The sequence below is a fragment of the Bradyrhizobium sp. USDA3516 genome (assembly GCF_057651995.1).
The window spans coordinates 1-45904 of sequence record NZ_JBYGYN010000019.1; the positions used below are offsets into that span (position 1 = coordinate 1).

Annotated in this window: 31 protein-coding genes and 13 pseudogenes; 36 read left to right on the forward strand and 8 right to left on the reverse strand. The window is 61.3% G+C overall.

Annotated features, from left to right (window positions below):
- From AC24YW_RS36225 to AC24YW_RS36240, 4 genes and pseudogenes are all read left to right on the forward strand, one after another.
- A pseudogene (locus tag AC24YW_RS36225) lies at positions 1–273 on the forward strand (ABC transporter ATP-binding protein); the annotation flags it as partial.
- A 16-nt stretch (positions 274–289) separates the two neighbouring features.
- Positions 290–1141 (forward strand): ABC transporter permease, encoded by an 852-nt coding sequence (locus AC24YW_RS36230; RefSeq protein ID WP_487487162.1) that lies wholly within the window; start codon positions 290–292, stop codon positions 1139–1141.
- Positions 1142–1184: 43 nt separating this feature from the next.
- On the forward strand, positions 1185–2810 hold the full coding sequence (locus AC24YW_RS36235) for an FAD-dependent oxidoreductase (protein WP_487487163.1): 1626 nt from the start codon (positions 1185–1187) through the stop codon (positions 2808–2810).
- The gene (locus tag AC24YW_RS36240) at positions 2807–3127 is read left to right on the forward strand and encodes a 4Fe-4S dicluster domain-containing protein (protein ID WP_271595738.1); all 321 of its coding nucleotides are present in this window, start codon (positions 2807–2809) and stop codon (positions 3125–3127) included. The genes AC24YW_RS36235 and AC24YW_RS36240 overlap by 4 nt, the downstream gene beginning before the upstream one ends.
- A gap of 300 nt (positions 3128–3427) precedes the next feature.
- On the opposite strand, the gene AC24YW_RS36245 is transcribed toward AC24YW_RS36240, so the two are convergent.
- A complete protein-coding gene (locus tag AC24YW_RS36245) occupies positions 3428–4240 on the reverse strand; it encodes a FadR/GntR family transcriptional regulator (RefSeq protein WP_487487164.1) in 813 nt (270 codons plus the stop codon).
- A gap of 48 nt (positions 4241–4288) precedes the next feature.
- Here AC24YW_RS36245 and AC24YW_RS36250 point away from each other — a divergent pair, with 48 nt between their 5' ends.
- The 6 genes from AC24YW_RS36250 to AC24YW_RS36275 are packed head-to-tail and all read left to right on the forward strand — an operon-like array spanning position 4289 to position 11642.
- Complete coding sequence (locus AC24YW_RS36250; protein WP_487487165.1) at positions 4289–5371, forward strand: dihydrodipicolinate synthase family protein; 1083 nt, start codon at positions 4289–4291, stop codon at positions 5369–5371.
- A gap of 44 nt (positions 5372–5415) precedes the next feature.
- Positions 5416–6528: a BMP family ABC transporter substrate-binding protein gene (locus AC24YW_RS36255; protein ID WP_487487166.1), complete on the forward strand. Its 1113-nt coding sequence runs from the start codon at positions 5416–5418 to the stop codon at positions 6526–6528.
- Between the two features lie 9 nt (positions 6529–6537).
- A complete protein-coding gene (locus AC24YW_RS36260) occupies positions 6538–7614 on the forward strand; it encodes an ABC transporter permease (protein ID WP_487487167.1) in 1077 nt (358 codons plus the stop codon).
- A 4-nt stretch (positions 7615–7618) separates the two neighbouring features.
- Positions 7619–8545, forward strand: coding sequence for an ABC transporter permease (locus AC24YW_RS36265; RefSeq protein WP_487487168.1), 927 nt, complete (start codon positions 7619–7621; stop codon positions 8543–8545).
- Positions 8546–8585: 40 nt separating this feature from the next.
- A complete protein-coding gene (locus AC24YW_RS36270) occupies positions 8586–10100 on the forward strand; it encodes an ABC transporter ATP-binding protein (protein ID WP_487487169.1) in 1515 nt (504 codons plus the stop codon).
- 42 nt (positions 10101–10142) lie between these two features.
- Positions 10143–11642, forward strand: coding sequence for a CoA-acylating methylmalonate-semialdehyde dehydrogenase (locus AC24YW_RS36275; RefSeq protein ID WP_487487170.1), 1500 nt, complete (start codon positions 10143–10145; stop codon positions 11640–11642).
- 365 nt (positions 11643–12007) lie between these two features.
- Here the strand turns inward: AC24YW_RS36275 and AC24YW_RS36280 are convergent.
- Positions 12008–12192: pseudogene (locus AC24YW_RS36280) on the reverse strand (transposase); the annotation flags it as partial.
- 81 nt (positions 12193–12273) lie between these two features.
- Positions 12274–13482 (reverse strand): type III PLP-dependent enzyme domain-containing protein, encoded by a 1209-nt coding sequence (locus tag AC24YW_RS36285; RefSeq protein ID WP_487487171.1) that lies wholly within the window; start codon positions 13480–13482, stop codon positions 12274–12276.
- A gap of 1298 nt (positions 13483–14780) precedes the next feature.
- On the opposite strand from AC24YW_RS36285, the gene AC24YW_RS36290 reads away from it, so the two are divergent.
- From AC24YW_RS36290 to AC24YW_RS36340, 11 genes and pseudogenes are all read left to right on the forward strand, one after another.
- A complete protein-coding gene (locus AC24YW_RS36290; RefSeq protein WP_487487172.1) occupies positions 14781–15182 on the forward strand; it encodes a cytochrome P450 in 402 nt (133 codons plus the stop codon).
- Positions 15097–16299, forward strand: coding sequence for a cytochrome P450 (locus AC24YW_RS36295; protein WP_487487173.1), 1203 nt, complete (start codon positions 15097–15099; stop codon positions 16297–16299). Before AC24YW_RS36290 ends, AC24YW_RS36295 begins: the two co-directional genes overlap by 86 nt.
- Positions 16300–16390: 91 nt before the next feature.
- Positions 16391–17680, forward strand: a complete 1290-nt coding sequence (locus tag AC24YW_RS36300) for a cytochrome P450 (protein WP_487487189.1) — start codon at positions 16391–16393, stop codon at positions 17678–17680.
- A gap of 1 nt (position 17681) precedes the next feature.
- Positions 17682–17969 (forward strand): annotated as a pseudogene (locus AC24YW_RS36305) (ferredoxin); the annotation flags it as partial.
- A gap of 6 nt (positions 17970–17975) precedes the next feature.
- Positions 17976–18821 carry an SDR family oxidoreductase gene (locus AC24YW_RS36310; RefSeq protein ID WP_487487190.1) on the forward strand — a complete coding sequence of 282 codons (846 nt, stop codon included), beginning with the start codon at positions 17976–17978 and terminating at the stop codon, positions 18819–18821.
- On the forward strand, positions 18821–20164 hold the full coding sequence (locus AC24YW_RS36315) for a cytochrome P450 (RefSeq protein WP_487487174.1): 1344 nt from the start codon (positions 18821–18823) through the stop codon (positions 20162–20164). Before AC24YW_RS36310 ends, AC24YW_RS36315 begins: the two co-directional genes overlap by 1 nt.
- Positions 20165–20319: 155 nt before the next feature.
- Positions 20320–21318: a polyprenyl synthetase family protein gene (locus tag AC24YW_RS36320; RefSeq protein ID WP_487487191.1), complete on the forward strand. Its 999-nt coding sequence runs from the start codon at positions 20320–20322 to the stop codon at positions 21316–21318.
- A 189-nt stretch (positions 21319–21507) separates the two neighbouring features.
- Positions 21508–23055, forward strand: coding sequence for a hypothetical protein (locus AC24YW_RS36325; protein WP_487487175.1), 1548 nt, complete (start codon positions 21508–21510; stop codon positions 23053–23055).
- The gene (locus tag AC24YW_RS36330; RefSeq protein ID WP_487487176.1) at positions 23052–23939 is read left to right on the forward strand and encodes a terpene synthase family protein; all 888 of its coding nucleotides are present in this window, start codon (positions 23052–23054) and stop codon (positions 23937–23939) included. The genes AC24YW_RS36325 and AC24YW_RS36330 overlap by 4 nt, the downstream gene beginning before the upstream one ends.
- Positions 23940–24350: 411 nt before the next feature.
- Entirely contained in the window at positions 24351–24485 is a 135-nt protein-coding gene (locus AC24YW_RS36335) for a hypothetical protein (RefSeq protein WP_487487177.1), read from the forward strand.
- A 205-nt stretch (positions 24486–24690) separates the two neighbouring features.
- A pseudogene (locus tag AC24YW_RS36340) lies at positions 24691–25076 on the forward strand (hypothetical protein).
- A gap of 46 nt (positions 25077–25122) precedes the next feature.
- On the opposite strand, the gene AC24YW_RS36345 reads toward AC24YW_RS36340, so the two are convergent.
- Both AC24YW_RS36345 and AC24YW_RS36350 read right to left on the reverse strand, forming a co-directional pair.
- On the reverse strand, positions 25123–25773 hold the full coding sequence (locus AC24YW_RS36345) for a class I SAM-dependent methyltransferase (protein ID WP_487487178.1): 651 nt from the start codon (positions 25771–25773) through the stop codon (positions 25123–25125).
- Positions 25774–25980: 207 nt separating this feature from the next.
- The gene (locus AC24YW_RS36350) at positions 25981–26172 is read right to left on the reverse strand and encodes a hypothetical protein (protein WP_487487179.1); all 192 of its coding nucleotides are present in this window, start codon (positions 26170–26172) and stop codon (positions 25981–25983) included.
- A gap of 163 nt (positions 26173–26335) precedes the next feature.
- On the opposite strand from AC24YW_RS36350, the gene AC24YW_RS36355 reads away from it, so the two are divergent.
- Positions 26336–26542, forward strand: coding sequence for a cold-shock protein (locus AC24YW_RS36355; protein ID WP_487487180.1), 207 nt, complete (start codon positions 26336–26338; stop codon positions 26540–26542).
- Between the two features lie 189 nt (positions 26543–26731).
- Here AC24YW_RS36355 and AC24YW_RS36360 read toward each other — a convergent pair.
- Positions 26732–27950: pseudogene (locus AC24YW_RS36360) on the reverse strand (IS701 family transposase).
- Between the two features lie 152 nt (positions 27951–28102).
- On the opposite strand from AC24YW_RS36360, the pseudogene AC24YW_RS36365 reads away from it, so the two are divergent.
- Together AC24YW_RS36365 and AC24YW_RS36370 are read left to right on the forward strand one after the other, a co-directional pair.
- A pseudogene (locus tag AC24YW_RS36365) lies at positions 28103–28815 on the forward strand (IS5 family transposase).
- Between the two features lie 889 nt (positions 28816–29704).
- Positions 29705–31156 carry a Ulp1 family isopeptidase gene (locus AC24YW_RS36370; RefSeq protein WP_487487181.1) on the forward strand — a complete coding sequence of 484 codons (1452 nt, stop codon included), beginning with the start codon at positions 29705–29707 and terminating at the stop codon, positions 31154–31156.
- A gap of 250 nt (positions 31157–31406) precedes the next feature.
- Here AC24YW_RS36370 and AC24YW_RS36375 read toward each other — a convergent pair.
- Positions 31407–31779 (reverse strand): annotated as a pseudogene (locus AC24YW_RS36375) (FCD domain-containing protein); the annotation flags it as partial.
- A gap of 91 nt (positions 31780–31870) precedes the next feature.
- Between AC24YW_RS36375 and AC24YW_RS36380 the strand changes: the two are divergent.
- From AC24YW_RS36380 to AC24YW_RS36425, 10 genes and pseudogenes are all read left to right on the forward strand, one after another.
- Positions 31871–32107, forward strand: coding sequence for a hypothetical protein (locus AC24YW_RS36380; RefSeq protein WP_487487182.1), 237 nt, complete (start codon positions 31871–31873; stop codon positions 32105–32107).
- Between the two features lie 297 nt (positions 32108–32404).
- Positions 32405–33172, forward strand: a complete 768-nt coding sequence (locus AC24YW_RS36385) for a methyl-accepting chemotaxis protein (protein ID WP_487487183.1) — start codon at positions 32405–32407, stop codon at positions 33170–33172.
- A gap of 1461 nt (positions 33173–34633) precedes the next feature.
- A pseudogene (locus AC24YW_RS36390) lies at positions 34634–35006 on the forward strand (nodulation factor ABC transporter ATP-binding protein NodI); the annotation flags it as partial.
- Positions 34999–35806, forward strand: a pseudogene (locus tag AC24YW_RS36395) (ABC transporter permease). The pseudogenes AC24YW_RS36390 and AC24YW_RS36395, both read left to right, overlap by 8 nt.
- Positions 35807–35844: 38 nt before the next feature.
- Positions 35845–37857 carry a carbamoyltransferase family protein gene (locus tag AC24YW_RS36400; RefSeq protein WP_487487184.1) on the forward strand — a complete coding sequence of 671 codons (2013 nt, stop codon included), beginning with the start codon at positions 35845–35847 and terminating at the stop codon, positions 37855–37857.
- Between the two features lie 678 nt (positions 37858–38535).
- Positions 38536–38883 (forward strand): annotated as a pseudogene (locus tag AC24YW_RS36405) (acyl-CoA dehydrogenase family protein); the annotation flags it as partial.
- 131 nt (positions 38884–39014) lie between these two features.
- Positions 39015–39221: pseudogene (locus tag AC24YW_RS36410) on the forward strand (acyl-CoA dehydrogenase family protein); the annotation flags it as partial.
- A 35-nt stretch (positions 39222–39256) separates the two neighbouring features.
- Positions 39257–39958 (forward strand): acyl-CoA dehydrogenase family protein, encoded by a 702-nt coding sequence (locus tag AC24YW_RS36415; protein WP_487487185.1) that lies wholly within the window; start codon positions 39257–39259, stop codon positions 39956–39958.
- 186 nt (positions 39959–40144) lie between these two features.
- Positions 40145–40296 (forward strand): annotated as a pseudogene (locus tag AC24YW_RS36420) (transposase); the annotation flags it as partial.
- 658 nt (positions 40297–40954) lie between these two features.
- Complete coding sequence (locus AC24YW_RS36425) at positions 40955–42919, forward strand: hypothetical protein (protein WP_487487186.1); 1965 nt, start codon at positions 40955–40957, stop codon at positions 42917–42919.
- A 778-nt stretch (positions 42920–43697) separates the two neighbouring features.
- Here the strand turns inward: AC24YW_RS36425 and AC24YW_RS36430 are convergent.
- Entirely contained in the window at positions 43698–45038 is a 1341-nt protein-coding gene (locus tag AC24YW_RS36430; protein ID WP_487487187.1) for an LLM class flavin-dependent oxidoreductase, read from the reverse strand.
- 156 nt (positions 45039–45194) lie between these two features.
- On the opposite strand from AC24YW_RS36430, the gene AC24YW_RS36435 reads away from it, so the two are divergent.
- Together AC24YW_RS36435 and AC24YW_RS36440 are read left to right on the forward strand one after the other, a co-directional pair.
- Positions 45195–45569, forward strand: coding sequence for a hypothetical protein (locus AC24YW_RS36435; protein ID WP_487487188.1), 375 nt, complete (start codon positions 45195–45197; stop codon positions 45567–45569).
- A gap of 118 nt (positions 45570–45687) precedes the next feature.
- A pseudogene (locus AC24YW_RS36440) lies at positions 45688–45904 on the forward strand (TauD/TfdA family dioxygenase); the annotation flags it as partial.

Sequence of the window (45904 nt, forward strand, 5' to 3'; positions counted from 1 at the left end):
ATCACCCATGGCATCGACGAGGCGGTCGTGCTCGGCCAACGCGTGGCGGTGATGACGTCGCGCCCGGGCCGCATCAAGCAGCTCATCGAGATTCCCGCCTCGCTGCGCAACGAGGCAGACGACGTGCGCTCGCTGCCGGAGTTCGGCCAGGTGCGGCATGAAATCTGGAATCAACTCCGCGACGAGGTGCAGAAAGCACAGCAGGGGCAATTGAGCGGCGGAGCTGGTGCGCTTCGTGTCAATTCCGAGGTAAAGGAGGTTGCCCATGTCTAGCCTGGAAACGCTGACATTGCTGGAGCTCGCGCATGGGCGTTCGACGTCGGTAGCGGGCGTACAACATGGACCGTCCCGGATCCGCAACGGGCTTCATAACGCTATTCGCGGGCTTGCCGCATTAGGACACCGGTCCCTGCTACTCATTCTGTTGCTGTCGGTGTGGGAGGCGGCCCCAAGGCTCGAGCTGATCGATCCCGTATTCCTGCCGCCGTTTTCGGAGGTGATCGCCGCCGGCTGGCAGCTGGCGCAAACCGGCGAGCTTTATGACGATGTCTCGGCGAGCTTGCTGCGCGCCCTGAGCGGTTTCCTGATCTCGGTCGCCTTGATTGTCCCGCTTGGGCTCGCCGTCGGCTGGTATGCTCGGCTCGGCAATCTTCTGAACCAATTCATCGAGATTTGCCGCAACACCGCGCCGCTGGCGCTGTTGCCGGTATTCATCTTGCTGCTCGGCATCGGCGAGATGTCGAAGATTACCATGGTGATCTATAGCTGCGCCTGGCCGCTGCTGCTCAATACCATCGCCGCGGTGAAGCAGGTCGATCCGCTGCTGATCAAGTCGGCGCGGACGATGGGTGCGACGCCGCAACAGTTGTTTCGGAAGGTGATCCTTCCCGCGGCGCTTCCAACCATTTTCGTCGGCATTCGTCTTGCCAGCGCCTCCGCAATGCTCGTGCTGGTCGCCTCTGAAATGGTCGGCGCCAAAGCCGGTCTCGGCTATCTCATCATCAACAGCCAGTACAGCTTCCTGATTCCCCAGATGTATTTCGGGATTCTCGGCATCACGGTGATCGGGCTGGCGTTCAATGCCATGCTCGAGGCGTTGGAGCGCCGCTTCATGCGCTGGAAGGCTCCGGTCGCGGCGTGAAGCCCGCGACCGACTGCAATCGTTCGAACAAGGGGAACCAATCATGACCAGCCCATTCCGGCGCGCCGAACGCAGGTCTGCGCCACCCGGATCCGTTGAATATGACGCCGACGTGCTGGTGCTCGGAGGCGGCCCCGCGGGCACCTGGGCGGCGGTGAGCGCGGCTGGGCGCGGTGCGCGCGTCGTACTCGCCGACAAGGGATTTTGTGGCACATCCGGTTCGACGGCGGCGGCCGGGACCGGCGTCTGGTATGTCGATCCGGACCGGGCGCAGCGCGAGGCGGCGATGGCCGGCCGCGAAAAGCTCGGCGGTTATCTGCAGGACCGCCGCTGGATGGCCCGCACACTCGATCTCACCTATCAGCAGAGCAATCGCCTGGCGGACTGGGGCTATCCCTATCCGATCGATGACCACGGCAGGTCGCAGCGCAACTCGCTGCAGGGCCCGGAATATATGCGCCTGATGCGCAAGCGGACTAAGCAGGCCGGCGTCACCATTCTCGATCACAGTCCGGCGCTCGAATTGTTGCTGGACGGCCGCGCGGTTGCCGGCGCGAGCGGCTTGCGGCGCCAGAAAGGCGACGGCTGGACGGTGCGCGCCAAGGCAGTCGTGATCGCAACGGGGGGCTGCGCATTCCTGAGCAAGACGCTGGGCTCGAACGTATTGACCGGCGATGGCTACCTGATGGCTGCGGAAGCAGGCGCCGAGTTCAGCAGCATGGAATTTTCTAACCCCTATGCGATCTCGCCGGCGTTCGGCTCGGTAACCAAGACGCTGTTCTATGGCTGGGCGACGTTCACCTATGATGACGGCAGCGTGGTGCCGGGTGCGGCATCCAAGGGCGGCCGATCGGCGATCGCGCGCGCGCTTCTCGAGGGCCCGGTATATGCCAGACTCGACAAGGCCGACGCAGACGTGCAGCGGCACATGCGCGTCTCGCAGCCGAACTTTTTCCTGCCCTTCGATCGCACCGGCATCGACCCGTTCACCGATCGCTTTCCGGTGACCCTGCGGTTGGAAGGCACCCTCCGCGGCACCGGCGGTCTTCGCATCGTTGACGACACCTGCGCCACCAGTGTGGCGGGTCTCTATGCGGCGGGCGATGCCGCCACTCGTGAACTGATCTGCGGCGGCTTCACTGGCGGCGGTAGCCACAACGCAGCCTGGGCGATGTCGTCGGGGACGCTGGCGGGGAGGGGCGCCGCTGATTACGCAAGACAAGCCGGTACGACCGGCCGGCAAAAGCTGTCGTCGGCGGGAACGGTCGGCTTTCGCCGCCGCGGGCAGCACGCGTTCGAACCTGCTGCGCTGAAGAAGATTGTCCAGGACGAGGTGTTTCCGTATGAGCTGAACTATTTCCGCGAGGCGTCCCGGCTGGATGGCGCGCTGGCGCGCCTTGACGCCGGATGGCGTAACGCCTCCGAAGCAGATGCGGCCGACACGTCCGAGCTATTGCGCGCACGGGAAAGCGCGGCGATGCTGGCGACCGCAAGGTGGATGTATCGCAGCGCGCTGGCGCGTCAGGAAAGCCGCGGCATGCATCGCCGCGACGATTTCCCCGATCAGGATCACCGGCAGCGCCACTACGTGACGACGGGCGGCCTTGACGAGGTCTGGACCTCGACCAGGCCACACGCGGAGACTGCTTATGCGGAGGCAGCAGAATGATCGAAATCATCGACGCCGAGCGTTGCACGTCCTGCGACATATGCGTAAATGTGTGCCCGACCAACGTGTTCGACAAGACTAGCGGAATCCCCGTTGTTGCACGACAGAGCGACTGCCAGACGTGCTTTCTCTGCGAGCTCTATTGTCCTGAGGATGCGCTCTACGTCTCGCCTTTCGCGGATGGTACCCAGCCGGTCGATGTCGCCGCGCTGAAGCAGGCGAACGGGATGGGCACCTATCGTCGGGCTGTCGGATGGACCAGCGACACGAAAGATCGCCGAAGCGCCGATCGCAGCTTCCTGCTTTTCGGTCATTAGGCCTACTCAACCCATGAGCTGCCGGTGCTTCGGAAGCGTAGCCACCGGAGCGGACCTCAGCGGGCGAGCTGGCGACGCGCTCGTCGGGACCGTCGACGAACGAGCGCACCCTAACGCAATATCGCGAGATCAAGGGGACCATGTGATGTGTACCTGCTGCACGATCTCGGACGAGACACTTACCTCGGTTGGGCTGCTTCGGCGATCGGCCCGGCTCAACTTGGCCTATACCAACTCGGCCGACGACGTTCATCCGCCGAGCGGAGCTGAATTGACCATCTTCTGCAGATAGAACGTCCATCAGGACAGTGGTCGCGGCAGCGGCGCCATTTCCGAGTCGAGGATTAGTCGACCGTCGAGTCGACCATCCAATCGCTTCACGTATTCTGAAGCTTCCTCCATATGCGCTTTCATGAGCGCGCGCACGCGCTCGCTGTCGCGCGCGCGGGCGGCCTTGGCGATCTCCGTGTGAATCTTGACGTTGGCGCATCCAAATCGCGTGTGCTCTTCGGGAGGCGTCTGGGTGCTGAAGACAACCAGCCGACGGAGCATCTCGTTGATCAGCTCGCATGCAAAGCGCAGGAAGGGATTGGGGTTTGCAGCGGCCAAAATGTCGTGAAAGTCGAGATCGGCCTGGCGTTGACGAACCAGAAGGGACGGCTCCTGCGAGGCCGGCTGACACGTCTGAATGTTCTGCTCTAGCGCGTCGAGCTGCTCATCCGACAGGAATGGCACCGAGCCGGCAGCCAATTCCGGTTCCAGCAAGCGTCGCGCCGCATAGATGTCCTCCATGCTGACTTCTTTGAAGAACAGGTAGTTCTGCAACAGCTGAAAGGTGCGCTCGAGCGGGACCTCCATGATCGTCGCCCCCCCGGTCGGCCCGGTGCTGATCGTGATCAGTCCCTGGACCTCGAGGGACTTGAGCGCCTCGCGGATCGTGCTCTTGCTGACCGAAAACAGCCGCTGAAGCTCCTTCTCCATGGGCAGCTTGTCGCCCGGGCGAAGGTTCTTCTGAGTGATCAGCTGCTTGATCTCTTCGGTAACCAGGTCGGCCCGCTTTTGAATTTTCAACCGGCCCCCCGGCCGCGGCAATTTTTCTAATTCGACCGTCATTCGCGAATTCTCCAACGCCACCAGTAGGTTCCAAGACCGCCGCCGGCGGTGAGCTGGCGCGGGCCCAAGGAAAGAACCGACTCGTCGATTGACACTTCTCCCATAACAGGCATATTCATGCAAATCAGGTTTATCATGATAAATAGAATAGACCGGTCGAATAAGAAGGGAGCGAGCATGGCAATCGGGCAGAAAATCCCGGAAATTTGGGCGGCCATTCACACGCCCTTCGATGCCTCCGGTGCCATCGACGAGGCCGGAGTCCGCCGGAACGTCCGCCACTACATCGCGACCGGATTGGCGGGCGTGTTCTGCAATGGGCTGATCGGCGAAGTCTGGTCGCTCACCCTCCAGGAGCGAAAGCGTGTCATCGAGGTCATTGCGGACGAGGCGTGGGGGCGCCTTGGGATTTCCGTGGTGATCTCCGGTCCCTCGGTGGAGGAAACCATCGATCTCGGCGAGCACGCGCGTCGGCTTGGCGTCAGCCACGCCGTGCTGATGGTCCCAACCTCGGGGCCGCGATCGCCTGCGCAGCAGTTCGCGTATCTGCACCACGTCTGCGTCCGCTTGGAGATGCCGATCGTCATCTTCAACGCGCGAACCGCCGCAGGCAGCCCATTGGATGCCGGAGTTTTCACCCAGCTCTGTTCGCTGCCCAATCTCAAGCTCCTGAAGACGACAGGCAATGCAGCCGAGAACGCGGCGCTTCGCCAGGCTGCGCGAAACGGCGTGCTGGTGTCAGACCCGCTGGAAGAGAACTTCTTCGCCAACATGCAGGCCGAGGGTCAGTCGATCCTCTATGCCGACCCCGAGCCTTACCTCTATCAACGCAGCGAGTTTCGTCCGATCGCGGAATACGTGGCTCTGTTGGCGGCCGGACGGACGGAAGAAGCGGCACGCATCTGTGCTTCACTCGCCCCGCAGCGGATCATCTTCAACAAGTGGATCATGGACCCGCTAAAGCGCGGTCACATGCCGAACGCAGCGGTCAAGCATTGGTGCGATCTGATCGGCCTTGCCGGCGGCGCCGTGCGCTCGCCGGTCACGCCGCTATCCGCTGCTGAAAGACGAGAGCTGGAAGCCGATCTCATCGCATGTGGTGCGCCCGGCCTGCTGTCTGCCGGGGAGTGAATTTCGTCGTGACTTGCTGATTGCAATCTTCAACGGAGGGGAACATGACTTTGAAGCCTGTCGACCGTCGCTCGGTGCTCCAGATGCTGGCCGCTGCCAGCTCCGCACCATTCGTCCTCAAGAGTACCGTTGCCCATGCGGAGACGCCGCTCACCGTTGGAGTTCTCTACTCCGGCTCCAAGCAGGATTACGGCTTTAACCAGTCCCACGCGCAGGCGGCCGCTGCGCTCAAGAAACAACCCGGCATCAAGGTGATCGAGGAGGAGCGCGTTCCGGAAACGATCGCGGCCCAGCGCAGCATGGAAGGCATGATCCGTCAGGACGGCGCTCAACTCATCCTGGCGACGTCCTTTGGTTATTTCAAGCCGCACGTTCTGGAGATGGCGGCCAAGTACCCGGACGTCACCTTCGCTCACACCGGTGGCGTGTGGGCGGCGGGCATGCCCGAGAACATCGGCACATTCTACGCCTACATCTTCGAGGCGCAGTACATTTCCGGAATCGTCGCTGGTCACATGACGAAGAGCAAGAAGCTCGGCCTCGTTGCTGCGAAGCCGACACCCAATCTTCTGCGCAGCATCAACGCGTTCGCGATTGGCGCGCGCTCGGTCGATCCGGCCATTCAGGTGCAGGTCATCTTTACTGGCGACTGGGTGCTTCCTGTGCGCGAGGCAGAAGCGACGAACACGCTGGTCGACCAGGGAGCCGACGTCATCGCCGCCCAGGTCGATAGCCCGAAGGTCGTGATCGAGACGGCGGAGAAGCGCGGCGTCATGTCATGCGGTTACCACTCGAGTCAGGCCGATGTGGCTCCCAACGGCTATCTCACGGGGGCCGAGTGGAACTGGATCACGCCTTACCTCGTCTATGCCGGCAGCGTGCGTGGCGGCAAGAAGCCGGAGCACTATCTCCGTGCCGGGCTTGGCGATCATTTCGTCAAGAACAGTCCGTTCGGGAAACTCGTTACGCCCGAGGCGCGCGCGGCGGCCGAGACGGCGCGGGCAGACCTCATCGGCGGCACGCGCGTGATCTACAGCGGCCCGCTCAAGGACAACAAGGGCAACGTCGTCATCCCTGCAGGAACTACGCAGAGCAGCAGCGACCGTGTGCTGGACGGCATCAATTATCTCGTCGAAGGCATCATTGGCCAAGTCTAGGAGGTGCCCTTGTCTTCGATCTCCGGAATCGAACCCGTGCCATCGAGTCAGCCAGTAACCGCAGCCCACCTCGGTTTGGCCTTGCCTGTGCTGGCGGTGCTGCTTGCGTCGGCCATCTTCGCGGCATTCGTCGCCTCGTACGGACAGAACCCCATTACCGTGTTCGGTCTGATCGTCCAGGGCGGCTTCGGCAGCAGCTTCGCCTGGCAGGATACCTTGTCGCGCGCCGCTCCTCTTGTCCTCGTGGGGCTCGCCGTCGCGATCCCCGCGCAAGCGGGGCTGGTGATTATCGGCGGCGAGGGGGCCTTGGTGCTGGGCGGGCTCGCAGGTGCCGTTGTGACGTTGCCGTTCGCGGGGGCGCACGCACTTCCCATGCAACTCCTCATGTTGCTGGCCGGCGCCTTCATCGGAGGACTCTGGTTCGGTCTGGCGGGCGTGCTCCGCCAGTACCGCGGCCTCAACGAAACGATCTCAAGTCTGCTGCTGTCCTATATCGGGATCGCAATCTTTCATCATCTGACGGAAGGTCTGCTCCGCGATCCGGCAAGCCTCGACAAGCCGTCGACCCACCCGATCGATACGTCCTACATGTTGCCGGTGATGCCCGGTTTCGGCGTTCACGCGGGGCTTGCCATCAGCCTATCGCTGGCCATCATCGCCCACCTCGTGCTCCGCTACACGCGTTGGGGTTTTGCTCTGCGGGTGGTCGGCGGAAGTGCCCGGGTCGCGAGAATGATGGGCCTTGCCGTCAATCGCTGGATCATCGGTGCCTCGGTCTTGGCAGGTGGTATGGCGGGAGTTGCCGGCGCGATCGAGGTGGCGGCCGTGCAGGGGACCGCCAACTCCTCACTCATCGTCGGCTATGGCTATAGCGGAATCCTCGTCGCGTTCCTGGCGCGACACCAGCCGCTTGCGATTGTCGCCGTCGCGCTGCTGATCGGGGGCATGCAGGCGAGCGCCAGTCTGCTGCAACGGCGCCTCGGACTTCCCGATGCGACAATGCTGGTGTTTCAGGGCCTGATTTTCGTCTGCGTCCTCGTCGCGGACGCAATTGCGCAACAACTCCGAGAAACGACGCGGAGGTAGAGGCATGGACGGTACATCAATCGGCTGGCTTGCGCTGCCGCTCGCGATCCTGGGTGGTGCGATCCGTGTGTCGACACCCTTCATTTTCGTGAGCATCGGTGAGCTGATCACCGAGAAATCGGGCCGTATCAATCTGGGCCTCGAAGGCACTCTGATGCTCGGTGCAATGGCGGGATACGCGATCTCCTACATCTCCGGCTCGCCCTGGCTCGGCGTGCTTTCGGCCGGACTTGCCGGAATGGCATTCGGGCTGCTGCATGGCCTTTTGTGCAGTGTGAAACGCGTCAATGACACCGCGATCGGCATCAGCCTGATCGTGCTGGGTACGGGCCTCGCGTTCTTCCTGGGCAAACCCTTGATCGAGCCCAAAGCGCCGCCGCTTCCCTCGATCGCACTCGGATTCTGGTCGAGCGTACCGCAGGTGCGAGCTGCGCTCGATGTCAACGCACTGTTCTTCGTCGGAATTGCACTGGCTTTTGCAGTCTACGTTTTCCTGAACAGGACCGGCTGGGGGCTGATGCTGCGCACGGTGGGAGATAGCGAGGATGCGGCACGTGCGCTTGGGTTTCCGGTATTGCGGGTGCGCATCATCGCGACCATGGCGGGCGGCTTTCTCGCCGGCATCGGCGGCAGCTTCCTGTCGCTTTCGTATCCGGGGAGCTGGAGTGAAGGCCTGTCGAGCGGTCAAGGCATCATGGCTGTCGCGCTCGTCATCTTTGCGCGCTGGCGTTCGATCAACGCTCTCGGTGCATCGCTGCTGTTCGGCGGGGCGGGCGCTCTTGGTCCTGCGCTCCAGGGCATCGGCGTGACCGGCTACTATTACCTGTTCAACGCGGCGCCCTACATCCTGACGCTGGCGATCATGGTGGCCTCGACGTCGCGGGCTGCTCCGTTCGCCGACGCGCCGGGCGAGCTCAAGCTGCACCGATGAGAAGCGCCGTGATGAGAATTCATCCTCGGAGGAAAGTCCGATGACAGCTCCGCAAGTCGAGCTCAAGAACATGACGAAGCGTTTCGGAGCGAATCTCGCTTTGAACAACGTGTCGCTACTGATCCGCTCGGGCACCGTCCACGCGCTGCTCGGGGAGAATGGCGCTGGGAAGAGCACGTTGGTCAAATGCCTCGTCGGCTTTTACCATCCGGACGAGGGTCACATCGAGGTGGATGGGCGCGAGCATCGGCTGAGCTCACCGAAGGATGCCGACGCGCTCGGCATCGGCATGGTGTATCAGCATTTCACTCTCGTACCGTCGATGACGGTGGCGCAGAATCTCGTCGTCAGCGGAGCGAGATTGCCGGCCTATATCAACTGGCAAAACGAGCTAAAGCGGCTGACCGAAGTTACAAAGAAGCTTCCGTTTCACGTGCCACTCGACGTACGCGTCTCGCAGCTCTCGGCGGGCGAGAAGCAGAAGGCCGAGATCGTCAAGCAGCTCTATCTCGGGCGCAAGCTACTCGTCCTCGACGAGCCGACGTCGGTGCTGACGCCTGCCGAGGCCGATGAAGTGCTCGGCCATGTTCGTAGCCTGACACGGACGGGCGCACTCAGCGCCATCCTGATTAGCCACAAGTTCCATGAAGTGCGCCGATTCGCCGACGACGTGACGGTGTTGCGTCGAGGCGCGTCGGTGCGAACGGGCGCCGTCGCCGATTTGATTGATGACGCTCTGGCAGAAGCTATGATCGGAGAGCCCGTCAGCAAGATGGTGCAGCACGCGCCGAAATCACCGCCGAAGTCCGACATTATTCTCTCCATCAGCGACCTCCGCGTGAACGGCGACAATGGTCTTCCGGCTGTGAAAGATCTCTCGCTCGAGGTGCGAGCAGGGGAGATTGTCGGAATTGCCGGGGTATCCGGTAATGGCCAATTGGAGCTGGTCGAGGCCATGATGGGGCAGCGGGACCGCATCGGTACGATGATCGTGTCCGGCTCGCCGTTCAACGGTACGCGACAGGAAATCGCTCGCCTCGGCGTCTACGGACTGCCGCAAGAGCCCCTGAAGAACGCCTGCATCGATCGCATGTCGCTGGCCGAGAATCTTGCCCTGCGCAATTTCGATCGGGTGCCGCTCTGCCGTGGTATCGCAATGAACTACGGCGCGCTCGCCAAGCAGGCTGAGAGGCTGGTCGCACAATTTCGTGTCAAGGCGCCTGGCCTGACCGCAAGCATGAGCACGCTGTCCGGTGGCAACGTGCAGCGAGCCGTACTGGCGCGGGAGCTCACGCAGGACGTCCGATTGCTGGTCGCGTCCAACCCGACGTTCGGTCTCGATTTCGTTGCGTGCGAAGAAACGTACCGTCGGATCCTCGGGGCCCGGAACGGCGGAGCCGCAGTGCTGCTCATCTCGGAGGATCTCGACGAGTTGCTTGGCTTGGTCGACAGGGTCCTCGTCATGAGCGCGGGTCGCATCGTCCATGAAGTGTCAGCCGAGGGCGCCGACAAGCGCGTGATCGGCAAGTACATGGCGGGAATGAAAGCGGCCTGACTCGAGGGCGCGCGTCTGATCAAAATCAATAAGGAGACGTTCGTGGTCACGCAGATCAATCATTTCATCAATGGCAAGCAGGTCCCGGGTGGCAGCGAACGCAGCTTGCCGGTCTTCAACCCGGCAACGGGCGAGCAGACCGGCCGTGTTGTGGCCGCCAACGCGGTCGTGGTGGCCGACGCGGTGGCCGCCGCCAGCAGGGCGGCCCAGGGTTGGGCCGACACGACGCCTCTACGTCGTGCGCGCGTTCTCAATCGATTTCTGCGGATTCTCGAGGATCGCGCAAGTCAGCTTGCCGACGTGATCGTCTCCGAGCACGGCAAGGTTCACTCCGACGCTCTGGGCGAAGTTCAGCGCGGAATGGAGGTGGTCGAGTTTGCCACGGCCGCTCCGCAGCTCCTCAAGGGCGAACTTACGGAGAATGTAGGTACCCGCGTCGACAGCTATTCTACTCGCCAGCCGCTCGGTGTCGTCGCCGGAATCACGCCCTTCAATTTCCCGGTCATGGTTCCGATGTGGATGTTCCCGGTCGCTCTCGCCTGCGGAAACGCGTTCATTCTGAAGCCATCTGAGCGCGACCCGTCGGCGTCGCTCATCATGGCGGAGTGGCTGAAAGAAGCCGGTCTGCCGGACGGTGTGTTCAACGTGGTGCAAGGCGACAAGGAAGCTGTCGATGCGCTGCTGCATCACCCAGATATTTCGGCGATCAGCTTCGTGGGCTCCACACCTATCGCGCAGTACATTTATTCCACGGCCGCGAACAGCGGGAAACGCTGCCAGGCGCTCGGCGGCGCCAAGAACCACATGATCGTGATGCCCGATGCCGACATGGATCAGGCGGTCGATGCGTTGATGGGAGCGGCCTACGGCTCCGCCGGCGAACGCTGCATGGCAATCTCGGTTGCCGTGCCGGTCGGCGAGGGGACCGCAGACAGGCTGATCTCCGCACTCGAACCCAAGGTCCGAGGCCTGAAGGTCGGGCCGGGTACCGACCGCGAAGCGGAGATGGGGCCTCTCGTCACGAGGCAGCACCTGGAGAAGGTCCGGAGCTATATCGATGCCGGTGTCGCCGAGGGCGCAAAGTTGCTGGTCGACGGACGCAAGTTCAGGATGCAGGGCTACGAGAATGGTTTCTTCGTGGGCGGAAGCCTGTTCGACCATGTCAAGCCGAACATGAAGATCTATACGGAAGAGATCTTCGGACCGGTGCTGTCAGTCGTTCGAGCGCCGGACTACGCGACAGCCGCTCGCATGATCAATGAACACGAATTTGGCAATGGTACCGCCATCTTCACGCGTGATGGCGATGCCGCGCGTGAATTCGCCCATCAGATCAAGGTCGGAATGGTCGGCATCAACGTTCCGATTCCGGTGCCGATGGCCTTTCACTCCTTCGGTGGATGGAAAGCATCGATTTTCGGCGACCACCACATGCACGGCCCTGAAGGCGTCCGCTTCAATACGCGAATGAAGACCGTGACCAGCCGCTGGCCGACAGGAATGCGAGCAGGTGCTGAATTTGTCATGCCAACCATGTCATGACGGCGTCTCGAAGCTGCATGTTTCTGTTTCTCCCAAACTGCGAGGGCCCTCGGCCCTCGTTCTTTTTCGGTCCATTTTGTCGGCCGCAGTCTAAGAGAAATGATCTAAGTCTGCGCAGACAGTTGTGCAAGCGCAGTGCCGACATGAGTGCGAGTTTCTCCAAATTGCTTACTCGCTCGAACATGGCGAAGCTGAAGTTTCGGTACGGGCGCGATGTCGCATTGTACAAACTAGGGAATTGGCGCACCCGGCACCGCTTCGAAGGTGTGACCGCTGGCTTCGCAGCAACTTAACTTGCCCTTCGACCGTTTTCGATGGGCTTCGCCCCGATGCGCTATCCTCCTGGTTCAGCCCCAAGCGATTTAGACGGTCGCGTAAGGGCGATATTCATGCGGACAATCGCGCCGTCGCGCCCCCGATGCCGCATGTGAACGATGCCGCTGATGATGCGCCGATCGTCGTCCCGCTCCGGCCCCGACAGCCTCGTCGGCAGATGAGGTTCGATGCGCGCCCATTGCTTGTTATTCAGCCAAAACAGACCCTCACGCATTTTCTCGCCCCGAATCAACCACACGGGTCAAAGAATCACGTGTTGCTAATCAGGTACAGACCCGAGCACGTTCATGAACAACTACTGAATGGCGGCGGGCAACATGGTAAGTTCATCCTTCCCTACAGCCACGATCTTATCAACCGAAAACCCGTTGAATCGCGCCATATCCGTATAGGCGCCCACATTCTGGAATTCAATCCAATCGCCTTCGCTCAAATCGCGTGGCAGTGAATACGAGAATCCAAGCCTGTCCATGCTGTCGCAAGTTGGGCCAAAGATGATGAAGTCCTGCCACTCCTCAGTCTGGATCGGCTGTCCCCCACGCCAAGCGCGGGTTGGGAGCAGAAAACATTGTCGGGAAGGTGAGAGCCCGCTGTAGATGCCCGCGCCGCAGTAGAGCGCCTCGCCCTTTCTTAAGATCACGCGGCTAAACAAAGAGATGCTATCATGAACCAGTGCTCGTCCGGGCTCACACAACAGTTCAACACGCTTTAGTGCATCCGTTCCGCGCACCAGTTTCGTGATCTCGGAGAGCATGCGCAAGGGAGAGTGATAGGGGACGTTCAGATAATGGCCGGGAAAGCCGCCACCGATATCGAGCGCTATGGGGGCCGGAGAAACAGCTTCTATCAGGTCGACGGCCGCCCGAATGCCATCCAGATAGGGATCGACAACGATCGTTTGGGAACCTGGGTGAAAGGACAATCCCGTGGTCCAGCGCGATTGCGCGTTGACGAGATCCAGCAGACGGCTGGCTTCGGCGGGCGAGGCACCAAACTTGCCGTTTAAGTCTAAGATGGCGCACGTCCTGCTACACTTGAACCGGACGTAGATTCGTATTTCCGGATCATGCGACGGCAAGACTTCGAGGAGCTTCCGCAGCTCGGCTTCGCAATCGATGACATAGTCGCGAACCCCGAGATCGCGGAACGTCCGTTCGATATCGCGACGAGATTTCACTGGATTCATGAACCATGAACGGGCCCCGGAAATAGTGGAATGGACAAGGTGGGCCTCGGCCAGCGACGCCACGTCGAATCCGACCACTCCGGCGCGAGAGACCGCTTGAAGAATTTGGGGCAGCGGATTCGCCTTCACCGCATACAGCACGCGTCCTGAGAAATGCTCGGTGAATTCGCGCGTGACGGATGCAAGCCGCCCCTCATTGAGCGTATAGAAGGCGTCAACTTCTGCCCTTTCCAATGACCTTACCAAGCTCATCTTGGACCATTCCTCTCGCGCCAGGCGCGGAGTAGCCAGCGCTGTTGTTGCCTGCTGCGAGAGCAATGACTATGCCAGCGCTCCTCGCGCATTAAACCGCCTGGTTACACTTTAAAACAGTTTGCCATGCGCAACGGCGCGCGATGTCTTGAATCTTACAGCTTTTGTACACGGCTGTGAAAAACCAGACAAAGATCGAGGAGTCGACGCATCCGGATCGTGCATCACGGCCTCAATCTTTGGTTGAAATTCGCTCTGGCCTCTGACGCCGAAAGGTCGAGAGGCAATGGTGCGGAGCGTGAGCGAAGGCGGCTCTTGCCCTTGGTGCGGCCTCGATATGGCGCGCGCGGCGCGCGGACATCATCTGGGGTCGAAAGACAACACCGATTCAGAGCTCGGGCGGTAGATGTGCTGCCGGCATTCTCTGAGCTACAACGCTATGTCTTCAAGCGCAGGCATCTCGTGCGCTGCGCGCCAACAAAACACCGATCATCCAAAACCCGATCAGCGACGCCGAGCGCGATCGCTGGCGTGTCCGCGGGGCTTCATGGACACGACAAAGATTCTAATGGGCCCACGTACAGGTTCACGGCTGCGCCGTAGTGGTCCAGGGTTTGAGAGTGGGTCGCGCGAACCCGCTGCTGGTTCATGCGGAGCACAAGGTGCTCCACATAGTTGATCGAAATGTCCTAGATCATTTCGGGAAATAAGATGTGGTCCGGCATTCCCTGTTTTGCCTGTCAAACAGCTCCTTCACCCGGGCGAGTGATGATGCTCCTGAAAATTAGACTGATTTCTTTTCGCGGGCGAGTGACGCCCGCGTAAAATAGCGCTAGGAGAGGTGGGCTTTGTTTTCCGTAATAGCTAGCGCCGACATCGGAGTGGCTTCCGACGAACCACACCTGCTGCAGCCAATCCGCATGCTTGAAATTCGCGCAAGGGCTGCCCCGCATCTCAGCGCGAGAGCAGGCCTTTGTCGGGCACTTGCTGGGCCGGTTGTCGACATTAAGACTCAATGCCAGAAACCTGACACTACGCGCCGCTACGAAGTGTCTGCTGAGCCTGCGAATTCACTTCGGCACGCGATTTGCTCTGTTCACGGCATCGTCGCCAATCGCACTGCGATGGTCTTCGGGGACCGACCGCCGCGTTCGCGTCTGGTCCCCTCCGACGGTTTGCTGTGGCAGTGACTTGGCGCTCGGTTGTTGACTGAGAAAATGCAGGCAAGTGTTGGATGCGGTCTAAAATGCTTCTTTTGGGAGCCGCAACAATTGCGCCCGTCGCGAGCGGCGCAACCAAAACGGCGAACCTTGAGCCAGGAGTGAAACTGCCACCGGCGGTGTGGGGCTGGTCCGGAGGCTATATTGGCGGACAGCTACCGTCGAACCTCCTTCACCAATCCCTGCGGTCAGTCGATCTATGGCGGTGCCGACAGGTTCGATGTCACCCGGCACAACCCGCACCTGTCGATTGGCCAAGGGCCGCATTTCTGCTTGGGCGCTGCGCTGGCCCGCCTGCAATTGCGATGCGCCTTCCCCGCGCTGTTCGTGCGACTGGAGGATCTAGCGCTGATCATCGCCGCGGAGGACGTCGTCTACATGCGGTTTTACGTCATTCGCTGCCCGCAGCGCCCGCCGGTCACCTTCCGCCCTTCCATCGCTCAGAGAGTGAAGTGCCACCATGCCCGAGCAACCCTTGCCGACGCTGCCGATGTGGCGCGTCGATCACATCGAGCCCTCGCCCGAGATGTTGGTGCTATGCGCTAAGGGGCCGATCCACCGCGTGCGCTTCCCGTCCGGGCACGAAGGCTGGTGGGTGACAGGCTACGACGAGGCCAAGGCGGTGCTGTGTGACGCGGCGTTCCGGCCCGCGGGAATGCCGCCGGCGGCATTCACCCCAGATTCGGTGATTCTCGGTTCGCCGGGCTGGCTGGTCTCGCACGAGGGGGACGAACATGCCCGGTTACACACGATCGTGGCGCCGTCCTTCAGCAACCACAGGGTGAAGCTGCTCGCCCAGCAGGTCGAGGCGATCGCCGCGCGGTTGTTCGAGACGTTGGCGGCGCAGCCCCAACCCGCCGACCTGCGGCGCCACCTCTCATTTCCCCTTCCGGCCATGGTCATCAGCGCGCTGATGGGCGTGCTCTACGAGGATCACGCCTTTTTCGCCGGGCTGTCCGACGAGGTGATGACGCACCAGCATGAAAGCGGCCCGCGCAGCGCGTCGCGCCTGGCTTGGGAAGAACTGCGCGCCTACATTCGCGGCAAGATGCGGGACAAGCGCCAGGATCCGGGCGACAACCTGCTAACGGATCTGCTCGCGGCGGTTGACCAGGGCAAGGCGACCGAGGAAGAGGCGATCGGCCTGGCGGCGGGCATGCTGGTGGCGGGCCACGAGAGCACCGTCGCGCAGATCGAATTCGGCCTGCTGGCCATGTTCCGCCATCCGCAACAGCGCGAACGCCTGGTCCGCGATCCATCCCTGGTGGACAACGCGGTGGAGGAAATCCTGCGTATGTACCCGCCGGGCGCGGGCTGGGACGGCATCATGCGCTATCCGAGGACCGACGTGACCATCGCGGGCGTTCATATTCCCCCGGAAAGCAAGGTGCTGGTCGGCCTGCCGGCGACGTCGTTCGATACGCGCCATTTCGTCGACCCGGAAATCTTCGACATCGGACGCCAGGAAAAGCCGCACCTGGCGTTCTCCTACGGGCCGCACTCCTGCATCGGCGGCGCGCTGGCCAGGCTAGAACTCAAGGCGGTGTTCGGTTCGATCTTCCAGCGCTTTCCCGAGCTGCGTTTGGCCGTAGCGCCCGAAGAACTGAAGTTGCGCAAGGAGATCATCACTGGTGGGTTCGAGGAGTTCCCGGTGCTCTGGTGATGTGCGGACGCCGCTGGGGGATCGCGATCTTCTCCGCAACTGCCGGCGCGCCTGGCGCGCGCCCATCAGATCAGCCAGCCAACAGGTAACCATCGACGTGCAAGAAACCCCGGCAGCATGTCAAGACGCTTTCGCCGAACTGGCGTCGCCAGCGTGCATCCACGACCCGTATGCCTTCATGCGGTGGCTACGCGAGCACGATCCGGTGCATCGCGCGGCGTCGGGCCTTTTTCTGTTGAGCCGCCACGCCGACATCTCCTGGGCGTTCGAGGCCACGGGCGATGCGTTTCGGGGACCGGCGCCGGGCGAACTGGCGCGCTATTTCCCGCGTGCGGCGAGAAGCGTGTCGCTCAATCTGCTGGCGTCCACGCTTGCGATGAAGGACCCACCGACGCATACGCGTCTGCGCCGGCTGATCTCGCGCGATTTCACCATGCGCCAGATCGACAACCTGCGGCCGAGCATCGCGCGCATCGTCGCAGCGCGACTGGACGGCATGGCGCCCGCGCTGGAGCGCGGGGAGGCGGTGGACCTGCATCGGGAATTCGCGCTGACGTTGCCCATGCTGGTCTTCGCCGAACTCTTTGGTATGGCCCAGGACGACATTTTCGGGCTCGCCACCGGCATCGGCGGCATTCTGGAAGGCCTGAGCCCGCACGCCAGCGATCCCCAGCTCGCCGCGGCGGACGCGGCCAGCGCCAGAGTGCAGGCCTACTTCAGCGAACTCATACAGTGCAGGCGCACCAATCCCCGCCACGACATCGTGTCGATGCTGGTCGGCGCACATGACGATAATGCCGACAGGCTGTCGGATGCGGAGTTGATCAGCATGCTTTGGGGCATGCTCCTGGGCGGCTTCACCACCACTGCTGCGAGCATCGACCATGCCGTCCTGGCGATGCTGGCGTATCCCGAACAGCGGCACTGGCTGCAGGCAGACGCCGCGGGGGTGAGGGCATTCGTCGAAGAAGTCTTGCGCTGCGACGCTCCCGCCATGTTCAGCTCCATCCCACGTATCGCCCAGCGCGACATCGAACTGGGCGGCGTGGTGATTCCGAAGAACTCGGACGTGCGCGTGCTGATCGCGTCCGGCAATCGCGACCCGGACGCCTTCGCCGATCCCGATCGCTTCGATCCCGCGCGGTTCTACGGCACCAGTCCAGGCATGTCGACCGACGGGAAGATCATGCTGAGCTTCGGCCACGGCATTCACTTCTGCCTCGGTGCGCAACTGGCCCGGGTGCAGCTGGCCGAGAGCCTGCCGCGGATCCAGGCCCGCTTCCCCTCGCTGGCATTGGCCGAGCAGCCGACCCGGGAGCCCTCGGCGTTCCTTCGGACGTTCCGCGCGCTGCCGGTGCGGCTGCATGCCCCGGGGAGCTGAGATGCGCGTCATGATCGACCAGGAGCTGTGCGGAACCAGCGGTCAGTGCGTGCTGACGCTGCCGGGCACCTTTCGCCAGCGCGAACCGGACGGCGTGGCCGAAGTGTGCATGGCGACGGTCCCGCAGGCGCTGCAGGCCGCCGTGAGGCTCGCGGCGAACCAGTGCCCGGTCGCCGCCATTCGGGTCATCGAAAGCGACGCTGGCGATGGCGAGCGCGCCAGCGCCGACCCTGTGCCTTCTCCAGCGGAGGCCGAGCGGCATGCCGCGAAAGACCAACACAATCTAGGGCGATACATGGGACGGTTTGAAAGCAAAGTGGCCGTGGTGACCGGCGCCGGCGCCGGCATCGGCAAGGCATGCGCCCTCGCCATCGCGCGCGAGGGCGGCAGAGTGGTGGTGGCCGACATTGATGGATCGGCGGCTATCGCTTGCACCGCGCAGATCGCGGCCGAAGCGGGCCACGCGCTCGCCGTGGCGATCGACATCGCCGATGAGCAGGCCGTGGCGGCGCTGTTCGAGACGGCGGAGCGGCACTTCGGTGGGGTCGACCTGCTGGTGAACAACGCGAGCGCGATGCATCTGACCCCGCGCGACCGCGCGATCCTCGAGCTGGACCTGGCGGTCTGGGATCAGACCATGGCGACCAATCTGCGTGGCACGCTGCTCTGCTGCCGGCAGGCCATCCCACGGATGATCGCCCGCGGAGGTGGCGCGATCGTCAACATGTCGTCGTGCCAGGGGCTCAGCGGTGACACCGCGCTGACATCCTACGCCGCGTCGAAGGCGGCGATGAACATGCTGTCGGCCTCGCTCGCCACCCAGTACGGTCATGCGCAGATCCGCTGCAATGCGGTTGCGCCCGGTCTCATTATGACCGAGCGTCTCCTCGCCAAGCTGGACGCGTACATGCAAACCGATCTGCGCCGGCACCAGCTCCTGCCGCGCGTCGGCCGCCCCAACGACGTGGCCGCGCTGGTGGCATTCCTGCTCTCCGACGATGCTGCGTTCATCACCGGCCAGGTCGTGTGCATCGACGGCGGCATGCTGGCGCATGTGCCGACGTACGCCGACGGTGGCAACAGCCGCGCCGCGCGGCCTTCCGGCGAGACCGCCGAAGCGGACGCGTCGCCGGGCTGCTGATGGACATACTGTTCAACCCGCTGAATCGTCGGCATCGGCTGCGGCACGACATCCCGGTCGTGCCCGGTGCTTTCCCCTTGGTCGGGCATCTTCCCGCCGTCGTCTGCGACCTGCCACGCCTGTTGCGGCGCGCGGAACGGACGCTGGGCAGCCACTTCTGGCTGGATTTCGGCCCTGCCGGACACCTGATGACCAGTCTGGATCCGGATGCTCTCGCACTGCTCCGGCACAAGGACGTGTCCTCGGCGCTGATCGAAGACATCGCGCCCGAATTGTTTGGCGGAACGTTGGTCGCCCAGGACGGCATCGCGCACCGGCAGGCGCGCGATGCAATCCAGGCGGCGCTTCTGCCAAAGGGGCTGACCCAGGCCGGCATCGGCGAGCTGTTCGCGCCCGTCATCCGGGCGCGCGTGCAGAGGTGGCGCGACCGGGGCGACGTCACCATCCTGCGCGAAACCGGCGATCTGATGCTCAAGCTCATCTTCAGTCTCATGGGAATCCCCGCGCACGACCTGCCGGGATGGCATCGCAAGTACCGGCAACTGCTGCAGTTGATCGTCGCGCCCCCGGTCGACCTGCCCGGACTGCCCTTGCGGCGCGGCCGCGCCGCCCGCGACTGGATCGATGCGCAGTTGCGCCAGTTTGTCCGCGACGCGCGCGCGCATGCCGCGCGCACCGGCTTGATCAACGACATGGTGAGGGCCTTCGATCGCAGCGACGATGCGCTCTCCGATGACGTCCTGGTCGCCAATATCCGCTTGCTGCTGCTTGGTGGTCACGACACCACCGCCTCGACGATGGCCTGGATGGTGATCGAGCTGGCGCGGCAGCCTGGGCTGTGGGACGCCCTGGTCGAGGACGCGCAACGTGTGGGCGCGGTGCCGACCCGGCACGCGGACCTGGCGCAGTGTCCGGTCGCCGAGGCGCTGTTCCGCGAGACGCTGCGCGTGCATCCGGCGACGCCGCTCCTGGTGCGTCGCGCACTGCGTGAATTGCGACTCGGCCAACGGCGCATTCCCGCCGGCACCGATCTGTGCATCCCGCTGTTGCATTTCTCGACCTCGGCGCTGCTGCACGAGGCGCCTGATCAGTTTCGGCTGGCGCGGTGGCTGCAACGCACCGAGCCGATCCGGCCGGTGGACATGCTGCAGTTCGGTACCGGCCCACACGTCTGCATGGGCTACCACCTGGCATGGCTGGAACTGGTACAGTTCTGTATCGCCTTGGCGCTGACCATGCACGAGGCTGGGGTGCGGCCGCGGTTGCTGAGCGGCGTCGAAAAAGGCCGGCGCTATTACCCGACCGCACATCCGTCCATGACTATCCGCATCGGATTCTCATGAGCTGGCATCGCATGCCCCGTGTGGTGAGGCAGCGGCGCCGGCGACGGGCGGCATTGCTGCACTCGGCGCGCGCGCTCGGTGCGAGGCCGGCAACACAGCGGCGGCTCGCCGCTCGCCATGGCGGTCTCCTGGCAGGTACAAAGGACATGAACAACATGCAGACCGGTTCCACGCCACACGACGACCGAGCTGGCGTTTCCGCGAACGGCGGATTGGGCGCGCAGGCGCGCGGCGCATCCGGTAGGCTGCTGCCCGAGATCTGGATGCAGGACGGCGCAAAGCGGGTCGAACAGGCGCTGGCGCGTCTTCTCTGCGCCGAAGACGACGGTGAGACCGAGCTGATGGCGGCGATGCGCTACGCCACCTTGCATGGCGGCAAGCGCACGCGCGCCTTGCTCTGTTTGGCTGCCGGCGCACTGGCCGACACGCCGGCGCACATACTCGATGACGTCGGTGCCGCCATCGAGATGATGCACGCCTGTACGTTGGTCCACGACGATCTGCCCGCGATGGACGACGACGTGCTTCGCCGCGGCCTTCCGACCGTGCACGTCAAGTTCGGCGAAGCCACCGCGATCCTGGTCGGCGATGCGCTGCAGGCGCACGCCTTCCTGACGCTGGCGAGCTTGGATGCGCCGGGCGACAACCGTGTCGCGCTCGTGCGCGAACTGGCGCAGGCGGTGTCCGCCGAGGGGGCCGCGGGCGGGCAGGCCATGGATCTGTCGCTGGTTGGAAAGCACGTCGAGCTGGACAGGATCCTGGTGATGCACCGGATGAAGTGCGGAGCGCTAGTGCGCGCATCCGTTCGCATGGGCGCGCTATGCGCCATCGCGGAGGATGCCGCGCACGCTACGCTGTACTGTGCGCTCGATCGCTACAGCGCCTGTTTCGGCCTGGCGTTGCAGGTGATCGACGACATTCTCGACGCGACAGCGGATACCGCGACGCTGGGCAAGACCCCCGGCAAGGACGCGGCGGCGCGGAAGCCGACCTGCGCGTCGATCATGGGACTGCAGGCAGCGCGCCAGTTCGTGCCGGATCTCTTGCGCGACGCCGGGGAGGCCGTCGCCCCGTTGGGGCCGCGTGCGGAACGGTTGGCGCAGATCCTGCAGCGGGCCAACGCGTATCTGTTCAAGCACGCGCCATGCGCATGAGCGCGCCCGTCCGCATGGCCCCTGTGCTGCTGCGATCGGCCGGCGGCAGCGGTGCATGCTGCACTGTGTCCGAGTCCGCGGCGCCGATCGCAGCGGTTGCCCAGCACGGCCGCAACGGGCCTGCGGCGACGTGCGCGGCGTCTGCCCGATCCTGGTTCCCGTCAACCGTCTGCAGAAGGAACATCCCGCGTGAACGCGCTGTCTGAACAGATCCTTTCCGAATTGCGCCACCTGCTGAGCGACATGCGCGATGGCGGCAGCGTCGGTCCATCCGTCTACGACACGGCGCGAACTCTGCAGTTCCACGGCAACGTCACTGGTCGGCAGGACGCATACGCGTGGCTCATCGCGCAGCAACAGGCCGATGGCGGATGGGGAAGCGCAGACTTCCCGCTGTTCCGTCATGCGCCGACATGGGCGGCGTTGCTGGCATTGCAGCGCGTCGACTCTCTTCCCGGCGCTGCCGACGCTGTCCAGGCTGCAACGCGGTTCCTCCAGCGCCAGCCCGATCCCTATGCGCATGCGGTGCCGGACGACGCGCCGATCGGCGCGGAGCTGATCCTGCCGCGGTTTTGCGACGAGGCCGCATCCTTGCCGGGCGGCGAGGCGTTTCCGCGCCACCCGGCGCTGTTGCCGTTGCGGCAAGCGCGGGTCAAGTTGGGAGCCGCGGCGACGTTGCCGAGCGGCCATCCGTTGCTGCACTCCTGGGAAGCCTGGGGGACGTCGCCGACCACCGCATGGCCTGATGATGACGGCAGCATCGGCATCAGTCCGGCAGCCACCGCCGCGTGGCGTGCGCACGCCGTGACACAGGGGAGCACGCAGCAGGTCGGGCGCGCCGACGCGTATCTGCAGGCGGCATCGCGAGCGACGCGCAGCGGCATCGAAGGTGTCGTTCCCAACGTCTGGCCGATCAATGTGTTCGAGCCATGCTGGTCGCTGTACACCTTGCATCTGGCCGGTCTGTTCGCGCATCCCGCGCTCGCCGGGGCGGTGCGCGTGATCGTCGCGCAGCTCGACGCCCGCCTGGGCGTGCGCGGTCTGGGCCCGGCCGTGCACTTCGCGGCCGATGCGGACGACACCGCCGTTGCGTTGTGCGTCCTGCGCCTTGCAGGCCGCGACCGGGAGGTCGATGCGTTGCGCCATTTCGAAATCGGCGAGCTGTTCGTCACCTTCCCCGGCGAGCGCAATGCCTCGGTGTCGACCAACATCCATGCCCTGCATGCGTTGCGACTGTTGGGAAAGCCCGCCGCCGGCACCAGCGCCTACGTCGAGGCCAATCGCAACCCGCACGGTCTCTGGGACAACGAAAAATGGCACGTTTCGTGGCTGTATCCCACCGCGCATGCGGTCGCAGCGCTGGCGCAAGGCAAGCCTCGGTGGCGCGACGAGCGCGCGCTGGCGGCGCTGCTGGAGGCGCAGCGCGACGACGGCGGTTGGGGCGCCGGTCGCGCGTCCACATTCGAGGAAACTGCCTATGCGCTGTTCGCGTTGCACGTGCTGGACGGGAGCGAAGAGCCGACAGGGCGGCGGCGCATTTCGCAGGCGGTGGCGCGTGCGCTGGACTGGATGCTCGCCTGCCATGCGGCGCATGCATTGCCGCAGACTCCGCTGTGGATCGGCAAGGAACTGTATTGCCCCACCCGGGTCGTGCGCGTGGCCGAACTCGCCGGGTTGTGGCTAGCGCTTGGTTGGGGGCGGCGCGTCCTGGCCGAGGGATCAGGAGCGGCGCCGTGATTCAGACCGAACGCGCGCTGCAGCAGGTGCTGGAGTGGGGGCGTTCCCTGACCGGGTTCGCCGATGAGCACGCCGTGGAAGCGGTCAGGGGCGGCCAGTACATCCTGCAGCGCATCCACCCGAGCCTGCAGGACATCAGCGCCCGCACCGGCCGCGATCCGCAGGATGAAACGCTGACCGTGGCGTTCTATCGCGAACTGGCGCTGCTGTTCTGGCTCGACGATTGCAACGACCTTGGCCTGATCGCGCCGGAGCAGCTCGCCGCGGTGGAGCAGGCACTGGGGCAGGGCGTGCCGTGCGCGCTCCCCGGATTCGAGGGCTGCGCTGTGCTGCGCGCTTCGCTGGCATCGCTCGCCTACGATCGTCGCGACTATGCTCAGCTTCTCGACGATACCCGGTGCTACTGCGCGGCGCTGCGCGCCGGACACGCGCAGGCGGTGGGGGCGGAACGCTGGTCCTACGCCGAGTACCTGCACAACGGCATCGATTCGATCGCCTACGCGAACGTGTTCTGTTGCCTGTCGTTGCTGTGGGGACTGGACATGGCGACCTTGCGCGCGCGTCCGGCGTTTCGCCAGGTCCTGCAGCTCATCTCCGCGATAGGGCGCCTGCAGAACGATCTGCATGGACGCGACATGGACAGCTCGGCCGGCGAGGCCGACAACGCGGCGATCCTGCTGCTGCAGCGCTATCCGGCTATGCCCGTGGTGGAGTTCCTCAACGACGAGCTGGCCGGCCATACGCGCATGCTGGATCGGGTGATAGCGAAAGAACGCTTTCCCGCACCCTGGGGACCGTTGATCGAGGCCATGGCGGCCATCCGCGCGCAGTACTACCAGACCTCGACCAGCCGCTACCGCACCGACGCTGCGGGAGGAGGCTAACGTGCGCCGGCCTGAACGCGCGGGAGGCGGCGGCGCGCGCGCTGCCGTCGGTCCGACCGACGCAACACCGTCGCCCGATGCGACGGATGCCCTCCTTGTCCACGGTGTAATACGCAGTAGCAGAGAGTCCTCGGGAAGCGGATAGTTGGTCTGTGGATTGCCGATGAAAGGGGCTGCCATCGCTCATCGCGAAATCCCAGAGATGCAGCTTCGGCAGCAGCAGAACTCCGCTTACGTTCTTGTGCGCGCTGCGGTTGGATGCGCGCAATACGCGTTGACGATAGATCTTCGATATATTCGTCCGAAGTCAACGTCAGCAGCGCAACGCCTGCCGCATTCAGGCCGCTGGGATGGTCCCCGCCTCAGAACAGGAGCCGGACCGATGTCTCAAACCCTTGCCTGCGCCAACGCATGGACCTCGCCACCACCCTCATGGTCTGCGTCCTTATCTTCCGCACCGGCATGGGCGGATACGGCGTCATGCCGGCGGCCGAATACGACGGCGATCCGGCCGCCGTGATTTGCGAGTTCGATCCTTTCCAATGACGAAGGGGCGCTGCAGATCGCTGGCCGGTGAACGGAGGTCCGTTAGGATTTCCGCTCCCCGTCGCCACCGTTTGTCGCTATGCTGTCGGTTGCGCCGTGGTGGTGGTGGAAGGCGCGACCGTCAGACCTTTATCTCACGGAGACCACCGCCATGATCATCTTTGGACCACTGCTTGTCCTCGTTGGCATCGGCTTTTTCTGCTAGCTGCTGTTCACGCTCGCTGTTTTCGCGCTGCCCTTCTTCGTTGGCCTGACGATCGGCATTTGGGCCTTCCACACCGGCGCCGGCGCGCTTGGCGGCACAGTAGCAGGGCTCATGGCGGGCGGTGCAACCATTGGCATTGCTCAACTCGCGCTCGCCTTCGTACAATGGACTTGGCTTCGACTCTTGATCACCTCATCTATGTCGCGCCTGCTACAGTCGCCGGTTACAGCGCTACGCACGGAATCGCCCAGATGGGGATATCTTCACCCGCGTGGCAGACGGGTTTCGCGGTCGTCGGGGCTGTTGCCGCTAGCATCACGGCCTTGGTTCGCTTCACCGGGATGGCCGTAGACGAACCAGCAAGACAACGCGTGGCGCGGGGCTGACGTCAGCACTGGGGCGGGCCCGGCAGGAACCTAGTCAGGCCGGACATCACGACCGCTTCGAAGCTTTATCGGCGATCGCTGTGGACGCAGACACAATCAGCATCATGGGACGCTCCAGTTCTTCGGCCAACTGCGGCATCTGCTGAATCTGCTCGCGTGTCGGGGCAAACTCCTCGACCCGCCAAATTTGAAAGCCCGCGCTAATCAGCGTGTTCAGGGTAGTGCCAAGCGTCCTATGGTATTTCAGAACGTCCTTGGCGAACCAGTCCGTCCGACGTTCACCCTCGACGGAATATCGATTGACCGGCCAGGTTTTGCGGCCCTCCTCATCGGAAATCCAGTGCGGATGTGCCGCTGCCATGAAGATCGGATGCTCAATCGGAAAGACGAAATGCCCATCAGGAACCAGCGCCTTGCGGATCACATGTACGAGGCGGTCAAAATCCTGAACATAGTGAAAGGTCAGTGCGCTGTAGGCGAGGTCGAAAGCCATCTCACGTAGGTCCAGTGTGTCGAGATCGGCGATGCGATACTCGATGGCGGTGTCCGCCGTGTGCGCCCTGGCACGCCCGATCATGTTCTGCGACAGATCGAGACCAAGAACCGAGGCCGCACCCTGCTCGCGCATCCAGCGCGAGGCCCAGCCGAAGCCACATCCCAGATCGACGACACGTTTCCCGCCCAGATCGGGCAGCATGGCCCGGATCGCGGGCCATTCAGGAGCGCCGTCCAGTCCATGCACCTGCCAGAGCAACTGGCTGTAGCCAGCGAAGAAATCGGGATCGTCGTAAATATTCTGCGCATGTCTGCTTGCTACTCGGCTTTTCGCTCTGCCTCGGACGGTTCCAGCAGATCCAAGCAGAATTGTCGCAGTGGGCTACGACGCGTCATGAGCCTACTCGAATCAAGCTGCACCAAAGGCATCTTGAATCGGCGGGCTTCTCGCGCCGAACACGAAAAACCCCAGCATGAAGGCCGGGGCTCCCGTGATGCCACGGCGTACATCCGGCCGCGGCAACCAGGCGACAGTTAGCACGCGGTTTTCGAAGAAAATGTGACCTTCGCGTCGTCGTTCTTGAATGTCGGCCCATTTCAAGGTGCTTGTACTCGCACGACGATAACGCCGGGCATTGTCTTTCTGTCCAAGACCCACGACCAGGCGAGATAATGGATTCCTTGCCACTTCGCGCAGAGACTTGCCGCAGGGTCGTTGATTGATTTAGATGAGAAGGTGTTTTTTCTTTTTGGAGCAAAATGACGTGGCGTTAGGTACTGTTAAGTGGTTCAACCCGACGAAAGGCTATGGATTCATTGCGCCGGAAGATGGTGGCAAAGATGTTTTCGTGCACATTTCGGCGGTAGAGAAGGCCGGCTATACCTCGCTCGTTGAAGGCGCGAAGGTCAGCTACGAGGTGGTGACGAACCGGAGCGGCAAACAAGCCGCAGAAAATCTCCGCCTAGGATGAGGCGGAGCTCGACGTGCTGGCATTCTTCGAGCTAGCATTACAGTCGCAGTTTTCGTCTGCGGTGGGCGCGGCGAGCTTCGGCCTGGTGGGCTCGGCGCCAGAGCGACCATGCGAGAACTCGGGCGATCGAGATGCGCCGTTGAGCGAGCTTGATAGCGATACGACGGATTTCCTGGATCGACCAGCGGATCAGGAACGATGTTTGGTGCGCCGACGTCGCGTTCTTTTGAGTGCTGGCTCAGCATTGGCTCGATGACGGATAACGGCCATCATGGCGAAGGCAAGCATGACGAGTGAGACATGGCGATGCCAGCCATGCCAGGAGCGGGTTTCGTTGTGATCAAGGCCGAGCTCGTTCTTGGCGGTTTCGAAACTGTCCTCGATGGCCCAGCGATGGCCTTCCACCGATACCAGCTTCTGCATGGACGTGCCCTTGGGGCACCATGTGGAGAAAAAAGCCACGCTGCTGTCGGCGATGTTGCGGCGGATCAGAGACCCCGCGTCCATTCCCCGGCAAACTCAACGTTGTATTGACTGACATCGAGATCGGCCAACGCGAGATAGGCCCGGTCGTGCCAGCGCGGACCTTTGGTCCCTGCGCCGGACGACAGGCGGCGCCAGGCCTTCTTGGGAAGGCTCTGCGCGATCGCGGCGGCGGTGCCGGCGACAGGCTGCTGCTTGCCCCAGGAACGGAACACGTGCTTGGACGCAACGCCCAGAACATAGCCTTTGCCCGCCTTGCGCAGCAGGGTTTCGATCTCTCCGGTGCCGTACACGCTGTCCGCCGCCACGAAGGAGAACGGCACCTTGGCGGCGATCGCGCGAGCAATTACGCGACGCGCGATCTGGGCTTCGTCGCAAAGTCCACATCGCTTGGTACATGCGCGGCTTTGAGGCGAGCGGGTTCCTCCGTCCATTCCTTTGGCAGATAGAGCGCGCGATCGATGAAGGCATGGCCATGCCGCGACACATAGGAGGCGAACACTCCGATCTGGCAGTTGGTGATCTTGCCCGCCGAGCCAGTGTACTGGCGTGCGACCCCGCACGAGGCCTTGCCCTGTTTCAAGAAGCCGGTCTCATCGATGACCAGAACGGCGTCCTCATCGCCGAGCGTTTCCAGCGCGTACTCACGCACAATGTCGCGTAACGCGTTGGCATGCCACTGCCCTCGGCCCAGGATCGCCTGCTGGCGCCACGGGCCTGTATCGCCGGCCGCTTCCGCCCGCATCCAACCCATCTTGCGCTGTTCGTTGCCGAACAGTCCGTCGAGAAACTGCCCCGCCGAGGCCGCGACCCGCTCCTGCGTAAACAGCGGATCGATGCGTTGCTTGGCCTCTCGCAACGAGGAAGCCCACAGCGTCAGCGTATCTTCAACCGACGCGTCACCAATCATCAGATCCCGAATCATGGTCACCCATGGATTCAGAGCTCACCGCAAATAGCAACTGTAATGCTAGGGTCTGTAACTAATTATCTTCCCCTCGCCCCGAGTTGATTCGGCCGGCGGGACTTCGATGCGGAGAGGGCTGTTCTGTCTGCAATGACAGGCAGCGGGCTCGGATGAAGCCGCATCTGCCAACGAACCAGACCGGGCCGGCGCGAAGACGATCGACGCCTCATCAGCGGTATCATTCACATGCTTCAGTGCGGCGCGCGCTGGCGCGATTGCCCGCCCGACTATGGTCCTTACACGACGATCTACAATCGTTTCAATCGCTGGTCCAAGCGCGGACATTGGCAGGCGATCTTTGAAGCGCTCGCGCGCGGCGGCAAGGACGAGGTGACTTTGTCGATCGACTCCACATCGATCAAGGCGCATCGCTCGGCGAGCGGCGGAAAAGGGGGGAGCATGAACAGGCGATCGGCGGCTCGCGCGGCAGGCGGACCACGAAAATCCACGCGCTGAGCGACCCCGATTGCAGACCTTGCGCATTTCATCTCACTCCGGGTCAAGACGCAGATATTGCCGCAGCGCCGGCCCTTTTGGAACTCGCGCCGCCCATGTCTACCCTCATTGGCGACTAAACCTACGACGGCGACGGCTTTCGAGCCGAAATCCTCAATCGCGGCGCGAAGCCCGTCATTCCAAACAAATCCAACAGGGTCCTCCACAGCTTCAGCAAACGTGCCTATAAGGGACGCAACGTTATCGAGCGCTGCTTCTGCCGGCTTAAAGATTTCAGGCGTGTCGCAACTCGCTACGACAAACTCGCCAGAAACTTCTTGGCTGCCGTCACCACCTCGCCGCCGTCGTCGCCTATTGGATCAATTGAGACTGGACCCCTAGCTCGTCTTCAGGGCTTGAACCTCACGCAGCGTGAGGTTGTAATCTCATACCGAAGGTTGCGACCAAATGCCAAATTGAAGCCGGAGCGGAATGGGTTGTTTGTGAAGGCCGGACGTCTCGCGTCGGCGCAGACCAAGTGCAATCCTGATCTGCCGCAAGCCGCTTTCAGGAGGAGGTGAGTAAATGCGCGAACTCCGGGAGAGGGCATGTCTGTCGTTCTGTTGCGCGTTCGGTCGAGCTTAGCTCCGAAGCAGCTATGAGCATTTATCTCAATGAGGAGAAGTGGTATGGAGCCTAACTACAACGGCTGGTTCAATACGGACGCTTGGATGCATCAGTACGCTGCCTTGCAAGAGCAGCAGCGGACGCGGCAAGAGTCGGGCCACATGCATGCGGACCAAGCTGGCTTTGAGCAGCGGTTGAGCGAACTGCAACTCAGTTCCTCTGGTGAGAGTGGGGCTGAGGCTGGTTCGCCTGATGCTGACGCCAAAGAGGATGGCTCGCCCGAAACTCGGCCGACGCAGACGCATCGTGGGATTCGGCGTACCGATATCGGCGGTTCGATGCGGATGCCGCCGCGGTCCAACCTTCGGGAAGACTGGCTTAGCAGCGGGCGGCACAGCGTTGACCTGCCTCGTGCTCACATTGGTGGCTCAGCTGCTAGGGCATCGCAGTCTGACTTGCGTGAAAGGCCGTTCAGCAGCTCACGTTATACCGCGCCATCGGAAGTGCGTCCTCTAGCGAAGACGAAGGATAGCAAAAGCCGTGGACTGCTTTCGCGTATTAGGTCAGGGCTCGGCAAAGCGTTTGGGAGGAGTCGTAGCGAAAAGTCGTCCGGCGTCTCGGCATCCGACGTGGTCTCTTCAGAGCATCACATGGATTTGGTGAAGCGTAGTCGTCCTTCTGCCGGCGGAGAACTGCATCCCCAAGGTGCGCAGCAAGTCGAGCGGTTCGCGGTGGCTTATTCCGATGACGATCGCATCATCGCAAGCCTGGTCAATGACGCCGAGCGCATTGGAGGCCAAAAAAAAGAAATTGTCCTCGACCTCGCCAGGGCCCAGCGTACGTTTAGTGGTTGGCTCCGCAGCGAGAACAGGGGGAGCATAATGAGCCGGATCAACGGCAGTGATGCGCAGCAACGGTCGTTGACTGCAGATCATAAGGAGTTCAGGAAAAGGGTAGGACGTAATAGCACCCCACTGAGTCTGCCGACGCTTCGGAAGCAACTAGAGCTCCTTGAGACAAATAGAGCAATGGGTGTAGCCTCCACCGAGCAGGCTGATTGGGGGATTGGGCCTACCGGCTCGAAAGCTGGCGGTTATGATCAGGAGCGGCTTTGGAGCAATGTGGACGAAGCTGGAGGGCGAGGACCTGTCGGGTGGACCCGGCCTAGGTCCGGGGCGTCGTCACAGTCGAATCAGCCTGCCGGGTCGCAACCTGTCAGTTTCGATCAGGAGCGGCTTTGGGGCGATGTAGACGAAGCTGGAGGGCGAGGACCTGTCGGGTGGAACCTGCCCTGGTCTGGGGCGTCGTCACGGTCGAATCAGCCTGCCGGGTCGCAACCTATCAGTTATGATCAGGAGCAGCTTTGGGGCGATCCGGCCCAAGCTGGATGGTGGGCACTTGCCGGATCGGCCGCCTCGCCTGCAGGCAATCCGTCGTCAGACTTCTTCCGCGGTGTTGGCTATCCGGTTGAATTATCCGCCACTCCGCAGGAGCTGCGTGATGATGCCTCGTCCCAAGACCGCAGCGGGCGCGTGCTCGGCGCAAGAGCCTGGCTAGGCGACGAGCACATCCACAGGGATTATGAGCTCTTAGCGGAGGAGTTGGTCGCGATCGATCCGAATCTCGCGGCGCGGACGCGGTTCGTGGATCCCCTTGTAGTCCAGCAGCTTCGTTTGGCCGCGCAGCCGCTGGACATGATGCGCGCATTCCAGCGCATCGTCTTTAGGAATGGGGAGGATACAGCCGACTTCCTGTTCCTGCCGGTGAGCGATGCCGGTAAGGGTCCTGATCGCCGTGGCAGTCATTGGTCACTGCTGCTGGTGGATCGCAGCAACCGGGAAAGTCAGCCGGTCGCCTATCACTACGACTCTGCCCTGGGACACAACGATGAACCTGCAGCGCAGCTCGCAACACGGCTGGGAGCCACTCTGGTGCGAGCCCGCATAGCCCAGCAGCGGAACGGCTATGATTGCGGCGTTTACGTGGTGGACGGCACACGAGATCTTGTTGGGCAATTGATGCAAGGACAGCGACCAGAGCTGCTGAACCTTAACAACCTGATACCGGACCGGGAGGCATTGCAAAACCGACTAAGGGGCTGATTGGATCTCTGCGGGAAACTCTGACTTGACGATATCGCAGCCGAAGGCCAACGCATGGATTTCATTGGGGCGCTGGAGCGTCAAAGCGTGAACGAAAGGAAATTTATCTGTGGTCTCCCATAGCAAGCCTCAGAGCCTTTGGGATGCGCCGCGCTTTTCCGCGTGAGATAAACGCGACCCGTACACGCGCTGAGCGAGCAAGAGATCACCCCCCCGCGCCTGCACTCCTGCAGCAAGGCAATCGACGCTGTCCCTTCCGTAGCCGCTGCGTGATGATCTCGTGCTCATCACGAGAGCGTCGAATGCAATCGCCTTGCCGCAATTGCGTGCGACAAGACGCTAATCCACGCGCGCACATCTTGCGCTTGCTCTGCCATGAACGAGTTGTGCGTCGCGTGGTAGATAAATTCGTGGAATTGCCGGTTGAATGTGTCATGAGCATCGACATCGTTCGCCTCGACTATCTTCAGCGAAGCTTCGTGAGGCCCGATCAGATGGCAAGGTTTGAGCGGCGTCATGCGGTAGGTCGCGAGCATCACACCCTTGGCCTCGACCTCAGCGCTGGTCTCGAACATGTTCAGGATGCGCTCCGGTGTTATCCAGGCAACGAGGAGGCCCCGACGAATTTCAGCAATACTCCGATGCCAACGGCCGTCGATCCGCGGACCATCAAACGGCACCTCACCTCGCGGCGCAATAGTGCGGAAAGATAACGTGACGGACAAGCAATGCCCGAAGCCCAGGCCGTTCATCGACACGTGGGAGGACTACCACGAATACCAGGCAACAGAGACGCTGAAGACTGAGCTCACGACGTTCGAGCGCTTCCACTTCAAATGCTGGAAAGACAGCGAATGCGTCGGAGCGGACGACTTCCGCGCTGGTTTATTTGACCACAACTACAACGCGGCACAATTCTACTACCTCAATCGGACGCTTCCTCGCTCATGATGGCTGTTCAACACCCTTCACTTTGGCGCATCGATGCGCCGAGGCGGCGTCCACATGGGGTAATCGCAGGAGCGAGTTGCCCGAAAACCAATCAGAGACTTGGAGGGCGGCTGTTCCCCGATAGGATGGAAATACGGGCTCACGACTGGTCGCCGGGCCCAAGTGTCGCGCGCCATGGAAAACTGGTGTGTTTGGCAGGACATAACCGACCTGGTTCGCATGCGGGAAAAGAGGCTGAGTCTTGCGAAGAGGTTTGACAGCGATGTGTCGTGGGTCGTGGACGTTGTGGCGAGCTCGATGCAGGACATGCAAGCGGTCGCATCGGAAACTACTGCTTCGACGGGAGATGTCTGTCTTCGCACTGAAGCCATGACGACAATGGTGAAAAAGACCGAGGAAAACTCGACGGCCGTGTCCTCGGCCGCTCAGGAATTATCGGCCTCGATTTCTGAGATCAGCCGACGAGTGTTGACCGCAGCGAATATTTCGCAAAGCGCGCGCGGCAAGACCGCACACGCTGAAGCAACATTAAGTGAGCTCGTTGCTTCGGTGACAAAGATCAGCAGCGTCGTCCAGATGATCGAGGGTATAGCCTCGCAAACCAATTTGCTGGCGCTCAATGCAACCATCGAGGCAGCACGGGCTGGCGAAGCGGGGCGAGGCTTTGCAGTGGTGGCGGGAGAAGTGAAAAATCTTGCTGCGCAGGCCGCCAAGGCGACAAGCGAAGTTGATACTCAGATTCTCGCCATCAAACAAAGGACGGAGCTGGCGATTGCAGCGATGGGTGACATCGCCGACATCATCGACAAGGTGCAAGAGATATCGAGCAACATCTCGGCAGCGATAGAAGAGCAATCGATTGTGACGAACGACATATCAAGAAGCATCACCGGCATCAGTGTTGAAATGCGCGAAGCTTCCAGGGATATTGACCAGTTGAATGCCGCCTCGCGCGACTCTGGATCATCGGCAGACCAAGCCGTTGGGAAGGTAAGGCATTTCAGCAAAGATATCGCTTCGTTACAGGGGCAGGTCGGTGACTTCTTGACTAACATAAGGGCGTAGTACTGCGCGGTCGGTATAAGCGCAGGTGAGGAAACTAATGCGCCATGAACGTCTGCACTCAACGTTGCTCGGGCCGCTGGACCGATGACCTCGGAGCTCAACATGCGGCGCTTCGTAGGCGGGGGTCAGCAGCTGGTTCGAAAGGTAGGACCGACCAATGCTGTTACGAAGATCTATTGCCGCGTAAGCGCGTATCCATTGGGCAGTACAGAGGTTGATGCTCTAGCGATGCTGCGGATTTGCGGTTCAAGTGTCAGTGTTGTATCTGAAATTTGCGATGCTTTAAGATCTGCCGGGAATCGTGGCGCATGTTTGCCGAAATCTGCATGAAACCTGCATAGTCCCGAGCAAAAAATCCGCTAAGCGCCGAAGGAAAGAGGGAGATGCCCTGGTGCGCTTTCACCGTCAGAAGAGTTTGCTGGGGAGTGCCGCAATCCGCCGACCACGGTTAATCAAAACTCCGGCAAACTCGCAACCCGAAATAGTCAGAAGCATCTGGAGTCCATTTCTCTGACGTTCGCCGATGTTTCGTTCAGGGCCGCTCGCCGCGAGGACGCGGAGGTGGTTTTCAACGTCATACAGTGGTCGGTCGACGGGCCTTGCCCGCGCATCCGCGCACGGCCGTCCCGCCGATCTTCTATCCCGACACCTGTGTCGAGTACAGAAAGCCACTCGCGCCTTCCCTTGTGTCGTTCAGTATCACCATCTCCACGAAAGGCTGTTCGCGGGAGAATGGGTACCGGGAGAGTGTCTACGACAAATTCAAATTTGACTTCGGCAATTCCGGTCCGCTTCTCTTCCCTCGGCACGTTTGTCGCCGAATTCTACAGACAGATCCTGATCAAGACGTTGAGTGCGCCTTACGAGATTGAGGGCAATCAAGTCGCTATCGGTGCCTCGGTCGGAATCGCGCTGTCACCGGGAACACGCCAGAGCCTGCCGGCAGCCGTTCTTTAAGGAAAACCAGAATCCGATGTAGACGCGATAATCGCTGACCTCCGGTCGTACGAACACCCGCACGATGTGGACGATCGGCAACAAACCGCCGATTTTGCTGCAAACCCACGTCGGCGCGCCCAGCCCGCCAACGTGACAGCGGCGCAAAACTCTAGTTCTGGGTGGTCCAAAGTTCGGTCTCGCTGCAAAATCAGCAAAGGCTCTAGCTGCCGCCGGATGAAAGGGCAGTGGCAGGTCAACCTGCACCATCGCGCGTCGACGCTAACCAACAGCAAACCTTCGTATAGGTTTTTAAGCCGTTTCTATATCGAGCGCCTACCCCTGCTCAATTGAGCTTAAGTGGAGCTTTGCCTTAGGTTCGCGGCGAAACGCGAGCAGGAAAGCTTGTGGCTGCGGCCCGGCCGAATGGATCGCGTGTGTACCGTGCTCCAGGAGTACAGAAGAATGCAGCCGTCCTTTACACATCCGGTGCGGGCGGCTCATGCACCACGTAGACTCGATCGTGCACGCCATATGATTTGGGAACGCCTTCGAGTGCTTTCGGTGCGAGGTAGAACGACTTTCTTGACTACGCACGTGATGGAAGAAGCTAAGCGGCTGTGCGATCGGCTTTGGGTACTCGAGCGCGATTCGCAAGATCGCCGACGACGGTCCTCGTGGTTTAATCGACGATTATGGTGGAAGTCCGCACAAGTTGTCGGCGCTGATCAAGCTCTGGCAGAGCATGTAAAAGTAAGCGGAGGGACGCGCTTCTGTTACGCATCCAATCCGAAGCAAGTGCGGAAGCAGCTGCACGGGCCTTCGGAGCGGCCGGCCTGATCTTTATGATGTCTTCTTGCGGCTGAGCGGACAAAATCGAGGGCTGAACGATGAGTGAAGGGTACGCGGCGGCAATGCCCACTAATGCGTACGATTGGATCAGCGGTCTGGCGTCGCAACTTTTTGGCGTGGAGGAAAGCCGCGCGTGCATCTCTGCTCGGGAACCTTGCTGATCCCATGACCAATCTCTTTGGCCTGGGTCTCGGAGTTGGGCTCATTGTAGGCCGTATTGACGGGACATCATACCTCACATTTCTCGCTGGCGGGATGGTGGCGACAAGCGCCATGACTTCAGCGACTTTCGGAACAATGTATGCGTCTTATGCCCGCATGCATGGTCTGCGGACCTGCGAAGCGATTCTATACACCCGTCTCACTCTCGGGGACATCGCTCTCGGTGAGTTGGTATGGGCCGCCACAAAGGCTCTTCTAGGTGGGACGGGAACTGGGGTCGTTGCTGCGATCCTAAGATACACGTCGTGGTCATGCATTCTCTATTCGATGCCGGCAATTGCTCTTGCTGGTGTCGTGTTCGCAAGCCTGGCTATGATCGTCATATCGCACACACACACACACACACTTGCGCCAAGCTATGACTATTTTGTTTTCTACCAGACGCTCGTTAGCATACCGATGGTGTTTGTCTGTGGCGCAATTGTCCCGCTTAGTCAGCTGCCCATCACGTTTCAGCGATTGGCAGGCTTGTTGCCGCTGGCTCATTCGGTAGATCTCATTCGGCCGGTGATGCTTAGTCGTCCGGCTGGGGGTAGCGCGCTGCACTTCGCGGCCCTCTGCATGTACGCGGTATTCGCTTTCTTCATCCCGATAGCACTGCTTCGTCGGCGGCTTATGCGTTGACCGTCCAGTGCCCCTATCATGAAAATATGGAGCAAAACATGCTGTGTCTGGGTTTGAGCGGTGGATTGGACAAGGTTTACGAAAGCACGCCCGCGCTTTCGAATACATTTCTACACGATGGCGCGGCGGTCCTGGTGAAGGACGGTCGCGTTATAGCCGCAGTCGAAGAGGAGCGACTTAATCGCATCAAGCACTCAAATAAGTTCCCTGGCAGGGCGATTCGGTACTGTCTTGCAGAGGCAGGTGTTCAGCTCAACGACATCGATCGGATCGCGTTCTACGCCACCGAATCCTATTGCAACGCTATGCTTGAAAACCTGTTTGGGTCCGAGCCTGATTTTGCTTTGCCTTTGAATGCCAAGCTGTTGCTGCGGAGCTTGCTGGCACAGGAGTTCGGTACAGAAATTGACGCTTCACGCCTATTCTTTGTAAGTCACCATATGGCGCACGCCGTGAGTACCTTTGCTATGTCCGGATTCGAGGACAGCTTAATTTTTGCGATCGACGGTGGTGGTGATCTTCTCTCCGGCCTCATGGCCGTGGGCTCAGGAACGGACATCACGCAAATTGAGACGTTTCCGGAGAGTAATTCTCTAGGACTTTTCTATCTCGAGACGATCCGGTATCTCGGCTACAGCTTATTTGATGAGTATAAGGTAATGGGGTTAGCTCCCTACGGCGACCCCGCACCCTTCCGCGAACTGTTCGAACAGTTTTACGAACTGTCTGATAACGGTGGTTACCGCGTCTACCTCGACAGCATCGGTCCGGCGTTGCGGCGCAACATCGAGGTCAGACGAAAAGGTATGCCATTCACCCAGCAGCATCGAAATGTAAGTGCTTCCTTGCAGGAGGCGCTAGAGAGGATCGTATTCCACATATTGCGACACCATCGCATGACCACCGACATGACGCGATTGTGCCTGGCTGGAGGAGTTGCACACAACTGCACGATGAACGGCAAGTTGCTCAAATCTGGGTTGTTCGAAGACATTTTTGTCCAACCGGCAGCGCATGACGCCGGGTGCGCCTTAGGCGCTGCGTTAATGATGTCAAAGGAGCTAGGCCGGCCTGCGCCGCGGGAGCGCCTGCAGCAGGTTTATTGGGGACCCGATCTCGGAAGCGAGCAGGCTATCGAGCAGGAGTTAAACGCATGGTCTGGGCACATCGAGCTAGAGCGCAGTGATGATGTGGCAGGTAGAGCGGCCGATTGGATGGCAGGCGGCGCTGTGATCGGGTGGGTGCAGGGTCGGTCCGAGTTTGGCCCCCGCGCGCTTGGCAACCGCAGTATTCTGGCCGATCCTCGACCTTCCGCAAACAAGGACCGGATCAATGCGATGGTGAAGAAGCGGGAGGGCTATCGACCTTTCGCTCCATCAGTGCTGGAGGAGGATGCCCGTGAGTTTTTTGAGCTCCCGGGAAATGCGAGCGAATTCCCATTTATGAACTTCATCGTTAGCGTGCGTGGCTCCAAACGCAGCCAGCTAGGGGCCATCACCCACGTTGATGGTACGGCTCGGCTCCAAACGGTGTCGCGCAAGACCAATCCAGCCTATTGGGAGCTTATCAACGCGTTCAAGAAGCGGACGAGCATTCCAATTCTACTCAACACATCCTTCAACAACAACGCCGAACCAATCGTCGATTCCGTTTCAGATGCGATCGCGACGTTCCTTACGACAGAGCTGGATGGGCTCGTAGTCGGGCCGTTTCTGGTGAAAAGAAGGGCAACGACCCTGGAGAGTTGGACGTCACTGGCGCTGTCATTGCCGCCCTATGTATCGCTCCATCGCGCCCGCGCTTACACAGGGCGAGGCCGTCATGAGACGTTATCCGAAATCCGCACAAGCTACTCCAGCAGTGACAGTCTACGGATCTCGGATGAGCTGTTCGACGTGCTGATAAAGGTCGAAGCCGAAGCGGTGCTCGCGAATCTGCTCGATGCGACTAAGACGGATCTTGCTCACCGTAATGCTCTTGTGGAGGAGCTGCGCGAGTTGTGGCAGCAGCGGTGCGTGCGATTGCATCCGCCCCGTGCCGCTCGCGTTTAAAGCCCGGCATATCGGGTATTATGGAACACGTTCTCCGTGAGATTGAGGTGCTCGAATGAGCGATTTCCAGCCGATGTGCAGGCCCTTCCCAAGCGATTGTCTATGACCAAGAAGGGACCCAATACCGCGTACGCAATTACCTTGTCCCACGGGTCATCGGCCTTCCGCTTCGCCGGCCGGGGTGATGCGATGCTTGCCTTCGGCAACCTCAATGTAGCCGCATGTGACGAGGCGGCTTATGATCTGACCTCGTGCTCCTTAACGTGGACGGGCTCACCTCGAGCTCGGAATAATGCTCCGAGCGCCGCAATCTCCCGTTTTCCCATGGGTGACTTCTTATCAAATCCTCGAGCTTGCCATCTTCGTAAATTTCGAAACCCGCAGCGCGGTAGCTCTCGATGGCTGGGATCGGTCAGAGACTAACTGATGATCAGTGTCGCGGCCCGGCAAAGGACAAGAGCAACGCTGCGCTTCGGACGGGGACACCCAATCCACAGCATCGCTGTGCACGCTGGAGCTGCGCGGCATGATCATCGTGGCAGTGAACTGCGGGTGTTCCGGGACACAAACGCCAATTGTCCTTGCCGCTCTTGCCAATAAATCCAAGTCCCGGACAACGGGCTCATAATGCGCCGACATCCACACTATACCAATGTGTAACCGAGCTAACCGCGGGGGATGAATTGGCGCGAAGCGCGGCCGGGATCATTGTGGGCCTTATGGTACACTCAGGTTCACGCCCAATTCGGGGAGGCGCAGGAGCGCAAAGGCCGTGCACCTGCACTATACTCCAGTTTGATTGCTGACCTCAGTCAGCTGAATTTCGCAGACGCGGATGACCGCCGAGCATTCCCTCCGACCCTACACAGCATATTGGCAAGGCATGGGCTGTTCGGGCTCACCACACCAGGAGAGCACGGCGGATTAGCTCTTCCCTTGCAAGAGGCCATCGACCTCATCTCTGCCACTGCGTCCTTCGATGTCTCCGCTGCCTCTACGCTCGTCATCCATAACTTCCTGGCCTTGCCCTGCATCGAAGCGGCACCGCACATCCCCGAACAAAATAATATCATTTGGGGTGCAACACGCGGCGATCTCTGCGCTTTCGCTTTGACGGAGCCTGGAGCTGGCTCTGCCCCGAGGAGGCTTCGGCTCTCATGCGCGAAGATAAAGTTCATATCTCTGGCCGCAAGATCTGGATCGGGCTCGCTGACTGGGCTCGCTGGATCGTTTGCTTTGCGCGCGCGTCTGGTCCTGATGCGAAAGGTCGGCTCGTTGGTGTACTCGTTGACAGGCAGGCTCCAGGCCTAAAGGTCACGCATGAGCATCGCACACTGGGTCTACGCGGCATTATTCAGAATACTCTGGAGTTCCAGGTGTCGAGGTGCCGCGTGCTTACGTGCTCTCTCGCGATCAAGACGGCTGGGGCGCGGCGGCATCTAGTATGCACCGCGGCCGTATCGGTGTGGCTGCTATGGGTCTTGGAGCGCTTGAGCGCGCTATCCAGGTCGCAGCCTCTTATGCAAGCCATCGTCGACTCGGTAAACTGCGCATGCTCGAGAACAGCTACATCGAGCTGTTATTTGGGCAGATGGTGCTGCGGCGGGAAGTCGTGAAGGCGATGCTGGCCGCATCCTGCCGACTTGTTTCAGCGCAGGGCGCGCCCAACGTCCACCTTGCGTCGGCAACGAAGGTTTCGTCCTCGGAATGGTGCGGTCTTGTCGCTGATCAATGCGTCCAGCTGTTAGGTGGCCGTGGTTATGATGAGGGAACGCCTTTAGCTAAAATCTATCGAGACGCTCGCATCCTCCGCATCTTCGAAGGTCCGACCGAGGCGCTCTTATCACATCTCGGCCGCTGCCTCCTCTCTAAAGCCACCCGTGATGAAATAGCCGATCTGTTTCGGTCAGTTGGTGCGGCTTCAGTCCATGCTGCTGCCATTGAGGAACTCTCTGGGCTCGATGAGACAGACGGTGCCGTGCTGATCTATGCGGGTTGGCTCACCACATTGGGCTTGGCAAAAGCTGTCAGGTCTGCTGGTTTGCTTCTCTATCTCAGATTGCGCCGCACGCAGCGGCCGACCTGGTCAGTTCCGAGCTAGCAACTCTCCGTACTCGCGCGCCGGCACGGCAATCTGTCGAAGCCCGCAATCGGGCCAGTCGGACTCTGACCACCTTCCTTCAAGACGCGGCTTGTTCTATTCGCCACCTGTTCTCACTGACGATTACCTTAAGCTGGTGCAGTATGTCTGAGAACTAGCGGATGCCGGACCTCTTTCCACCTGGTGGTCGCCGTGATCGTCGCCGTCGGCGTCGACAGATATGGCCGGCGCGAGGTGCTCGGCATGGACATCGGCCCCTCCGAAGCCGAGACGTTCTGGACCGCTTTTCTGCGCAAGCTTGCCCGCACGGCCTGCGCGGCGTCAAGCTGGCCGTCTCCTCATGAGGGCAATTAAGGCGCGTCGAGGGTGCCCAATGCCCCTTGGCAGCGGTGCCGCACCCAGTTCGTGACCCGTCTGGGTTGGCAACCCCATCGGATGCAAGGGACAACGGACTAATGCCTCCGATCCAAGCTTCGAACGCGGCTGGATGCACGAGAGCGGCAGCTACGCGAAGGTTACGCCGAAAGAGGTGGGAGCTTTTCGCCTGAATGGAGCAGCAAAGAGTGGCTGCAATGAAGCGATGGTACAAACTAAAAGAGCCGTCGCGGCTGACCACCAGGAGAAGGGGATAGCCGCGACAACGGCGGGTCCTGAAACCCAAGAAGCCCCGCGATAATTAAGAGCCGCGACGCAGTCTCGTTTTTGGTGGCGACGGCCTCGTCAGTTTCTCGAAAGCTTATCCATATAGTACGATCTCAATTGATTTCATGGCGTGAGGTTAGCGTGGACCCGCGGAATTTTGACTCATGCAATGTCACTGCTGACCCGCAGATACAGGTCTCGCAAGAGCATCAACCGGACCGAACCGGGCAAGAGGACTTTGAGCAGCAATTACACGAGGCGCGCCAAGCCAATAACGGGATGCCTGACAGGGGGTCACGCCGTAGCCTCTCCGCCAATGTGTCTAGCGACAGCCAGCAGTCCCCAGGCGAGCCGATGGGTGCACTTGCCAGGAGCAACCTGTTACCAGGCGAGGAGGTCCTCATCAACGATGAGCATGACATAGCTGAGGTGAGAGTAGCGAAGAGGCCGAGGACCCTAAACAATCCGCAAGGCGTTGCCATTGAGCAGCAATTGAGCGAGATCGCCAGTTCAGGTGGAGGTGGTGGAGCAATGCCAGCCGCCTCGGCGCTGCAGCCGGCTCGGTCAATGGGAATTGTGGTGGGGCGGCAGGACAGCGGGCCTCTGTATGCCGAGGATGCTTCCGCTATTTCGGGGCTTGAGGATGCCCTCATCAAGGCCGGGTGGACCAAAGGTTCCGCCTATGCAAGGTCCCTTCATGGCTTTAGCCGCTGGGTTTTCGCAAACAACAAACCGAGCATTGTTGCTCGGGTCGACAGTAAGTCGCTGACCGATGGCAGCGATGTGCTTGGGTACATCGGAAAGAGTAATGACAAACTACTCCTTAAGGCAATTGACCATCTCCGGACCTGGTGGTCGACGGGCACCGTGCCAATCGCACGCCGCTCTAAGCGGAATCCTCACCCCCAGAACGTGGCCCCCATCCATTCCGAAAGCGCGGTACGGATCGAACCGAGGCGCCTCGACAATGCCGTTGCGCAGCTTAGCGCGTCGTCGGCGCCGCAGCCGGCTCAGTCGACGGGGATTGTGAGAGGACAGGACATGCGGCGTCTTTCTTCCGAAGATGCTCCCGTTGTCCTGGGGCTTGAGGAGCCCATCATCAAGGCCGGGACTAGGCGCCTCGACATCGCCGCTGCGCAGCTAAGCGCGTCCTCCGCGCTTGTGACAGGGCCGGACATGCGGCCTCTTTATTTCGAGGATGCTCGCGATATCTCGGGGCTCCAAGAGGCCTTCATCGAGGCCGGTATGTCAGTCGGCACGTCAAGAGTCTACGCAAGTTTTCTTCGTAGCTTTAGCCGTTGGCTCCTCGCAAAAAACAAACCAGGCCTTGTTGCTCAGCTCGACAGTGAGTCGTTGAGTGGTGACGTGTCCGGGTTTATCGGAACGCGTAATCCCGCCGGACTCCTTATGGCAATAGACTATCTCCGGACCTTCCGGTCGACAGGCACGATCGCGCTCCCCCGCGCCGAGCGCAATCCCGCGCCCCCGGACGTGGCTCCCATTCGTTCCCAAAGCGCCGTACTAGTGGAACCGAGGCTCATCGGTGACGCCGCTGCGCAACACAGCGCGTCGCAGGAAGCGGGCGGTCGGCGAGAGGAGCTTCGGGAAGTGCAGGAGGATCAACCCGCCCCGTCGGCTTTCGTCAAAGAGCACGTCGCGTTCGATCAAGAGCTTCGGCGAGTACTGGATCATCAACCCATCCTGTCGCCAGTCTTCGTCCCTTCAGAGGAGCTTCAGCGACTGGAGAAGGATTTGGAGGACGAGCTTCACGCCCGACGGGACGATCACGCCACCCCGTCGTTCTCCGCCGATCCAGAAGAGCTTACTTTCAATCTAGAGCAGTTCTCTCCAGGGGAGCTTCGGCGATTGCTTGATGATCCATCCATATTGTCGCCACTTCCCGTCGATCCAGAGGACTCGACTTTAAATTCAGGACAGTCTCCTCCACCAAAAGAGCTTTGGCGACTACTGAATGATGAACCCGCGCCGTTGGAGGTGGCACCTAGCTCAGGCCCGGCAGATCAGTCGGCTCACGAGCCGGGTCCGCTACCGAATCTATCAATGTACCTCCCCCTGTGCTTCCAACACGGCGCCGACATCGCCGCAGCGCAGGATCATCAACCCATCCTGTCGCCAGTGTCCGTCCCTTCAGAGGAGCTTCAGCGACTGGAAAAGGATTTGGAGGACGAGCTTCACGCCCGACGGGACGATCACGCCGCCCCGTCGTTCTCCGCCGATCCAGAAGAGCTTACTTTCAATCTAGAGCAGTTCTCTCCAGGGGAGCTTCGGCGATTGCTTGATGATCCATCCATATTGTAGCCACTTCCCGTCGATCCAGAGGACTCGACTCTAAATTCAGGACAGTCTCCTCCACCAAACGAGCTTTGGCGACTACCGAATGATGAACCCGCGCCGTTGGAGGTGGCATCTAGCGCAGGCCCGGCAGATCAGTCGGCTCACGAGCCGGGTCCGCTGCCGAATCTATCAATGTACCTCCCCCTGGGCTTCCAGCACGCTCAGTGAGGTGTTCGACCTTCGTTTCCAGGCGAATGACCCGGTCGCGGGTATCGCCGTCGTCGATCATTTCTTGATCGCCCGAATTGCGGCGACCACAACGACTGCCGTTGACGCACCGATGAAGAACGAGGTGAAGATCCCATGCTCGGTCTTGTCCCACGCGGATTGACATTAGTTCCGCCGGACTGCCGCTCGTCCTCGCCCGTCGGGGGTACCCCATGAGCTACCGGATCGGCTATCTGGTCAGCGATGGCTGACACCACGGCTCGCAGCCGGTCTCGGAAGTCGTGACGGAACTCCTGCCGACCCAGTTCTCGCGCCCAGCCAAGTCTCTATCTAGGGCGAGCTATACTCGATCAGCTTGGGGTTCTGAGTCTTTATAGTCGGTCCAGGCTTTCCATGATCGCCAAGTCTGCGGCAACATCGGTCCGTCAAAGTCACGAAGACTAGTTTCGTCCACGGCTATCTCCCATCATACGATGATAAATTGAGAGCCCGGTGGGAGCCTGCAAGGCCTCTTGTTGCGAAGCGAGTGCGCTTCAGAACGTGCCGTTTAGTTGGGAAATCTCGCGGCCGACGATCACGCGGTGACGCGGATGGGGCTCGTAAACAAGCTTGCCGGACGATCCAAACCGTAGTGCTCGCGCAGGGTGGTGCCGGCGTAATCATGGCGGAACAGTCCGCGCTGGCGCAGGATGGGCACGACCTGTTCCGCGAACAGGTCGAAGCCGCCGGGCAGCCATGGTGGCATGACGTTGAAGCCGTCGGCGGCGCCATTCTCGAACCAGGTCTGGATGTTGTCGGCGATCTTTTCCGGCGGGCCAGCGATCACCCAATGGCCACGCGCGCCGGCGAGGCGCTGCACGAGCTGACGGATCGTCGGCTTCTCGCGATCGACGATATCGACCACGAGCCTAAAACGGCTCGCAACGCCATGGGAGCCATTGGTGTCGATCAGATGACGCGGGAAGGGACCGTCAAGATCGAAGCCGGTGAGATCGAGACCAGTCATCTGGCGGAGCTGGGTCAGCGAGAACTCCGGCTGGATCAGGGCGTTGAACTCCTCCTGGAGCCGATCCGCCTCAACTTGCGTGCTGGCGATGAACGGAGAGATGCCGGGCAGAATCTTGATCTGGTCGGGGCTGCGGTCGAACGCGCGCACCTGACGCTTGATGTCGGCATAAAACTCCTGTGCGCTCGCCAGGGTCTGGTGCGCAGTGAAGATGGCTTCGGCAAAGCGCGCGGCAAAGGCGCGCCCGTCCTCGGACGAGCCGGCCTGGACATAGACCGGCCGCCCCTGCGGCGTCCGCGGAACGTTGAGCGGACCGCGCACGCGAAAATGCTTGCCGATGTGATCGATGGTGTGGATCTTGCTGGTGTCGGCGAAGACGCCCGATACGGGATCGTTGACCAGCGCGTCGTCTTCCCAACTGTCCCACAGCCTCGTGATGACATCGAGATATTCCCGCGCCCGCTCATAGCGCTCGTGATGCGGCGGATGCTCGGGCAGGCCGAAATTCTGCGCCGCCTGGGGCGAGCTCGTCGTTACGATGTTCCAGCCGGCGCGGCCTCTGCTGATGTGATCGAGCGAGGCGAACAGCCGCGCGAGATTGTACGGCTCCGTGTATGTAGTCGACGCCGTCGCTATCAGGCCGATGCGTTTGGTGGCGGACGCGATAGCGGTGAGCAGCGTGATCGGTTCAAGCCGGAAGCGCTGTGCGTAACGGACATTGTCAGCCAACACGGGACCATCGGCGAAGAACACGGCATCGAACTTGTGTGCTTCGGCGCGCTGCGCGAGCTCCTGATAGTAGGTGGCGTCGAGAATACGCTTCGTTGTCGAGAGCTTGTGACGCCAGGCCGCCTCATGATGGCCGTCCGGGTAGATGAAGAAGTTGAGGGAAAGTTGCCGTTTGCTCATGGCATGGCTCGCAAATGCTTAATCGTTGTCGGTGTCGGCTGACGATCGTGACGTGGCTCGACTCTATGTCGGGCATTGCGAAGCTGTCGATGAAATGAATTTGCGTTGTTGCAGGGAATGCGAGCATGAAGCTGGTGGGTGCATCGCCGAACAGAGATGAGTGCGTTCGATGTCAGCAACGATCGCGGTGTTTCAGGCTGCTTCGTACGCCGATTGGCGCGATTTGGCCTGTTATCGGACGCGAAAGGCGGTCGAATAATCCGTCATGATCGCAAATATTTCCGCGTCCATGCGACTGACGAAGCGATCGTTGCGCGCCGCGGAAAACAAAGCTGGTTTCGTTTCATTGACTGGATCGCGATCGCTTTTACGATCTGCAAGGTACAAGCGAGGTCGTTCACCATGCGGCAATCCGATCTACTCGTCGTTCGCGAAGCAGCCCGGCTGAACTCGGCTCGGAGCGCGCCGTGCTTTGCCGACGCGATGGCGGAAAGCTGTACCGCGGCGATCCGTGCACGGCTGAAGGTCTAGCACCCGCAGGGGCACGCGGTCCCCGACGACAAAACCCAAGATAATCCGTCACTCCCAGCCGGCGGCGCGACCGGCGCACGGCGGAGCCTTGTCCAGACAATCACAGGAAACCACGATCATGAGCAATCGAAATATCATCGACAAAGTCATTCCGCGCGCCGACATCGTCAAGCGCGCGGCCAGACTCGGTGCCGAGATCCGGAACGTCAAGCTGTCCGGCGATCTCTCCGATGATTTCATTTCCGCCATCAACCAGGTGCTGCTCGAGCACAAAGTGATCTTCTTGCGCGACCAGGGCCATCTCGACGATGCCGAGCAGGAGTGCTTTGCCGTCC

Bases quoted from the DNA above. Each gene is read 5' to 3' on its own strand.
- AC24YW_RS36235 (WP_487487163.1), top strand. From the start codon at position 1,185: ATGACCAGCCCATTCCGGCGCGCCGAACGCAGGTCTGCGCCACCCGGA.
- AC24YW_RS36240 (WP_271595738.1), top strand. From the start codon at position 2,807: ATGATCGAAATCATCGACGCCGAGCGTTGCACGTCCTGCGACATATGC.
- AC24YW_RS36245 (WP_487487164.1), bottom strand. From the start codon at position 4,240: ATGACGGTCGAATTAGAAAAATTGCCGCGGCCGGGGGGCCGGTTGAAA.
- AC24YW_RS36255 (WP_487487166.1), top strand. From the start codon at position 5,416: ATGACTTTGAAGCCTGTCGACCGTCGCTCGGTGCTCCAGATGCTGGCC.
- AC24YW_RS36265 (WP_487487168.1), top strand. From the start codon at position 7,619: ATGGACGGTACATCAATCGGCTGGCTTGCGCTGCCGCTCGCGATCCTG.
- AC24YW_RS36270 (WP_487487169.1), top strand. From the start codon at position 8,586: ATGACAGCTCCGCAAGTCGAGCTCAAGAACATGACGAAGCGTTTCGGA.
- AC24YW_RS36295 (WP_487487173.1), top strand. From the start codon at position 15,097: ATGCCCGAGCAACCCTTGCCGACGCTGCCGATGTGGCGCGTCGATCAC.
- AC24YW_RS36310 (WP_487487190.1), top strand. From the start codon at position 17,976: ATGGGACGGTTTGAAAGCAAAGTGGCCGTGGTGACCGGCGCCGGCGCC.
- AC24YW_RS36315 (WP_487487174.1), top strand. From the start codon at position 18,821: ATGGACATACTGTTCAACCCGCTGAATCGTCGGCATCGGCTGCGGCAC.
- AC24YW_RS36320 (WP_487487191.1), top strand. From the start codon at position 20,320: ATGCAGACCGGTTCCACGCCACACGACGACCGAGCTGGCGTTTCCGCG.
- AC24YW_RS36335 (WP_487487177.1), top strand. From the start codon at position 24,351: ATGGACCTCGCCACCACCCTCATGGTCTGCGTCCTTATCTTCCGCACC.
- AC24YW_RS36345 (WP_487487178.1), bottom strand. From the start codon at position 25,773: ATGCTGCCCGATCTGGGCGGGAAACGTGTCGTCGATCTGGGATGTGGC.
- AC24YW_RS36370 (WP_487487181.1), top strand. From the start codon at position 29,705: ATGGATTTGGTGAAGCGTAGTCGTCCTTCTGCCGGCGGAGAACTGCAT.
- AC24YW_RS36385 (WP_487487183.1), top strand. From the start codon at position 32,405: ATGCAGGACATGCAAGCGGTCGCATCGGAAACTACTGCTTCGACGGGA.
- AC24YW_RS36400 (WP_487487184.1), top strand. From the start codon at position 35,845: ATGCTGTGTCTGGGTTTGAGCGGTGGATTGGACAAGGTTTACGAAAGC.
- AC24YW_RS36425 (WP_487487186.1), top strand. From the start codon at position 40,955: ATGGGTGCACTTGCCAGGAGCAACCTGTTACCAGGCGAGGAGGTCCTC.
- AC24YW_RS36430 (WP_487487187.1), bottom strand. From the start codon at position 45,038: ATGAGCAAACGGCAACTTTCCCTCAACTTCTTCATCTACCCGGACGGC.
- AC24YW_RS36435 (WP_487487188.1), top strand. From the start codon at position 45,195: ATGAGTGCGTTCGATGTCAGCAACGATCGCGGTGTTTCAGGCTGCTTC.